Annotated in this window: 49 protein-coding genes (2 of these 49 running past the window's edge); 24 read left to right on the top strand and 25 right to left on the bottom strand. The window is 67.8% G+C overall.

Annotated features, from left to right (window positions below; translation table 11 throughout):
* Positions 1–401: the 3' portion of a hypothetical protein gene (locus P5G52_RS12805; protein ID WP_301227920.1), read on the top strand. Its footprint begins 217 nt before the window's first position; the window shows 401 of its 618 coding nt (coding positions 218–618); the start codon falls outside the window, past its left edge; its stop codon occupies positions 399–401.
* 78 nt (positions 402–479) lie between these two features.
* The gene (locus tag P5G52_RS12800) at positions 480–863 is read left to right on the top strand and encodes a response regulator transcription factor (protein ID WP_301227918.1); all 384 of its coding nucleotides are present in this window, start codon (positions 480–482) and stop codon (positions 861–863) included.
* 80 nt (positions 864–943) lie between these two features.
* On the opposite strand, the gene P5G52_RS12795 is transcribed toward P5G52_RS12800, so the two are convergent.
* The 5 genes from P5G52_RS12795 to P5G52_RS12775 all read right to left on the bottom strand — a co-directional run bounded on the left by P5G52_RS12795 (position 944) and on the right by P5G52_RS12775 (position 6,295).
* Positions 944–1,435: a hypothetical protein gene (locus P5G52_RS12795; protein ID WP_301227916.1), complete on the bottom strand. Its 492-nt coding sequence runs from the start codon at positions 1,433–1,435 to the stop codon at positions 944–946.
* A complete protein-coding gene (locus P5G52_RS12790; RefSeq protein WP_301227914.1) occupies positions 1,432–1,641 on the bottom strand; it encodes a hypothetical protein in 210 nt (69 codons plus the stop codon). The genes P5G52_RS12795 and P5G52_RS12790 overlap by 4 nt, the downstream gene beginning before the upstream one ends.
* A gap of 131 nt (positions 1,642–1,772) precedes the next feature.
* The gene (locus P5G52_RS12785; RefSeq protein WP_301227912.1) at positions 1,773–3,074 is read right to left on the bottom strand and encodes an alpha/beta hydrolase; all 1,302 of its coding nucleotides are present in this window, start codon (positions 3,072–3,074) and stop codon (positions 1,773–1,775) included.
* Positions 3,071–5,638 (bottom strand): bifunctional lysylphosphatidylglycerol flippase/synthetase MprF, encoded by a 2,568-nt coding sequence (locus P5G52_RS12780; protein WP_301227910.1) that lies wholly within the window; start codon positions 5,636–5,638, stop codon positions 3,071–3,073. Before P5G52_RS12780 ends, P5G52_RS12785 begins: the two co-directional genes overlap by 4 nt.
* Before the next feature lie 168 nt (positions 5,639–5,806).
* Positions 5,807–6,295, bottom strand: coding sequence for a hotdog fold thioesterase (locus P5G52_RS12775; RefSeq protein WP_087073296.1), 489 nt, complete (start codon positions 6,293–6,295; stop codon positions 5,807–5,809).
* A gap of 19 nt (positions 6,296–6,314) precedes the next feature.
* On the opposite strand from P5G52_RS12775, the gene polA reads away from it, so the two are divergent.
* The 3 genes from polA (at position 6,315) to rpsA (ending at position 12,259) form a co-directional block, all read left to right on the top strand.
* Positions 6,315–9,116 carry a DNA polymerase I gene (gene polA, locus P5G52_RS12770; RefSeq protein ID WP_435868676.1) on the top strand — a complete coding sequence of 934 codons (2,802 nt, stop codon included), beginning with the start codon at positions 6,315–6,317 and terminating at the stop codon, positions 9,114–9,116.
* 75 nt (positions 9,117–9,191) lie between these two features.
* Entirely contained in the window at positions 9,192–10,493 is a 1,302-nt protein-coding gene (locus P5G52_RS12765) for a GNAT family N-acetyltransferase (RefSeq protein WP_301227906.1), read from the top strand.
* 293 nt (positions 10,494–10,786) lie between these two features.
* On the top strand, positions 10,787–12,259 hold the full coding sequence (gene rpsA, locus P5G52_RS12760; RefSeq protein WP_104117334.1) for a 30S ribosomal protein S1: 1,473 nt from the start codon (positions 10,787–10,789) through the stop codon (positions 12,257–12,259).
* Between the two features lie 318 nt (positions 12,260–12,577).
* Here rpsA and P5G52_RS12755 read toward each other — a convergent pair whose 3' ends face one another.
* The 3 genes from P5G52_RS12755 to P5G52_RS12745 are packed head-to-tail and all read right to left on the bottom strand — an operon-like array spanning position 12,578 to position 14,858.
* Positions 12,578–13,717, bottom strand: a complete 1,140-nt coding sequence (locus tag P5G52_RS12755; RefSeq protein WP_301227903.1) for a class I SAM-dependent methyltransferase — start codon at positions 13,715–13,717, stop codon at positions 12,578–12,580.
* Between the two features lie 27 nt (positions 13,718–13,744).
* Positions 13,745–14,146 carry a hypothetical protein gene (locus tag P5G52_RS12750; protein ID WP_435868675.1) on the bottom strand — a complete coding sequence of 134 codons (402 nt, stop codon included), beginning with the start codon at positions 14,144–14,146 and terminating at the stop codon, positions 13,745–13,747.
* 10 nt (positions 14,147–14,156) lie between these two features.
* Positions 14,157–14,858 carry a GAF and ANTAR domain-containing protein gene (locus P5G52_RS12745; RefSeq protein WP_301227901.1) on the bottom strand — a complete coding sequence of 234 codons (702 nt, stop codon included), beginning with the start codon at positions 14,856–14,858 and terminating at the stop codon, positions 14,157–14,159.
* A gap of 236 nt (positions 14,859–15,094) precedes the next feature.
* Here P5G52_RS12745 and P5G52_RS12740 point away from each other — a divergent pair, with 236 nt between their 5' ends.
* A complete protein-coding gene (locus tag P5G52_RS12740) occupies positions 15,095–15,433 on the top strand; it encodes a DUF8129 domain-containing protein (protein ID WP_301227899.1) in 339 nt (112 codons plus the stop codon).
* Between the two features lie 20 nt (positions 15,434–15,453).
* On the opposite strand, the gene P5G52_RS12735 is transcribed toward P5G52_RS12740, so the two are convergent.
* Positions 15,454–17,121, bottom strand: coding sequence for a RecQ family ATP-dependent DNA helicase (locus P5G52_RS12735; protein ID WP_301227897.1), 1,668 nt, complete (start codon positions 17,119–17,121; stop codon positions 15,454–15,456).
* Between the two features lie 120 nt (positions 17,122–17,241).
* Here P5G52_RS12735 and coaE point away from each other — a divergent pair, with 120 nt between their 5' ends.
* The 3 genes from coaE to P5G52_RS12720 all read left to right on the top strand — a co-directional run bounded on the left by coaE (position 17,242) and on the right by P5G52_RS12720 (position 21,698).
* Positions 17,242–18,201: a dephospho-CoA kinase gene (gene coaE, locus P5G52_RS12730; protein ID WP_301227895.1), complete on the top strand. Its 960-nt coding sequence runs from the start codon at positions 17,242–17,244 to the stop codon at positions 18,199–18,201.
* 82 nt (positions 18,202–18,283) lie between these two features.
* Positions 18,284–20,359: an excinuclease ABC subunit UvrB gene (gene uvrB, locus P5G52_RS12725; RefSeq protein WP_301227893.1), complete on the top strand. Its 2,076-nt coding sequence runs from the start codon at positions 18,284–18,286 to the stop codon at positions 20,357–20,359.
* 253 nt (positions 20,360–20,612) lie between these two features.
* Positions 20,613–21,698 carry a TerC family protein gene (locus tag P5G52_RS12720; RefSeq protein ID WP_301227891.1) on the top strand — a complete coding sequence of 362 codons (1,086 nt, stop codon included), beginning with the start codon at positions 20,613–20,615 and terminating at the stop codon, positions 21,696–21,698.
* A 108-nt stretch (positions 21,699–21,806) separates the two neighbouring features.
* Here the strand turns inward: P5G52_RS12720 and P5G52_RS12715 are convergent, their stop codons facing one another.
* The 8 genes from P5G52_RS12715 to P5G52_RS12680 all read right to left on the bottom strand — a co-directional run bounded on the left by P5G52_RS12715 (position 21,807) and on the right by P5G52_RS12680 (position 30,021).
* A complete protein-coding gene (locus tag P5G52_RS12715; protein ID WP_301227889.1) occupies positions 21,807–23,129 on the bottom strand; it encodes an alpha/beta fold hydrolase in 1,323 nt (440 codons plus the stop codon).
* Entirely contained in the window at positions 23,126–23,602 is a 477-nt protein-coding gene (locus P5G52_RS12710) for a GNAT family N-acetyltransferase (RefSeq protein WP_301227887.1), read from the bottom strand. Before P5G52_RS12710 ends, P5G52_RS12715 begins: the two co-directional genes overlap by 4 nt.
* A 64-nt stretch (positions 23,603–23,666) precedes the next feature.
* Positions 23,667–26,210, bottom strand: coding sequence for a DEAD/DEAH box helicase (locus P5G52_RS12705; RefSeq protein ID WP_301227885.1), 2,544 nt, complete (start codon positions 26,208–26,210; stop codon positions 23,667–23,669).
* 39 nt (positions 26,211–26,249) lie between these two features.
* On the bottom strand, positions 26,250–26,894 hold the full coding sequence (locus P5G52_RS12700; protein WP_301227883.1) for an MBL fold metallo-hydrolase: 645 nt from the start codon (positions 26,892–26,894) through the stop codon (positions 26,250–26,252).
* A gap of 9 nt (positions 26,895–26,903) precedes the next feature.
* A complete protein-coding gene (locus P5G52_RS12695; protein ID WP_301227881.1) occupies positions 26,904–27,551 on the bottom strand; it encodes a hypothetical protein in 648 nt (215 codons plus the stop codon).
* 261 nt (positions 27,552–27,812) lie between these two features.
* Positions 27,813–28,301 (bottom strand): hypothetical protein, encoded by a 489-nt coding sequence (locus P5G52_RS12690; protein WP_363321887.1) that lies wholly within the window; start codon positions 28,299–28,301, stop codon positions 27,813–27,815.
* Positions 28,302–28,603: 302 nt separating this feature from the next.
* Positions 28,604–28,834 carry a hypothetical protein gene (locus tag P5G52_RS12685; RefSeq protein ID WP_301227879.1) on the bottom strand — a complete coding sequence of 77 codons (231 nt, stop codon included), beginning with the start codon at positions 28,832–28,834 and terminating at the stop codon, positions 28,604–28,606.
* A gap of 17 nt (positions 28,835–28,851) precedes the next feature.
* Positions 28,852–30,021 carry a recombinase family protein gene (locus tag P5G52_RS12680; protein WP_301227877.1) on the bottom strand — a complete coding sequence of 390 codons (1,170 nt, stop codon included), beginning with the start codon at positions 30,019–30,021 and terminating at the stop codon, positions 28,852–28,854.
* A gap of 357 nt (positions 30,022–30,378) precedes the next feature.
* Between P5G52_RS12680 and P5G52_RS12675 the strand changes: the two genes are divergently transcribed.
* The 13 genes from P5G52_RS12675 to secG all read left to right on the top strand — a co-directional run bounded on the left by P5G52_RS12675 (position 30,379) and on the right by secG (position 44,866).
* The gene (locus P5G52_RS12675; protein WP_301227875.1) at positions 30,379–30,756 is read left to right on the top strand and encodes a GntR family transcriptional regulator; all 378 of its coding nucleotides are present in this window, start codon (positions 30,379–30,381) and stop codon (positions 30,754–30,756) included.
* 85 nt (positions 30,757–30,841) lie between these two features.
* Positions 30,842–33,751: an excinuclease ABC subunit UvrA gene (gene uvrA / locus P5G52_RS12670; RefSeq protein ID WP_301227873.1), complete on the top strand. Its 2,910-nt coding sequence runs from the start codon at positions 30,842–30,844 to the stop codon at positions 33,749–33,751.
* A gap of 101 nt (positions 33,752–33,852) precedes the next feature.
* Complete coding sequence (locus tag P5G52_RS12665) at positions 33,853–34,524, top strand: HAD hydrolase-like protein (RefSeq protein WP_301228798.1); 672 nt, start codon at positions 33,853–33,855, stop codon at positions 34,522–34,524.
* Positions 34,511–35,179: a lysophospholipid acyltransferase family protein gene (locus P5G52_RS12660; RefSeq protein WP_301227871.1), complete on the top strand. Its 669-nt coding sequence runs from the start codon at positions 34,511–34,513 to the stop codon at positions 35,177–35,179. Before P5G52_RS12665 ends, P5G52_RS12660 begins: the two co-directional genes overlap by 14 nt.
* Positions 35,180–35,281: 102 nt before the next feature.
* Positions 35,282–37,312, top strand: a complete 2,031-nt coding sequence (gene uvrC / locus P5G52_RS12655) for an excinuclease ABC subunit UvrC (protein WP_301227870.1) — start codon at positions 35,282–35,284, stop codon at positions 37,310–37,312.
* 100 nt (positions 37,313–37,412) lie between these two features.
* A complete protein-coding gene (rapZ, locus tag P5G52_RS12650; RefSeq protein WP_301227868.1) occupies positions 37,413–38,312 on the top strand; it encodes an RNase adapter RapZ in 900 nt (299 codons plus the stop codon).
* A complete protein-coding gene (locus P5G52_RS12645) occupies positions 38,312–39,334 on the top strand; it encodes a gluconeogenesis factor YvcK family protein (protein WP_301227866.1) in 1,023 nt (340 codons plus the stop codon). Before rapZ ends, P5G52_RS12645 begins: the two co-directional genes overlap by 1 nt.
* Positions 39,335–39,344: 10 nt before the next feature.
* Positions 39,345–40,325, top strand: a complete 981-nt coding sequence (whiA, locus tag P5G52_RS12640; protein WP_087073261.1) for a DNA-binding protein WhiA — start codon at positions 39,345–39,347, stop codon at positions 40,323–40,325.
* Positions 40,326–40,443: 118 nt separating this feature from the next.
* Positions 40,444–41,073 (top strand): superoxide dismutase, encoded by a 630-nt coding sequence (locus P5G52_RS12635; RefSeq protein WP_087073821.1) that lies wholly within the window; start codon positions 40,444–40,446, stop codon positions 41,071–41,073.
* Between the two features lie 266 nt (positions 41,074–41,339).
* Positions 41,340–42,350, top strand: coding sequence for a type I glyceraldehyde-3-phosphate dehydrogenase (gene gap / locus P5G52_RS12630; protein WP_301227862.1), 1,011 nt, complete (start codon positions 41,340–41,342; stop codon positions 42,348–42,350).
* 12 nt (positions 42,351–42,362) lie between these two features.
* Positions 42,363–43,613 (top strand): phosphoglycerate kinase, encoded by a 1,251-nt coding sequence (locus tag P5G52_RS12625; protein WP_301227860.1) that lies wholly within the window; start codon positions 42,363–42,365, stop codon positions 43,611–43,613.
* A 133-nt stretch (positions 43,614–43,746) separates the two neighbouring features.
* Positions 43,747–44,562, top strand: coding sequence for a triose-phosphate isomerase (gene tpiA / locus P5G52_RS12620; protein WP_301227858.1), 816 nt, complete (start codon positions 43,747–43,749; stop codon positions 44,560–44,562).
* A 52-nt stretch (positions 44,563–44,614) separates the two neighbouring features.
* Positions 44,615–44,866, top strand: a complete 252-nt coding sequence (gene secG / locus P5G52_RS12615; protein WP_087073253.1) for a preprotein translocase subunit SecG — start codon at positions 44,615–44,617, stop codon at positions 44,864–44,866.
* A 68-nt stretch (positions 44,867–44,934) separates the two neighbouring features.
* Here secG and pgl read toward each other — a convergent pair whose 3' ends face one another.
* From pgl to tkt, 6 genes are read right to left on the bottom strand one after another with little or no spacing between them, the layout of a single operon-like run.
* Positions 44,935–45,747 carry a 6-phosphogluconolactonase gene (pgl, locus tag P5G52_RS12610; protein ID WP_301227855.1) on the bottom strand — a complete coding sequence of 271 codons (813 nt, stop codon included), beginning with the start codon at positions 45,745–45,747 and terminating at the stop codon, positions 44,935–44,937.
* On the bottom strand, positions 45,737–46,681 hold the full coding sequence (locus tag P5G52_RS12605) for a glucose-6-phosphate dehydrogenase assembly protein OpcA (RefSeq protein WP_301227854.1): 945 nt from the start codon (positions 46,679–46,681) through the stop codon (positions 45,737–45,739). The genes pgl and P5G52_RS12605 overlap by 11 nt, the downstream gene beginning before the upstream one ends.
* Entirely contained in the window at positions 46,678–48,222 is a 1,545-nt protein-coding gene (zwf, locus tag P5G52_RS12600) for a glucose-6-phosphate dehydrogenase (protein ID WP_301227852.1), read from the bottom strand. The genes P5G52_RS12605 and zwf overlap by 4 nt, the downstream gene beginning before the upstream one ends.
* Positions 48,223–48,224: 2 nt before the next feature.
* Positions 48,225–49,874 (bottom strand): glucose-6-phosphate isomerase, encoded by a 1,650-nt coding sequence (locus tag P5G52_RS12595; RefSeq protein WP_301227850.1) that lies wholly within the window; start codon positions 49,872–49,874, stop codon positions 48,225–48,227.
* 5 nt (positions 49,875–49,879) lie between these two features.
* On the bottom strand, positions 49,880–50,989 hold the full coding sequence (gene tal / locus P5G52_RS12590) for a transaldolase (protein ID WP_301227848.1): 1,110 nt from the start codon (positions 50,987–50,989) through the stop codon (positions 49,880–49,882).
* 59 nt (positions 50,990–51,048) lie between these two features.
* The gene (gene tkt, locus P5G52_RS12585) at positions 51,049–53,235 is read right to left on the bottom strand and encodes a transketolase (RefSeq protein WP_301227847.1); all 2,187 of its coding nucleotides are present in this window, start codon (positions 53,233–53,235) and stop codon (positions 51,049–51,051) included.
* Positions 53,236–53,672: 437 nt separating this feature from the next.
* On the opposite strand from tkt, the gene P5G52_RS12580 reads away from it, so the two are divergent.
* Together P5G52_RS12580 and P5G52_RS12575 are read left to right on the top strand one after the other, a co-directional pair.
* Positions 53,673–54,617, top strand: coding sequence for a heme o synthase (locus P5G52_RS12580; RefSeq protein ID WP_301227846.1), 945 nt, complete (start codon positions 53,673–53,675; stop codon positions 54,615–54,617).
* Between the two features lie 67 nt (positions 54,618–54,684).
* Positions 54,685–55,587, top strand: coding sequence for a dihydrodipicolinate synthase family protein (locus P5G52_RS12575; protein ID WP_301227844.1), 903 nt, complete (start codon positions 54,685–54,687; stop codon positions 55,585–55,587).
* A gap of 397 nt (positions 55,588–55,984) precedes the next feature.
* Here P5G52_RS12575 and P5G52_RS12570 read toward each other — a convergent pair whose 3' ends face one another.
* Positions 55,985–56,674, bottom strand: coding sequence for an LmeA family phospholipid-binding protein (locus P5G52_RS12570; RefSeq protein ID WP_301227842.1), 690 nt, complete (start codon positions 56,672–56,674; stop codon positions 55,985–55,987).
* A 128-nt stretch (positions 56,675–56,802) separates the two neighbouring features.
* Positions 56,803–57,671, bottom strand: partial view of a hypothetical protein gene (locus P5G52_RS12565; RefSeq protein WP_301227840.1) — the 3' portion only. Its footprint extends 448 nt past the window's final position; 869 of the gene's 1,317 nt are visible here — the last part of the coding sequence; its start codon lies off the right edge, out of view — the gene reads right to left on this strand; its stop codon occupies positions 56,803–56,805.

Here is a 57,671-nt window from a genome sequence, read left to right as displayed (position 1 = left end):
TCGTCCTTCCCGCCGAGGCGCCGGAGGATGTCGAGGCGCTGCGCGGGCAACTGGGCCAGGACCCGGTGAGCTACGTGCTGGTGACCGTCCAGAATCCGGACGGAGGAGCGACGATCGACCTCGACACGGTGACGGTGTCCACCCCTGAAGGCCAGGACCTGCAGTTCCGCCCCGCATCGACGGTGATCGGGGAGTGGGGGGCAGCAGCGAACAGCGGTGAATCCTCGCCGGAAGTCGCCGACCTGGTGGGGCAGTACAGCGGGGGAGCTATCCCCGGGGAGACGAGCGAACTGCTGATGATCGGAGCGTTCCCCGAGGTGCCCGACACGGTGCGGACGGTGACGGTCCAGCCGGCCGGGGGCGGCGAGCCCGTGGAGGCGACCGCCAACCCGGAGTCGTAGGTTACTGCCTCGTGGACTGTGACCTCACAAGCCATTGTCGCCTCCGCTTCGGCAGTGCCGCAGAGTAAGCTTCGAGCTATGCCGATCAAGGAGCCCTCCCGCACAGCGGTGGTCATCGAGGACGACGATGACGTCCGCGATCTGCTGCACACCGTGCTGACAGGATCGGGCTTCCTCGTCCATACCGCCCCTGCGGGACTCGCGGGCGTGGAGATGGTGCGCCGGCTCATGCCGGACGTCGTCACGCTCGACGTCGGGCTGCCGGACATCGACGGCTTCGAGGTCGCGGAGAGGATCCGCAGGTTCTCGACCACCTTCATCGTGATGCTGACGGCACGGGCGGCACCGTCCGACGAGAAGCGCGGGTTCGAGGCCGGCGCAAACCGCTACCTGCGCAAGCCCTTCCGCCCGGCTGAGCTGCGCCGGCACATCCAGGAAGGGATGGCGGCGGCGGGCGTCTGACGTCCCCGTCCAGGGCTCCGCTTTCCCTACGGATCGGTTTTATCGGAGTTTTATCGGAGGGGCTCGGTGCCTCGTGCTGCTCAGTGGCTCCTTGCCCCGGCCCTGCTGACCAGCACGGGCTGGTTCACGGCGTCGGACGCCAGACCCGTCACCACGGCGAAGACACCCTTGTGCAGGTAGTCGATGACCTTCTCACCCGTCGGCCACAGGGAGGGCGCCGCCCCGGCGCCGGTCGCGTTCTCCAGCGTCTGGTCGAAGGCGAGGCGGACGACGGTATGGGCGGCCGTGGCTGAGGGGCCCCGGATGCCCGTGACGGACCAGATCCCCCGGAGGGCGCCGAGGGTGGCGCCGGTGGCCCAGTGCATCGTGTGGTTCCACACCGGGTAGTGGACAGCATTGCTGGTGGGCCGGCCGACCAGGATCCGGAGGGTCCGTGCGGGGATGTGTGAGTCCGGACGCCCCGTGATGCGTTGCTCCACGAGTTCGCCGACGGTCATGGCGGCCGTCCCTACCAGACCCGCGGCCGCGCCGCGCAGTGCCGCCCGGGCGAGAACGGAACCGCGACCCGTCACTTGTCGTTCCCTCCGTCCGGCGCGTCTTCGAGGTCGTTACCGCGACTGTCGTCACCGAGGTCGGTGTCGATACCGTTGTTGTCGTCGTAATTGCCGGTATCGGTGCCGGTATTGTCGCTGTCCTTGTTGCCGAGGTCGCAACCGCCGACGAAGAGGGCGCTGGCGGCGAGAACGGCGGCGATGGTCTTCATTTTCTTGTCGGCCATGAGGGTTCCGTTCACTGGTGCCGTGGATCGGGCGGCGTTCTCGCCGTCGACAATTCACGGTAGGCAGGCCGACGAGAGCGCGGCAACCGCCGGCGGCGAGCGGAAGGGGCTTGCATTCGGTGCCCGGGTTCCTACCCGGGCACGACGCCGTAGCGCTGCATGAGCCAGTCCAGGTTGTCCTGCAGCCCCGCCTTCCACGCCTCCCAGGTGTGGCCGCCGGGTACGGTCTGCAGCCGTACGTCGACCTTCGCCTGCTTCATTGCTGCGGCGACCTTCTCGCCCTGCGGCCGGTAGAAGGTGTCATCCGCTCCCACGGTGATGACACCTGCCGTGCCGGCCAGGGTGCGGGTGGTGATCACATCGAGGGGATTCTGCGCGGCGAAGGCGGTGGCGTCTCCCGAGAAGTAGCCGGCGATCAGCGCGTCCTGGCCCGCCCCGATGGTCGGCTTGTCCTCCCCCGAGATGTCCAGGAACGTCGGGTAGGCATCAGGATGCCCCGTCGCGAGGGTCAGCGAGCAGGTGCCTCCGTAGGAGAACCCGCCGATGGCCCAATCCGTCTTCGCATCGGTGCCGGCCTTCAGCGTGTCCTTCACCCAGTTCGGAACGTCCGTGGAGAGGTAGGTGCCCGCCCGGCCGTAGTTGCTGTCCAGGCACAGGGACGGCGTCGGTCCGGTGCTCGCCGTCGCATCGGGCAGCACGACGATCGGTGCGAGGCCCTTGTGGGCGGCGGCATAGGAATCCATCACCGTCGGCAGCTGCCCGCCCGTGATCCAGTCCTCCGGTCCTCCCGGGTCGCCGTGGATCAGCACCAGCACGGGAACGGAGGCCGGAGTGGCGGACAGGTAGGCCGGCGGAAGGTAGACGTACGCGGGCCCGGCTTTCACGCCCGACACGGTGCCGGGGATCGTCGTCCGGTACACCTTTCCCGTGGCGGGCATGTCGGCCGGAGGGGTCCAGTCGGCGAGGGTGCTCAGGGGGCCGGCCTCCGCGTCCGCGGGAGTTCGAACGGCCCCGAGGTCCGGGACGGCGCTTCCGCCCGTCGCTGCCCCCAGCGTCGGATACGAGCCGTAGTACGCGTTGACACCCGCTGCCACTGCGGCGAGGACCACGATCGGTGCGACGACGGCAAGGCATCGCTGCCACCAGCGCGGGGAGGCCCGGACCTTCGCGACGGCGAGGACGACGCCCGCGATGCCGAGCCCGCCGAGCAGGTAGAACCACGCCGGCTGTGGTGCGCCCCAGCTGTTCAGGACCTTTTCGGTGACGAACCACACGACCAATCCGCCGACAGCTCCGATGGCGAGCGCCGGAAGGACCGCCCGGACGAGGAACCGGCGGCGTCCGGCCACTAGCCAAAGCAGGGCGATGCCGCCCACGACCGCGAACAGTGCCGGGGCCGGCCCGTCGATCAGGTCCCAGTCGAGGGGATTCATCGGCGTGCTGCCGTGAGGAGCCGCCAGACATCGACAGCGCGGACGTCGGGGGCGTAGGCCCTGGCGACAGCCTGTCCGATCGACGGCAGGGTGGCCGAGTCCTCGTAGCACAAATAGAGCGGCACGTACCGGGGTCCGAACTTCGACTTGAACGCGAAGAGGGATCGGAACCCGTATACCGGTTCGAGCGCCCGCCCGACCAGGCCGAGGACGCGGTCGAGGGCGTCGTCGGACCCGTCCGTGCCGGTTCGGATGCCTGACCGGGCCAGGGGAGCACCGGACAGGCTCAGTTCCGCATATCCCTCGGCCTGCAGGTCCAGTGCGGCCTGCGCGATGAGCACTTCGATGCTGTGCTTGAAACCGGAGCCGCGGCGCCGCATGAAGTCGAGGGTCCATCCCGTCACCCGACCGTTCTCGTGGATGGGCAGCCAGGACGCGACCGCGTGGACGGTCCGGTCGTCGTCGAGGATGACCGAACAGCGGACCGCCGGGTCGCGCAGTTCGTCGATACCGCCAAGGGTGAAGCCCATCTCGGGTAGGGATCTGTCCGCCACCCACTCCTCCGAGATGCTGCGGATCTGGTCCAGGATCACGAGCGGTGTCCTTCGGGTGTCCACCCATTCGCTGTGCACGCCGACCCTCCGCGCCTGGTTGAGTGCGGTACGGATGTCCTGGAACTTCCTGCCCGTGAAGGCGAGGTTGCCGAGGTCGAGCACCGTCTCCTCGGCCACCTGAAGGCGTCGAAAACCCACGACCTCGAGTGCCTCCGCGACCGGGCCGGTCACCGAGTAGAAGCAGGGAGTCCAGCCCTGGGCATGGCAGTACCCGCAGAACCCCCGCAACGCTCGGTCCCGGTCGGCGCGGGGGCCTACGGGCCCGGCGAGGGTGAGCGCAACACCGGATATCACCCGGTAGGGCATGTAGGACGTCCCGTCGAACCAGTAGGAGTTGCCCGGCCACAGGCCCATCCACGTCATGGAACCCCTGCCGTGCATCCTGGCGATTGCACGCGCGCGCTCGCGATCGGCGTCGTCCGCCGTGCGCTGGACGGATCGGAACGAGCGGAGGAGCAGCACCGCGACCACGGTCCAGAAGGCGATGCCGATCCATTCGTAGAGGATGACGGCTGCGCTGTCCGAGGGCAGGAAGGCGGGGTAGATGCGCAGCGTGGCAGCGACAGGCAGGAGACGCTGGGGGAAGTCGGCGAGGAGGACGGGCAGTGTCGCCACGGGGCTGAACTGGCCGGCGACGGCGAGTCCGATGCCGACGTAGAGTGCGGCAGCGAGGACCAGTGCAAGGACGGCGCGGACGCTGATCGTCCGGTACGTGCCGGGGGCCGCCCGAAGCGTGAAGAGCCTCCGTCCGACGACGAGGAGCAGGACGATTGCGACGGGCTGCAGGGCGGGCACCACCAGGTCCGCGATGATCCGCTCCGGAGGCGCGCCCTGAAGGAGCGGGGCGAGTTCGCCGTCCGCCCCGTGGTGCAGGAACGTCAGGAACGTGTGGACGGACAGGAGCGCCAGTCCGGCCTGCACCACGATCGTCCCCGCCCAGGCGAGGCGGCGGCCCCGCCGCAGGCCGTCCGCGAGGACGAGCAGGAGCACCGTCGGCAGGCACGACATCGTGATCCCACCGAGGCCCGCGCGGGCCTGCAGCTGCGCTTCGGCGCAGCGGTGCACCGCGCTTCGGGGCCCACAGGCCGCCCGCACGGCGTCGGGGGTCACGCCCTCGACGGAGGTGAAGAGGACGCCGAGGACGGCGAAGGGTCCCGTCGCGTGGGGAGACAGAGCGGCCAGAGCAGGGCCGACGGCTGCGGCAGCGCACACCAACGCGACGAGGACGCGGGACTCCCGGATGGAGGGCGCGGCACGTCGGCGCATCCGATGGCGGAGGAGTGAGGGTCCCGCGGCGAGCCCGGCCAGGGCGGCGACGAGCAGCGCGACGGACAGGAGTGCGCCGTTGTAGAGGACGAGGGTCAGTGGGACGAGCACCCCGAGGATCCGAAGACGACGGCGCCAGAGGGGACCCATGCCGGCGGTCGCGGCCAGGGTCGCTCCCAGCACTCCGAACGCGGGTCCGCCCAGGGAGGTTGCGCCGAAGTCCTCGGCCCATCGCGGGAAGAGGGGCGCCACGGCAGCACCGAGGACAGTGGCCCCCGCGAGTGCTGCGAGATGGGTCACCACGACGGCGGCGGCGAAACGGCGGGACCCCAGCCTGCCTTCGGCCAGGATGCCAGGGCCGAGGAGTGCCGCCGTCGCGCCGGCATAGGCCAGTGGGCTTGGCGCCCAGGCCAGGGACAGGACGAATGCGAGGGGATTCTGTGCGACCGTGTCGGGATCGAACAGCACCAGCGGTGCGAGTCCGGCCGGCGGGCCATCCGGCGATGACCCTGTCGCCAGCGCAAGAAACCACAGGGCCGCGAGGCCGGCCAGCGCCACGGGCGCCCGCCGCGCCAACGAGACGGGGAACGACCGGAGGGCCGTTGCCCGGGTGGCCTGGGTGGTCTCTGTGGCCTGCGCCTCGGGGACTGCCGCCGCTCCGCCGTCGTGCCGGTCCAGGCTCATGGATCCCCTCGTGCAGACGCTGTTCCACCCGCGGGGGAAAGACAGATCCCCGCTGGTGCGCGCCGTGGTGCAGCGCCACCGTCAGTATCCGGGTGGCCGCTGGGCGGTCGCTGGACGGAACATGGGAACGCGCTGCAACCGTTGGAGGAGGTGCCCTGGAGTAATCAGTCAGTCGCGGGCGTCCCGGATCATGTTCGTGATGCGGGCGGTGGAGAGCCGCCGCCCCTGCTCGTCCGTCATGACCACTTCGTGGGTGGTCAGGGTCCGGCCGAGGTGGATCGCCGTCGCGGTGCCGGTGACGAGGCCCGAGGAGGTGCTGCGGTGATGCGTCGCCCCCACCTCGATTCCGACCGCCTGCCGTCCCGGACCCGCATGGAGTCCTGCCGCGAAGGAGCCGAGCGTCTCCGCCAGGACCACGTGCGCTCCGCCGTGCAGGATGCCGGCGACCTGCTGGTTGCCCTCGACGGGCATGGTCGCGACCATGCGTTCGGCGCTCATCTCGGAGAAGACGATGCCCATCTTGACGGTCAGGGCCCCCACCCCGTAGCGGCCCAGCCAACCGTGCATCTCAGCGGGGATTCCGGCGGCGATGAGCTCGGCCAACCGCTCTTCGGACGGTGCCTGGACGGCGTCGGGCTGGGTGCGGTTGTCTGTCATGGCAACTAGGCTGGCACCTGTGAGTGAAACAACCAAACCTGCTGCCACCCTGACCATGACCCCGCCCGCCGAGAGTTCCCCGGAAGGGTCGGAGGCCCCGGCCGGCGGGCAGGAGCCGGCCCGGCGCAGCGACGGCTCACGCAACAGGCTCCTGGTCATCGATGGACACTCGATGGCGTTCCGCGCCTTCTATGCGCTTCCGCCCGAGAACTTCTCCACCGACACCGGTCAGCACACTAACGCGGTCTACGGGTTCACCGCGATGCTCATCAACCTCATCAAGGACCAGAAGCCGAGCCATGTGGCGGTCGCCTTCGACCTCGACACCCCCACCTTCCGCTCCGAGGAATACACGGAGTACAAGGGCGGGCGCTCCAAGACGCCCGAGGAGTTCCATGGGCAGGTCGACCTGATCATCAAGGTCATGGAGGCGATGCGCATCCCGACCATCTCCCTGGACGGTTACGAGGCCGACGACATCCTGGCCACGCTCGCCTACCAGGCAGCCGAGGCCGACTGGGACGTGCAGGTGGTGAGCGGGGACCGTGACGCCTTCCAGCTCGTCAACGATCGCGTGACGGTGCTTTACCCGAAGCAGGGCGTGACCAACATCCCGCAGATGGACGCGCAGGCCATCGAGGAGAAGTACTTCGTCCCGCCGCACCAGTACTCGGACCTCGCAGCGCTGGTGGGGGAGAGCGCCGACAACCTGCCGGGGGTACCCGGCGTCGGCCCGAAGACCGCGGCGAAGTGGATCAAGCAGTACGGGGGCCTCGAGGGGATCCTCGAGAACCTCGACAAGATCGGCGGCAAGGTCGGGGATTCGTTGCGCGCCAACATCGACGATGTGAAGCGGAACCGGCGGCTGAACCGGCTGCTCACCGATCTGGACCTCCCCGTGAACCTCGACGCCATGGTCTCCCAGCACCCGGACCGGTCCGCCGTCGAGGACCTGTTCGACTCCCTGCAGTTCAATACGCTGCGCAAGCGGTTGTTCGACCTCTTCGGGGAGGAGGAGACCGAGGACGAGAATGATGAGCAGAGTGCCCCCGCGCACGTGCTGCTCGACGACGCCGCCGGGCTGAGGGAGTGGTTCAACACAACGAACCAGGCGCAGGCCTCCGTGGCACTGGCGACCGAGACGACGGCGGGGGCAACCGACGTCGTCGGGATCGCCGTCGTCACCAGCCTGCACGCGGCCTTCATACCGCTCGAGCAGCTCGACGCCGAGGCCGAGAAGGTGCTGGGGGACTGGCTGTCCGACACGGACGCGCCGAAGATCGTCCACGACTTCAAGGCCGTCTTCAAGCTGCTGTCCGCCCGCGGCTTGATGCTGGCGGGGGAGATCGACGATACGGCCCTCTCCGGCTACCTCATCCAGCCCGACCGGCGCAGCTACGATCTCGCCGACCTCGCCCAGTACCATCTGCGCCTGTCCATCACGGCGTCGGCCAACGACTCCTCGGGCCAGCAGGCCCTCGACCTCGGCGGCAACGATGTCGCATCGCCGGCCGTGGTCGCCGCCTATGCCGCGCTGCGTCTCAGCGAGCACTTCGCCGGCCAGCTCGTCGAGCGCGGAGCCAACCAGCTGCTCGGTGGGCTGGAGCTCCCGCTCGCGGAAGTGCTCGCCCGCATGGAACTCACCGGCGTGGCCGTCTCCGTCGACGGGCTCGACCGGCTCTTCGACGACTTCTCGAAGACGATCAGCGCTGCCGGAGCCGAGGCGTACCGGATCATCGGCAAGGAGATCAATCTCGGCTCGCCCAAGCAGCTGCAGACCGTTCTCTTCGACGAGCTCGAGCTGCCCAGGACCAAGAAGATCAAGACCGGCTATTCCACCGACGCCGACGCCCTGACCGACCTGATCGCCAAGACGGGTCACCCTTTCCTCGAGCAGCTTCTCGCCTACCGGGATGCCCTGAAGCTTCGCCAGACGGTCGAGGGACTCCGCAAGGCAGTCGACGACGACGGCCGGATCCACACCACGTACCTGCAGACCATCGCGGCGACCGGCCGGCTCTCCTCGACGAACCCGAACCTGCAGAACATCCCTGTCCGTTCCGACGAGGGCCGCCGGATCCGCGAAGTGTTCGTCGTCGGGCAGGGTAGGAACGGCGAGAAGTTCGAGAGCCTGATGACGGCCGACTACTCGCAGATCGAGATGCGCATCATGGCGCACCTGTCGGGCGACGAAGGCCTCATCTCGGCATTCCAGGAGGGCGAGGACCTCCACCGTTTCGTCGGCTCGCACATCTTCGGCGTCGCACCCGAGGAAGTCACCAGTGCCATGCGCTCCAAGGTCAAGGCCATGTCCTACGGCTTGGTCTACGGGCTGAGCTCGTTCGGGCTCTCCAAGCAGCTCAACATATCGGTGGACGAGGCACGGACGCTGATGCGCGACTACTTCGAGCGCTTCGGCGCCGTACGCGACTACCTCCGCGGCATCGTGGAGCAGGCCCGCAAGGACGGCTTCACCTCCACCATCGAGGGGCGACGCCGCTACCTGCCCGACCTGTCCAGCGACAACCGGCAGCTCCGCGAGATGGCCGAGCGTGCCGCCCTCAACGCACCCATTCAGGGTTCTGCAGCGGACATCATCAAGAAGGCGATGCTCGGCGTCGACGACGCCCTGACGCGGCGCGGACTGGCATCGCGGATGCTCCTCCAGGTGCACGACGAACTCGTCCTCGAAATCGCGGAAGGGGAGTCCGAGGAGGTCGAGGCACTGGTCCGGGAGCAGATGGGCGCTGCAGCCGAGCTCTCGGTGCCGCTCGACGTCTCGGTGGGTACAGGAGCGAGCTGGCACGACGCCGCGCACTAGGAACCAGGGCCGGGTCCGCCCCCAGCGGACACACCTCTGGTCGGCGCCGGACGCTCCCGGCTAGGGTGGTGAGGTGTGAGCGACGACACCAAACCCCACCTGCACACCGAGATCTTCACCCCCGGCGCCGACGAGGGTGACACAGCAGACGGCCGCTTCGCGAAGTGGCTCAACGCCGAGGGGATCGGGTTCCACGACGGGACCTTCGACCCCGAGGACATCCCGCGGTTCCTGACTGCGTACCGCGAGGACCAGCGGGTACTGTGGGGCGTGCACGACCCGGCGCAGCCCGCCGAAGCACTCGGTGCCGACCATCCGGTGGCCACCTACGGCACCATGGTGCACCCGCTGAACGTCGGTGCGGGCCAGATCGACGCCCACCAGATCACGGCCGTCACGGTGCGGTCCAGCCACCGGCGCAACGGCATCCTGCGCTCCATGATGACCAGGGATCTGCGTGAGGCGAAGGAGCAGGGTCGCCCACTGGCCATCCTGACCGCGTCGGAGGCTACGATCTACGGGCGGTTCGGCTTCGGCTGCGCCACCTTCACCCAGAGCGTCGAGGTCGACGTCCGGGAGCGCTTCGAGGTGGTGGCCCCGAGGACGGGCACGACGACGCTCGTCGCGAAAGAACATTCGGTGCGCCTCGCCGAACAGATCTTCGCGCGTTTCCAGGAGGCGACCTTCGGGTCCGTGGCGCGGCAGTACGCGTACCCACGCCGCGCGTCCGGCGAGTGGGGCAGGGAGCGGCCAATCGAGGACCGGACCGTGCGGATGGCCGTGCACTACGACGCTGCGGGAACGCCCATGGGGTACGTGTCCTACCGGTTCGCCGGCTGGGAGACGACGCCCTACACGATGAAGATCGTGGACCTCGTCGCAGCCACTCCCTCCGCCTACCTCGAGCTGTGGCGGTACCTGGGATCGCTCGACCTCGTCCAGCTCATCACGTGGGACGGAGCGCGGCGCGACGACCCGCTGCCCTGGGCGCTGCGGGACCGGCGCTGCTATGACGTGAAGGGAACCGAGGACGTCCTCTGGGTCCGCCTGCTCGACGTGCCGACCGCGCTCGGAAGCCGTTCGTACCGTGGAAGCGGAACGATCGTCCTGGAGGTCGTGGACACGCTCGGGCTCGCGGGCGGCTCCTACATCCTGACCGTCGTCGACGGTGTAGCGCAGGTGGAGCACGTCGAGGCTGCGGCGGCACCTGACGCCACCCTCACCATCAACGCGCTCAGTTCGCTGTACCTCGGGGGAGTGTCGGCCTCCGCCCTCGCGGCGGCCGGCGCCCTCGACGCCGTCGCCGACGACGCCGTCGAGCTCCTCGACACGCTGTTCGGTCGATCCGAGGAGCCGTACTGCATCACGCATTTCTAGGACGCACGACGGCGGCACCCAGGGGTCGTGGGCCCGCCGCATCGCGCCGCGGGTCCTCCCCGCCCGGCTTTGACGGTGTTGGACCCCGAGGCTAGACTAGACAGGCGCGTAGTGCGTTCTGGTGGATTCCGGTGTAAGCCGGCAGCCCCAGTGCGCGGTACCACTCCTGAATCTTCCGAGGTTCTTTCCATTTCGTCCACATCCGGACATTGGAACCCGCTCCCGGCCCAGCTGGAATCGCGGTGTCCGCCATGACCGGAGCAAGTAATCATCCACAACGGAGCCCCAACTACATGACCATCACCACCACCGAGAAGCAAGGTGCCCCCGTAGTCGCGATCAACGACATCGGCACCGCTGAGGACTTCCTCGCAGCGATCGACGCCACCATCAAGTACTTCAACGACGGAGATCTCGTCGAGGGTACGGTCGTCAAGGTCGACCGCGACGAGGTCCTGCTCGACATCGGTTACAAGACCGAGGGTGTCATTCCTTCCCGCGAGCTTTCCATCAAGCACGACGTCGATCCCGGAGACGTCGTCTCCGTGGGCGATCAGGTCGAGGCTCTGGTTCTCACCAAGGAAGACAAAGAAGGCCGTCTGATCCTCTCCAAGAAGCGCGCTCAGTACGAGCGTGCCTGGGGCGACATCGAGAAGGTCAAGGAAGAAGACGGCGTCGTCACCGGTACCGTCATCGAGGTCGTCAAGGGTGGCCTCATCCTGGACATCGGCCTGCGCGGCTTCCTGCCCGCGTCCCTCGTCGAGATGCGTCGCGTCCGTGACCTGGCTCCGTACATCGGCCAGCAGATCGAAGCGAAGATCATCGAGCTCGACAAGAACCGCAACAACGTCGTTCTGTCGCGTCGTGCATGGCTCGAGCAGACCCAGTCCGAGGTCCGTTCCACGTTCCTCAACAAGCTCGAGAAGGGCCAGGTCCGTCCGGGCGTCGTCTCCTCGATCGTCAACTTCGGTGCGTTCGTGGACCTCGGCGGCGTCGACGGCCTCGTCCACGTCTCCGAGCTGTCCTGGAAGCACATCGACCACCCCTCCGAGGTTGTCGAGGTCGGTCAGGAAGTCACCGTCGAGGTCCTCGAGGTCGATCTGGACCGCGAGCGTGTCTCCCTGTCGCTCAAGGCTACGCAGGAAGACCCCTGGCAGACCTTCGCCCGTACGCACGCACTCGGCCAGGTTGTTCCCGGCAAGGTCACGAAGCTCGTTCCCTTCGGCGCGTTCGTCCGCGTCGAGGACGGCATCGAAGGCCTCGTGCACATCTCGGAGCTCGCTGTCCGCCACGTCGAACTGGCCGAGCAGGTTGTCTCCGTGGGTGACGAGCTCTTCGTCAAGGTCATCGACATCGATCTCGAGCGCCGCCGCATCTCCCTCAGCCTCAAGCAGGCCAACGAGGGTGTCGACGCCGACAGCACCGAATTCGATCCCGCGCTCTACGGCATGGCCGCCGAGTACGACGAAGAGGGCAACTACAAGTACCCCGAGGGCTTCGACCCCGAGTCGAACGAATGGCTCGAGGGCTACGAGACCCAGCGCGCCGCCTGGGAGGCTCAGTACGCTGAGGCCCAGTCCCGCTGGGAGTCCCACAAGAAGCAGGTCGTCCAGCACGCGTCCGACGACGCCGCTGCAGCGAACGAGCCTGTCGAGTCGAACGCGACGAGCTACTCTTCGGAGCCCGTCGCCGCTGACACCGGATCCGGCACGCTTGCGTCGGACGAGGCACTCGCAGCACTGCGCGAGAAGCTGACCGGAGCGTAAGCTTCCCGTCCGGCTGACTGACGCCACAGAAGGCCCCCGTCCACCAGGACGGGGGCCTTCTGCCGTTAATCCCCCTTAGCGATCAGCCTTGTCGACCGTGCCTGGCCATGCTTCTGCCATTCCGCCGTCGACCGCAGTGGCCGAGCTCGTCATTCCAGACCGGCGCGACATGCCCGCCTCCGACCGATCGGAAGCGGGCATTCCTGTCTCCACCGGGCTCCACCTGCCGTGAAGGCCGCCGAGAGGACAGAAAAGACCCTTGGAAGGGGCCTCGACCGGTCTTATGTGTCCTCTCGCGGGCTTCCGGGCACAGGCCCGCTACCGGCGGGTCGAACGGGTGACCGTGAACCGGGGCGAGCGGGCGAGCTGGACCGTGGGCCCGATCGTCCGCTCGAGAACGGGCCGGTAGCGCAGGTGGCTGTTCCAGACCGTCCACAGCTCACCGCCCGGCGCGAGGACCCGCGCGCAGGCGTCGAAGAGCCGGTGGGCGATGCCGGCATGCACGGTGCTGCCGATGTGGAACGGCGGGTTGAGGACGATTGCGCCCGCGGAAGCGTCGGGGAGCGCGGACAGCGCGTCGTCCCGGCTCACCCTGATCCGATCGGCCACCCCGTTCGCTGCCGCCGTCGCCGCAGTGGAAGCGATCGCGGAGGCCGACTGGTCGGTGGCATGGACCCGGAGGTGCGGATGGGCCAGCGCGAGGTAGGCGGAGATGGCGCCGTTCCCGCATCCGAGATCGATGGCCTCGCCGCTCTCAGGGGACGCCAGTCCGCGGAGGTGGGGGAGCAGCAGGTGCGTGCCGGGGTCCAGCGCGGCACCGCCGAACGTCGCGCCGTAGGCCCGGAGTTCGAGCGGCCGCCCGAGGCCGACGTCGTACCGTGCGCTCCGCGGGAACGTGGGCCCGTCGACGGGGCGCACGCCCGCCGCGACGAGGACACGTGACTTCTGCCGTGCCAGACCGGCAGTCACATCGTCGAAGTACCGGCCGAGCACGGCATTCATGGACAGCGACATGTGCTTGAGCCTGCCCCCTGCCAGGACCTGCACGTCGGGCTGCCCGTAGGCCGCGATGGTCCAGGCGATCTCGTCGAGTTCGTCCAGCGACCGGGGGAGCCGCAGCAGGACGGTGGAGACACCATCGAGCAAGGTCGCATCGAGGGGGCAGGATCGGTAGGCGCCGTCCATGCCCTGGTCGGCGGCATTCAGGGCGAGGGCCCGCTCATTGACGATGCCGTCCTGGAACGCCCGGATCCCGGTTCCGCCGGTCAGGCCCGCGGACCCCAGCGTCAGGGCTCCGTAGGAGTCGTTGATGGTTGCGATACCGCCGGCGGTATCGCGACGGTCTGCTACCGTGGCGAGGAGCAGGCGGTCGGCTGCGTCCACGGCGACCAGTTCCGGCGCCTCCACATCGGGCCGACGCCGCAGGTCGTCGAGGTTGAACGGGCTCACCTCCACCATCCTAGGTGCACGGGTCGCCCGCTCCGGTCAGGGGTTGGAGGGACCGCCGTCGTTGGCGTCCGGCTCTGATCCTCCCGGCGGGTTGTCGAAGAGCCAGTCGAGGGCCCTACTGTCCGAACCGCTCCCTCCGGGCGCGAGGGGCACCCCACTGCGGGGCTGTCCGGCACCGCTCGCGGGATCCGTGCTGTAAGGAGCACGGGGCGGTGGCGGCAGCCTGTCGATCAGCTCGTTGGCAGCGTGGGCGAGGAGATCCCGCTGCAGTGGAGGAAGGGTGAACGAGCCGTGGAGGTACGCTTCCACCTCGTACTCGCCGGCATCACCACCCAGGCCGAAGTAGTGCAGCCACAGCTCACTGGCTTCGATCTGGGCATGGCGGATCGCCCGAAGGAGGTGTATTCGCTGATATTCGTGATCCGGATGGTTCTCCACGGGCCACGCCTTAGTGCGAGCTACCGGCGGTGCCGTCGACCACGGACAGGGCCACCGTCCGCAGGTCCGCCCCGCCGCTCGCAGCTTCCGACAACATCCGCCGCATTGCCGTGTCGGCGTCCAGTCGGTGGCGCTCCATCAGGATCCCACGCGCCGTGTGGACGAGGTCACGCGTGCCGAGTGCATCCTGCAGAGCCTTGCTCGCCGCCGCGGGTGCGCTGTCCGGCTGGGCGCTGCCGAGGAGCGTGGCCGCCGGCGAGGCGAGGAGTGCGAGCTGCTTGCGGTCCTGCGTCGAGAACGCCGACGGCAGCGGTGAATAGACCTTGAGGGCGCCGATGCTCCTGCCGTCGTGGACGAGCGCGGTGCTCAGGGTGGCGCGCAGCGGGAGATCGGCCACGGCCTTCCGCCAGAGCGGCCAGCGCTCGTCGGTCCGGACGTCGTCGATCTGGATGGTGGTCTCGCCGGCCCAGGCGGTGAGGCAGGGTCCCTGGCCCAGTTCGTACTGCAGTTCGTCGGCAGCAGCGACGACGTCATCGGTGTACCCGGTGCTGCGCCGTCGGCCCTGGTCATCGATGAGGGAGACCCCGGCTCCGAGGGACCCGGGGATCGACTTCTTCACGGCCTCGGCGAGGTCTTCGACCGCCCGCCCGGCCTTCCCCTCCGTGAGCAGGAGGCCCTTGAGTCTGGCGAAGACGAAAGTCAGTTCTTCCATCGGAGAAGTCACGGTTCCAGCCTCGGCAACAGGTTCGAATTGAGTACAAAGTATCAGGATACACACGGATTCCCGGGCGAAATCCGCTGTTCCACCGTGCCGCCGAAGGGTGTAGGAACAGCCATCCGGTCGCTTCCGCCACTGTCCGAACCACTCAACAGCCGCTTGCCCGTCGGCATCTCCCGTGCCTAGGCTGGAATTACTAAGCACGCTTCCCAATGAGCCTAGGAGTTGACGTGACCGGATCATCAGGCCATGACGCACTGCCGCTGCCAGACTACGACCACATCCCGCTCGGAACCCTCCCGACCCGCATCACGGGACTCGACGAGGGCGGTCTGCGGGCGCTGATCGACTACGAGGAGGCGCACGGGAATCGACTCCCCATCAAGCTCGTCCTCCAGCAACGGCTGGAGGCAGTGCAGGGCGGCGCCGAGCTCTCCGAGGGCGCCGGCACGTCCACGCCTGAGGTGACCAGCAGCGCGGGTGGTTCCCCGGTCAGCCCGGCGACCTCCGGACCGCCGATCAACCCTCCGTCGCAGGGTGACCCCACCAATCCCGCCCAGCCGCGCTAGTCCTCGGCTGCCGTGTCGCCTCACCTTTCGGGCGGCACGGCAGCCAGCAGGTCCTTCTCCATCACGAGCTCGACCGACAGGGTCTTGTAACCGACCGAGTCGAACAGAACGGTGATGATTCCCTCCTCATAGCCCATGACGGTCCCGCGACCCCACTCGGGGTGCTCGACCGTCGCGTCGACCTCGAAGGGCACGTCGTGCTCCGCAGCGGGCGTCGCCTCTGCCGGCTCCGGACCCGCGGCCGCTCCCTCCCGGGTGCAGTTGTCGCAGTTCCCGCAGGGCTCGGGCAGATCCTCACCGAAGTAGGACAGCAGGAACTGCCGGCGGCACCCTTTCGTCTCGGCGTAGCGGCGGGCCATCTCCACGCGTGACTGGTCGATCCGCTCCCGGTTCTCCGCCTGCTCCACCGCCCTGGCCGCCGCCTCGTCCGCGGACACCTTCCGAGCCCGGTAGCCCTTCACACCGTCGCCGATGCTTTCGGAGGTCTCGAGCAGGTTGAGGAGCCCGGTCAATGTGCGCGGAGACAGGCCGGACAGCTCCTTCAGTTTCTTCATCTTCACCGGCTTGTCCTGGGCGGCGATGAGCACGAACAGGTCCCGGACCTGGTTGCGATTCACGGACTTCGCAGCGAAGAACCGTCGCAGGGACAGGTCCTCCGGGCGGTAGTGCAGGACGGCCTGCGTGTCGAGCCCGTCACGACCGCCGCGCCCGATCTCCTGGTAGTAGCTGTCCAGGGAATCCGAGATATCGGCATGGATGACGAAACGCACGTCGGGCTTGTCGATGCCCATGCCGAAGGCCGTCGTCGCGACGACCACGTCGATCGTGCCGTCGAGGAAGCCCTCGTGGACCGCTTCGCGCTCCTTCTTCCGCCGGCCGGCGTGATAGGCGTCCGCTCTCCTTCCGTGCTCCTGCAGTTCTGCCGCCAAGGTGTCGGCCGCCTTCTTCGTCGCGACGTACACGAGCCCCGGCCCGGCGAGCGCGAGAACCTGGTCGCGGACGGCTCGCTGCTTCTCGTCCCCCTCGACATGCTGCACGACGTCGAGGGAGATATTCGGGCGGTCGAAGCCCATGGCCATGACCACCGGGTCCTTCAGATGGAGCCTCTCGACGATCTCCTTCTGCACGGGGCGGGAGGCTGTCGCCGTGAGCGCTATCACGGGCACGCGGAGCTCGCGCACGAGGTGGCCGAGCTGCAGGTAGTCCGGCCGGAAGTCGTGCCCCCACGAGGACACGCAGTGCGCCTCGTCGACGACGACCAGTGAGACGTCGAGAGAGCGCAGGCGTGCGGCGACGTCGTCGCGGGCGACCTGCTCCGGGGCGAGGAAGAGGAACTTCGCTCGCGTCGATTCGTCGCCGTCCTCCGCGGCCTCCCACGCGGCGTCGAGCTCGCTCTTCCTGATGCCCGAATTGATGACGTGCGCCCGGGCAAGACCGGCACTCTCGTTGATCGAGTCCGCCTGGTCGTGCTGCAGGGCGATCAAGGGGGAGATCACGACGGCGACGCCGGGAAGCGCCATGGCCGGCACCTGGTAGATCGCCGACTTGCCGGACCCGGTCGGCATGACGCACAGGACGCTGTGCCCTTCGAGCACCGCCTCCATGGCCCGCTCCTGGCCGGGTCGCAGGTCGTCCCAGCCGAAGGTGGACGCGGCGGTGTCCTGAAGGTCCTGCAGGGTGATGGTCACGGTGCTCCTCGAGAAGATAAGTCCCCTTAGCGTATTGAAGGACGCCGACATACCCGTTCTCCCTCCGCGCAGGGGCCGACGCTTGACAGCGGGCGGGGGAGATCCGGCTAGTCTGACCTCATGCTGCGCATAGGACTGACAGGGGGCATTGCCGCGGGCAAGTCCGTGGTGGCCCACTCCTTCGCCGGCCTCGGCGCCGTCGTCGTGGATGCCGACCTCCTGGCACGCGAGGCGGTGGAGCCGGGGTCGGAGGGCCTCGACGATGTCGTGGGCGCGTTCGGGCCGCAGGTCCTGGCGCCGGGAGGCGGACTCGACCGACCCGCCCTGGGTCGTCTGATCTTCGGCGACGACACGGCCCGCGCGCGGCTCAATGCCATCATCCATCCGCGGGTACGCGCCCGCGCGGCGGAACTGATCGACGCGGCGCCCGCCGACGCCGTCGTGCTGGAGGACATCCCGCTCCTGGTCGAGACCGGCCAGGCTGCGCGCTTCCATCTCGTCGTCGTCGTGGACGCGCGGGACGACCTCCGGGTCCAGCGGATGGTCGGGCAGCGCGGCATGGAGCGCAGGGACGCCGAACAGCGCATCGCCGCCCAGGCGTCCCGGAGCGAGCGGCTGCGCGAAGCGGACGCAGTCCTCGTGAACGAGGGCGCGCTGGAGGATCTCCTGGCGGCGACGGAAGGGCTGTGGCACGAACGCATCCTGCCGTTCCGTGACAACCTCGCGGCGGGCAGGGCGGCTGCAGGGGTCCCGACGACGGCGGCGGGGCTCGCAGGGACGAGCGGGCTGGCGCGCCGGGTCCGGGCGAAGATCGCTGCGGCGCTTCCCGCGGGTTCGGGGGCCTCCGTCGAGGCCGACAGCGCACCTGCCGGTCCTGCCGAACACGACGACGTCGCCTCCGCCTGGGTGCGTGTGACGGTCCAGCGGGCGGAGCAGCTGGTCGCCGTCTCCGACGCCATCACAGCGGCCGGGTTCCCGCGTGCCGGAGCGGCGGGCGCGGGGGCTCCGGCAGTGCATCGCGGAGCCGACCCGGCGACCGACGTCACGGTGACTGTGAGCGTCTCCGCCCCGGAGGCCTGAACCGCGCGACCGGGCGGACGACGCCTTTCAGCCGCCAGCAAATCCGCGGAGAAGTGTCAGAGCCAGGGACTACCGTTAACGCATGAGTCTTGCGCAGGATATCAAGCGTGTCGTGGCACCTTTCGAAGTCATCAGCGAGTACCAGCCGGCAGGTGACCAGCCCACGGCGATCAAGGAACTGGCCGAGCGCATCAACGCGGGGGAGAAGGACGTCGTCCTCCTCGGGGCCACCGGTACCGGCAAGAGCGCGACGACGGCCTGGCTCATCGAGCAGGTGCAGCGCCCCACCCTGGTCATGGTGCAGAACAAGACCCTCGCAGCGCAGCTCGCCAACGAGTTCCGCGAGCTCCTGCCCAACAACGCCGTCGAGTACTTCGTCTCCTACTACGACTACTACCAGCCCGAGGCCTACGTCCCGCAGACGGACACCTTCATCGAGAAGGACTCGTCGATCAACGAGGAGGTCGAGCGCCTCCGGCACTCGGCCACGAACGCGCTGCTGACCCGCCGGGACGTCATCGTGGTCGCGACCGTCTCCTGCATCTACGGCCTCGGGACGCCCGAGGAGTACATCAACAAGATGGTCACGCTGCGCCGGGGTGACCAGATGAACAGGGACGAGTTGCTGCGGCAGTTCGTCGGCATGCAGTACACGCGCAACGACATGGACTTCCACCGGGGCACCTTCCGCGTGCGCGGTGACACGGTCGAGATCATCCCGATGTACGAGGAGCACGCGCTGCGGATCGAGTTCTTCGGCGACGAGGTCGAGAACATCTACACGCTCGATCCGCTGACCGGCAACGTGATCCGCGAGGAGGAGGAGATGTACGTCTTCCCCGCTTCGCACTACGTGGCCGGGCCCGACCGCATGACGAGGGCGATCGAGGACATCGAGGACGAGCTGCAGCAGCGGCTCGCGGAACTCGAGTCCCAGAACAAGCTCGTCGAGGCGCAGCGCCTGCGCATGCGCGTCACCTACGACCTCGAGATGATGCAGCAGATGGGCTTCTGCAACGGCATCGAGAACTATTCGCGCCACATCGACGGCCGGGACCCTGCGTCGGCGCCCCACTGCCTGCTCGACTACTTCCCGGACGACTTCCTCCTGGTCGTGGACGAGTCGCACGTGACCATCCCGCAGATCGGTGCCATGTACGAGGGCGACTCCTCCCGTAAGCGGACCCTCGTCGATCACGGTTTCCGGCTGCCCTCGGCCATGGACAACCGACCGCTGAAGTGGGACGAGTTCCTGGAGCGCATCGGCCAGACGGTGTACCTGTCCGCCACCCCGGGCAAGTACGAGCTCGGCAAGGCCGACGGCTACGTCCAGCAGATCATCCGTCCCACCGGACTCGTCGATCCCGAGGTGGTCGTCAAGCCGACCAAGGGCCAGATCGACGACCTGCTCGGTGAGATCCGCAAGCGCGTGGAGGTCAACGAGCGCGTGCTCGTCACCACCCTCACGAAGCGCATGGCCGAGGACCTCACCGGGTACCTCCTCGAGCACGGCGTCAAGGTCGAGTACCTCCACTCCGACGTCGATACCCTGCGGCGGGTGGAGCTCCTGCGTGAACTGCGGATGGGCACGTTCGACGTCCTGGTCGGCATCAACCTCCTCCGGGAAGGCCTGGACCTTCCGGAGGTATCGCTCGTGAGCATTCTCGACGCGGACAAGGAGGGCTTCCTGAGGAGCACCACCTCCCTGATCCAGACCATCGGGCGTGCCGCCCGTAACGTGTCGGGGGAGGTGCACATGTACGCGGACCGCATCACGGACTCCATGGAACGCGCCATCGACGAGACGAACCGGCGCAGGGCCATCCAGGTCGCGCACAACCTCGAGCACGGGATCGACCCCACTCCATTGCGGAAGCGGATCGCGGACATCACCGACACGATCAACCGCGAGGACGCCGACACGCGGGCCCTCCTCGAGGAGGCGGGCAAGAACCGGAAACCGAAGAAGGGCGCAGGCCGCCACGAAGGGCTGGCCTCTGTTCCTGCCGAGGACCTCACGGACCTGATCCAGCAGCTCACCGACCAGATGCATGCTGCTGCGGCCGAGCTGCAGTTCGAACTGGCTGGGCGCCTGCGCGACGAGGTCGGCGACCTGAAGAAGGAACTGCGCCAGATGCAGTCGGCGGGGCACGCCTGAGCCGAGCGCGGTAGAGCCGCAGGAGACGACGCGGGAGTTCCGTCAAGGAAGCCGGCGAATGCACACCGTGACGTGCGTATTCGCCGCCTTCCCCGCTGCCCGGGTACCATGGGCGGTACGTAGGGGAGTATCCCAAGCGCTATGGACGTCAACACGTAAGGCATCGTCGCCCTGCCGGACGTAGCGGTCGGTCGGCAGCACGCCGCGGCGGAGAGACTTACGGCAATCGACCGCACCCTCCGGAAGGTACTCCATGCCCGCATTGCCCCTGGCGTTCGAGATCGGCACGTTCGTCGTGCTCGGGATCATCCTGTTGTTCGATCTGCTGCTCGTGGTCAAGCGCCCGCACGAGCCTTCCATGAAGGAAGCCGGCCTGTGGGTCGCCTTCTACGTGGGCCTCGCCCTCGTGTTCGCCGCACTGATGTTCGTCTTCACGGGACCCGAGTACGGGGGCCAGTTCGTGGCCGGCTGGATCACCGAGTACAGCCTGAGCATCGACAACCTGTTCGTCTTCATCATCATCATGGCGCGGTTCTCGGTACCCAGGAAGTACCAGCAGGAAGTGCTCATGGTGGGCATCATCATCGCCCTGATCCTGCGCGGCATCTTCATCGCCCTGGGCGCTGCCGTGATCGAGAACTTCAGCTGGATCTTCTACATCTTCGGTGCGTTCCTCCTCTACACCGCCTACAAGCAGGCCACCGACTCCGGCGAGGACGAGGAACACGCAGGAGACAACAAGCTCATCGCGAAGCTCAAGTCCGTGCTCCCGATGTCCGAGTCCTACGACGGCAACAAGATCCGCACCGTCGTCGACGGCAAGAAGCTTTTCACCCCCATGCTCATCGTCTTCGTGACGATCGGCCTGACCGACCTGCTGTTCGCCGTGGACTCCATCCCCGCCATCTTCGGCCTCACCCAGAGTGCGTTCATCGTCTTCACGGCGAACATCTTCGCGCTCATGGGCCTCCGCCAGCTCTACTTCCTGCTCGGCGGGCTGATGACACGCCTCATCTACCTGAAGCACGCGCTCTCCGTGATCCTCGCCTTCATCGGCGTGAAGCTGGTCCTCCATGCCATGCACGTCAACGAGCTGCCGTTCATCAACAACGGCGAGCACATCGAGTGGGCTCCCGAGATCCCGACCTTCGTGTCCCTGGCCGTGATCGTCGCGACCATCGTCATCGCCGTGATCGCCAGCCTGATCCGCTCCAAGGCCATCGAGAAGGCGGCCGCACGGTCGGGCGAACCGGTGGACGGTACGTCATCCTCTCCGGCCGTCGACGAGGAACTCGATCACGCCGCGGACGAGGCCGGCGCCAAGGACCGCCGCCACTAAGCAGGCGAGGCACCCCCGCGCACCAGAATCCCCGCGCAGAGAACACAGCAGGACCCCGCCCTTGGCGGGGTCCTGCTGTGTTCGGGCAGCAATGCTTTCGAGCGGCTCCTACGGGCGCGTCATCGACAGGAGCCGCTCGAAGATCGCCTCGCCGTCGTCCGCGATCCCGTCGTGGTGGAACTCGTCCGTCTCCCACACCTGGAGGTTCCTTACAACCGCTGCGGTCGCCAGGGAGAGGTTCCGGTCGACATAGATGTCGTGGCGGTAGACGGCAGCCGCGGCGGGAATGGTGTTGGTTGCCAGGACGTCCGCGTCGTACAGCGTGCCCCAATCGTCCTTCTCGGCGAGGAGGTCGGCGACCGCCCGCAACGGACGGAGCGCGGGGTCTTCCTCGAAGTACCAGGGGTAGATCATCTCCCCGGTCAGCAGGGGCTCCGCGGCATCCTCCCGGAACTGCGGGTACTCCTCGAGCACCCGCTGCGCGGCCCATGCCGAGGCGGAGCCCTGGCAGTAGATCGACTCGTGCAGGAGGGCATAGAGCGGCTGCGATGCCCGGCTGACGATGCCGTGGACCTGCTCGAGGAACGACGCGGACAGCCGGGGGCCGCCGGGGGCCCGCGTGAAGGCGTCCTCGAGCAGGTAGTGGAGGCCGTGGACCCTCGTGTTCCCGCCGAGGAACGAGCCGACCATCTGGAAGCGCCGCGCCGTGAGACGTTCGCCGCTGGGCAGGTACTCCTCGACGTCCTCGACGTGACGGGCGATCCGGGTGACGAGGTCCCGGTCCTCCGGGTACCAGGCGAAGTACTCGCGGTTGCGTTCCTCGACCCGGGCGAACGTCGCACGGTACACCTCGTCCGGGCTGCCCGACAGTGGAGCCAGTCCTCCGGTGATCAGGGCGCGCTCGATCCCGGCGGGGGCCGCCGACAGGTAGGTGAGGGTGCAGAAGCCCCCATAGCTCTGCCCGAAGACGGTCCAGGGCGGGCTCCCGAGACGGCGGCGGATCAGCTCGGCGTCCGCCACGATCGAATCCGCCCGGAAATGCGCGAGGTAGTCCGCCTGGGCCTGCGGCGTCGGCAGCGAGGCGAGCGTGGCGGCGTCGGCCGGCGTGGACAGTCCCGTGCCCCGCTGGTCCAGCATGAGGATCCGGAAGTCCCTGGCCGCGGCCTTCATCCAGCCGGAGAGGTGCGTGGTGCGCACGCCCCGTCCGCCGGGCCCGCCCTGCAGGAACAGCAGCCAGGGAAGCCGGGCGGCCTCGTCGTCGGTGTGCTCCAGGGAGGAGTACTCGCGGGCGAACACCTCGATGTCCGCCGAGGTGGGGTCCGCATGATCCAGCGGCACGCGGAAGACGTGGCCGGTCGCGCGCAGGCCGCGCAGGACGAGCGTCCGGCCGACGGTGTGGTCCGCGGCCGGCGGCGTCGCTCCCTGGTTCACAGGGCAGCGACTTTCGTGAGGGCATCGCCCGTCAGCCGGAAGGTGCTCCACTCCGACTGGGGGCGGGCGCCGAGGCTCTCGTAGAAGCGGATGGACGGCTCGTTCCAGTTCAGTACCGACCATTCGACGCGGGCGTAGCCACGGTCGGCGGCGATCCTCGCCAGGTTGGCGAGGAGGGCCTTGCCGTAGCCGGCGCCCCGCGCCTCGGGCCGCACGTACAGGTCCTCGAGGTAGATGCCGTTGACCCCCTCCCAGGTCGAGTAGTTGAGGAACCACAGGGCGAAGCCCTGAATCTCACCCCGCGCCTCGACGACATGGGCGTAGATGGTGGGCCGTTCCCCGAACAGGGCATCCTGGAGGGACTGTGTGGTGTTCTTCACCGCGTCCGGCTCGCGCTCGTAGATGGCGAGGTCGTGGATGAGCTGGAGGATGACCGGGACGTCGGACGGCCGGGCTTCGCGAATGGCATTCATCCCCCCAGCCTAGCCAGCCCTGGCCCTGTCCCGCCCTCCGTCGACGCGGGGCGGACCCGAGGGGTCAGGCTGCGACCGGTGCTCCGACGCCGAGGATCCGGACGACCGGGCTCCCTGCCTCGTCGGACGCGGCGAGGTCGATCTCGGCGTTGATGCCCCAGTCCCCGTTGCCCTCCGGGTCCTTGAGGATCTGCCGTACCTTCCACGCGCCGGGGGCCTTCGTGATGAGGAGCAGGTTGGGGCCGCGCGCGTCTGGGCCGTCGTCGATGTCCTCGTAGTCCCCGAAGTACCCGTCCATCGCGTCGGCCCAGCGCTCCGCGGTCCAGCCCGAGTCGGCATCGAGTGCACCGAGTGCCTCGTCCTGCTCGTCGGCGAACAGCTTCACCCGCTGGAACATCTCGTTGCGCACCATGACGCGGAAGGCCCGCTCGTTGGACGTCACCGACGGTGGCTCCTCGGGCAGGTCGACGGTGTCGACCGCGACGCCGGGCGCTATCCCGGCGGCGAGCTGGGTCCATTCGTCGAGGAGGCTGCTGTCGACCTGGCGGACGAGTTCGCCGAGCCATTCCAGGATGTCGCTGAGGTCCTCGCGGAGGGCCTCGACCGGCACGGTGTGGCGGAGGGCCTTGTAGCAGTCGGCGAGATAGCGCAGCAGGATGCCCTCCGACCGCGTGAGGGCGTAGAAAGCCACGTACTCGCCGAAACTCATCGCCCGCTCGTACATGTCCCGGACCACGGACTTCGGGGCGAGTTCGAAGTCACCGAGCCACGGAGCCGACGAGCGGTACACGTCGAAGGCCTGCTGCAGCAGTTCCTCCAGCGGCTTCGGGTAGCTGACCTCCTCCAGGCGCGCCATGCGGGCGTCGTAGTCGATCCCCTCCGCCTTCATGGCCGCAACGGCTTCCCCGCGGGCCTTCTTCTCCTGGGCGTTCAGGACCTGGCGGGGCTTCTCGAGCGTCGCCTCGATGACCGACACCACGTCCAGGGCGTAGCCCGGGGCCTCGGGGTCGAGGAGTTCCAGGCTGGCGAGGGCGAACGGCGACAGGGGCTGGTTGAGGGCGAAGTTGGCCTGCAGGTGCACCTTGAGCCGCACCTGCCGGCCGTCCGGCTCCGGTTCGGGCAGCTTCTCCACGATGCCGGCCGTGACCAGCTCGCGGTAGATGCCGATCGCGCGTCGCATCAGGCGCAGCTGCGAGGCGCGCGTCTCGTGGTTCTCGGTCAGCAGCCGCTTGACGGCCTTGAAGGGATCGCCCGGGCGCTCGAGCAGGTTCAGCAGCATCGAATGGCTGACCGAGAACGAGGACGTCAGGGGATCGGGGATGCTCTCCACCAGCCGGTCATAGGTGGGCTTGCCCCACGAGACGAAGCCCTGCGGGGGCTTCTTCCGCACCACCTGCCGCAGCTTCTTCTGGTCGTCCCCGAACTTGGACACGGCCTTCGCCATGGCCTTGGTGTTCTCGACGACGTGCTCGGGCGCCTGGACGACGACGGTGCCCGCGGTGTCATAGCCTGCCCGGCCGGCACGGCCGGAGATCTGATGGAACTCGCGCGCATTGAGCAGCCGCGTCCGCACGCCGTCGTACTTGCTCAGCGCCGTGAGCAGGACGGTCCGGATCGGCACGTTGATCCCGACACCCAGGGTGTCCGTGCCGCAGATGACCTTCAGGAGGCCGGCCTGCGCGAGCTGCTCGACGAGGCGCCGGTACTTCGGCAGCATCCCGGCGTGGTGCACGCCGATGCCGTGGCGGACCAGCCGGTTGAGGGTCTTCCCGAAGCCGGAGGAGAACCGGAACGCCGCGATGAGTTCGGCGATGCGGTCCTTCTCCTCGCGCGTGCAGATGTTGACGCTCATCAGGTTCTGCGCCCGCTCGATGGCCTCGGCCTGGCTGAAGTGCACCACGTACACCGGGGCCTGCCGCGTGGAGAGCAGCTCCTCGAGGGATTCCTGCACGGGCGTCTCGACGTAGTAGTAGTGCAGCGGGATGGGACGCTCGACGGACGTGACCGTGGCGGTGGGACGGCCGGTGCGTTCGGTCAGGTCCTTCTCGAAGCGCGTGACGTCGCCCAGCGTCGCGGACATCAGCAGGAACTGCGCCTGTGGCAGCTCGAGCAGCGGTACCTGCCACGCCCAGCCCCGCTGCGGATCGGAGTAGAAGTGGAACTCGTCCATCACCACGGTGTCGACATCGGCGTCCGCACCCTCCCGCAGGGCGAGGTTCGCGAGGATCTCGGCCGTGCAGCAGATGATCGGCGCATCCTGGTTGACCCCCGAGTCGCCTGTGATCATGCCGACGTTCTCGGGACCGAAGATGTCGCAGAGCGCGAAGAACTTCTCGGACACGAGCGCCTTGATGGGGGCGGTGTAGTAGCTGGTGCGGCCCTCGGAAAACGACTTCAGGTGCGCCGCGATGGCCACGAGCGACTTGCCCGACCCCGTCGGCGTCGCGAGGATGACGTTGTTGCCCGAGACGAGCTCCATCGCCGCCTCGTCCTGCGCGGGATAGAGAGCAAGCCCCCGCGCCGTCGCCCAGCCGGTGAACGCCTCGTAGACCGCGTCCGCTGGAAGGTGGCCGTCGTCGTGCCGGGGCAGGTGCTCTTGGATCCTCATGGTCTCTTCAGCCTACCCGTGGCACCGGTGCCCCCTTCGCTACCAGCCGCGCTGCTTCCATTCCTCGAGGGAGCCGCGTTCCGCGCCGAGCGTCGTGCCCTTCCCGTGCCCCGGATGGACGACCGTATCGTCCGGAAGGTAGTCGAAGATGCGGGTGGAGACGTCCTCGAAGAGCGAGGCGAAGCGCTCCGGGTCGCCCTGCGTGTTGCCGACGCCGCCGGGGAACAGCGAGTCGCCCGTGAACAGGTGCGCCGGGCCGGCGGGATCGCGGTAGAGGAGTGCCACGGACCCCGGCGTGTGGCCCCGCAGGTGGATAACCTCGAGGTCGAATCCCTCGAAGGATCCCACGTCGCCGTGCCGCAGCGGGACGTCCGTGGGCACGGCGATGTCCGCGACGTCGTCCGCACCGGCAGCGGTCCGAGCTCCCGTCGCCTCCTTCACCTCGGCCAGCGCCCTCACATGGTCCCAGTGCGCGTGCGTCGTGACGATGAGCGCCACCCGGGCCTCGGCGTCCGTGTCCTCCTGCGCGTCCGCGAGCAGTTCGAGGATGGCGTGCGCGTCGTCGGCGGCGTCGATGAGCACCTGGGCGCCGCTCGACTTCGAGGTCAGCAGGTACACGTTGTTGTCCATCTCGGAGACCTGAATGTAGCGAATTGTTGCCTCTGGAAGGTCTGCAAGCATCATGCCCTCAGCCTACCCAGCGGCCTCGGTTGCGTTGCTTCTGCTTTTCAAAACCTCAGCGAAAAGTGCCGCCAACTGCCGTTGGTCCTCGATTGATTTGTCCGACTGAGATATACCGAGGTCGAGCCGTGCCATGGCAATGAAGACGCCTTGACTCGACATGTACTCGCCCATCACCACTTGGAACTCCTGATTGAGTGGCTCGGTGAGGCGACCGGGATTCTCTTCTAAGAAGAGTAGAAGCGGCCCTAGCTTGAGCATCATGTCTTGCGCTGCATCAGCGGCGACAGAGTTTAGGGCTAGCAGAGCGAGTACTTCCACGCTAACAGCGTTTAGGGCATCGATGCCCTCGCGGTCGCCTGCTGGTCGTTGTCTCCGAGGGTTGGCCGAGTTCATAGCCTTGGCAATGGAGAACACGCGATCCGCGGATCGTAGGAAATCGGTGATCACTTCTTGCTTCTTGTTCCGCAACCAAGTTTCGTACTCTGCCTTTTGAGCCAACTCCCACCGCTGCGCATCCGCTTCAGTGGCTGCCGTTCTATCCTCAAGTACCGTTCGGCGGCTTATGTTCGCCGTTATGAGTCCTACAAGGACGGCCAGCAAGCTTCCAGCAAGGGCTGACCCTGCCGCTATGGTGGCGATTGCAATCTCCGGGGGCATACTTACAGCCTAACGACGACAAAGGCCGTTCCCGCTTCGGGCCAATGGGAGACAGTGATTCGGGGTAGTGCGGGACCGGCCTTGCTCAGGTTACGAGCCGCTGAGGAGCTTCTGAACACGAGCGAGCATCCAATCATCCGGATCACTGGTACGCGACCGCTATACCGAGCACCCCACCACGACGGCGACCATTTTGAAGACGACTCGGACTTCTCAGAATAGTGAGCTCTCGCCTCATGCGCCACGACAACTCCTTCCCCTTTAATTTCCAGCGTCCGGCGAAACCAGATCGACTCGGTTTGGTGCCAAGATGAGAGAAACAATGATCCTGTGACGACCGTTGATTCCATCGTTGGGATCTATTTCAACTATATCCGTGCGGACGTGTTCCAGAAGGTCTTTCGCAGGCACACTCTTCAAAGCAAGATTAACGGTCCATGGGAGACCCCTGGTGTCTGCAATCGCTTTGTAGCGCCATCCTGTGAACAAATCTGGAAAAGGATTGAATATTTCCTTCGCGATAAGGTCTGGAGCGATGTATCGGGAACCGTTATTCGTCGGGTTTGCTTGCGAGAATATACCCTCTAAAAAGCTCATAATCATACTGAGCTTTTTTTGCTCTGCCATCGTCAGCCCTTTGACGGTTATATCAGCAGCAAGATCCAGAGCAAGCACACGACTGGCAGTTCGGAACTGCGTCATAGCTACAAGGTTTCCCGGCTGTGCTTGAATTTCGAAAGCTGCAGTCATTGCATTAGATGCAGTGTAAAGGAGCGGCTCACCAACACCATTGAGACGTCCTGCGCCTATTGAGCTCGGAGGCGCAGTCCAAACGTCAGACAGAGTCTTAATTTGATCTAAAGCTGATATCGTTCGTGCGCGATATAGATCTAGTCCTGCGTCGAAAGACGAGTGACGGAACGGAATCACAATGGAAGACAGTTGAGGAGCCCGCAACACGCGGTATATTTCACGTCTCACTTCCGACCTCGTCAATTCTTTACGAGTTGACTTATGGTAAGACCGAATAGACTTCCGCAGTTCATCAATATTCAGATGTGCAGATACTGTTGAGGTGTAGATACGATCTTGCCGCGAGGTGGTGGTAATTCAGAGGGGTCCTTGTTCTCCAATTGGCTGGTAGGCGCGTCTCTTTTTCTGGCGCCGAGGTAGTAATAGTCTGACGGGAGGCCTAGAGTTGATTCTATCGGCTCAGGTAAACCTTTCGCATGCTGCGCAAGTTCAGCTAAAATCCGAGGTTCGAAGTCGTCGATCGAGGTCATTAGGCTATTCTAGGCGGTTATCGCCGTGTGTGGGGCTTGAATAAGGTGCAACACCTTGCGCCACTCGATTCGGTTAGAGCCTTGGTACCAATGTGTGGGGTACCCTGTGCTATGGGCTTGTGTCGGCTATAACTTGCCATTGTGGTGTGTATGTTGACCTCGAAATTCTCCTGACTGGAAAAGAGTGTAGACCGTGAGGATGTACCAGGTGCTCCATAGTTTCGGAGTGAACACCGCAGCATGAGACTGAGATTAGAGGTGCATGAGTTTAATGAACGGTGATGCTGAGAATCTGCGGAGGCTGATCGCACCTTAGATGCTCTTCCATATGCGGCGTCATCGGTAGGCATTGCGTCTGCAAACTGCTCCTCGTGGGAGACGAGGTACATCTGTACTTGGAAGTCCACGGTTGCCCTCTTGCGGAACACTCCTGCACAAGTGGCTTTGCCCTTGTTGTTATACGTGGAGCAGTTCACGGACTGCTTGCCCTTGATAGTCGTGCTGACAAGGTTGCCTCCACACCGTCCGCATTTGGCGATACCAGCAAGCCACCACCCCGGATTGCGGGGAGCTTGGTTCAGCTTGCGGTTGTTCCTTGCATCCTTGTAGGCGGCCCACTGACCTTCCGTGAGGATCGGCTCATGTGCGCCCTTGTACTCTTTCTCGGCCCATACGAAGTACCCGGCAGCGAACGGCTTATCAAGGAGTTTGAACAGGGTCTGAGTGGTGAAGGCGGTACCTCGGACGCTGGTAATGCCCTGCTCGGCTAGCCACTGCACGAGCTTGATGGCCCCTACGCCTCGGGTGTACTCGGAGTACAGGTGCCGTAGTGCCTCGGCTTTCTCGGGGTTGATGACGTAGGAGCCATCGGGGAGCTTGTCGTAGCCAAACTGCTTCACGCCGTTAGGCGGTAGGCGCCGGGCAATGCGGTGAGCGTGAGTGGCATTCCAGCGCTTACCCGTATCCCTGCTGAACTTGTGGGAGAGGAGCATGAAGAGCAGAGGGGAGAAGTCATCCTCAGGGTCAGGGATGCCCTCGCGGAAGGTGGCTACTTCCATGGAGCCGATGATGCTGGCACCGTCTGCCATGTCGCGGCTGAAGCGGCTGTAGTCATCCGCTACGGCTAGCTCAAACCGGCCTGCTTCGTAGTCCTTTTTCAGGTCCAGCAGACCGGGGCGGGTGTCCATCGTGCGGCCTAAGATATCGATATCTCAGTAGACCTCTGCGGGGTCCATCCCTGCTTCTCGATGAAGCTTCGTACGTTCTTCTCCCGTAGCTCAGGGAAGATGGTGCCCTCTGAGGTTTGGCACCGTCGTACGTAGATCGCTGCTCGCTCGGTACTCATAAGAGCAAGCTACATTTGGCGTTCCTTGTTCCCCATCTCGGAGACCGAGATGCTGCGGATGGTCACGTCGGCGAGGTTCAGCATGTGCCCAGTGTAGGCAGGGCGCCCTCGCCTGGAAGCGGCAGGCGCCGGCTCCGACGGCGGTAGGGTGCAGGAAGAGACGGCCGCCGGGCCTGTCGCCGAGCATGGAAGGACGGGCGTGGAGCAGGACATCCCCCGCTGGCTGAAGCTGGACCCCACGAGTACGGCGCCGCCCTTCGAGCAGATCAAGCAGGCCATCCTGGCTGCCGCCAACTCGGGCAGGGCGTCCGTCGGGACCCGGTTGCCGCCTGTACGCGCGCTCGCAGCACACCTCGGCATCGCCACCAACACCGTGGCGCGCGCCTACCGGGAACTCGAGCAGGCCGGCGTCGTGGAGACCCGGGGACGGGCAGGGACCGTGATCACGGCAGGGGGCGACGACGCCCGAGGCCGGGTGGCCGACGCCGCGGACGTGTTCGCGGGCGTCGTGCGCTCCGCGGGGCTGTCGGAGAGCGACGCGGTGGCCATTGTGAGGGCGGCATTGCGCCGAGCGTGAACGGCCGCGCCGGAGGCGCCAGAACGGCGCGGGACAAGAGTTGTTCGAACATGTCTTCGAACTCTTTTTCACCTACAGTTGTCTGGTGTCTATAGCAAATTCTCTTGAGCAGCACGCCCGCAATCCGGAGCCCGCTCCCCAGGACCTGTCCCGGCTGATCGTCAAGGGCGCCCGCGAACACAACCTGCGGAACGTCGATCTCGACCTCCCGCGCGACGCCATGATCGTCTTCACGGGCCTGTCCGGTTCGGGCAAGTCGTCCCTCGCCTTCGACACCATCTTCGCGGAGGGGCAGCGGCGGTACGTGGAGTCGCTCTCCGCCTACGCGCGCCAGTTCCTCGGCCAGGTGGACAAGCCGGACGTCGACTTCATCGAGGGCCTCTCGCCCGCGGTCTCGATCGACCAGAAGTCCACGAGCAAGAACCCCCGTTCCACCGTCGGGACCATCACCGAGATCTACGACTACATGCGCCTCCTGTGGGCCCGTGTCGGACGCCCCCACTGCCCCGTCTGCGGCGAGCTCGTGGCCAAGCAGACGCCGCAGCAGATCGTCGACCAGCTGCTCGAGCTCGACGAGGGCACCCGCTTCCAGGTCCTCGCCCCCGTCGTGCGGGCGCGCAAGGGCGAGTTCGTCGACCTCTTCCAGGAGCTGACCGCGAAGGGCTATTCCCGCGCGCGGGTGGACGGCAAGCTCATCCAGCTCAGCGATCCGCCGAAGCTGGGCAAGCAGTACAAGCACACGATCGAGGTCATCATCGACCGCCTCGTCGTCAAGAGCGGCATCCAGCAGCGCCTCACGGACTCCGTGGAGACGGCGCTCAAGCTCGCCGACGGCCGCGTGCTGGCCGAGTTCGTGGACCTGCCCGAGGACGACGAGAAGCGACTGCACGCCTTCTCCGAGCACCTGGCGTGCCCCAACGAGCACCCGCTCGCGATCGACGAGATCGAGCCGCGCTCGTTCTCCTTCAACAACCCCTTCGGCGCGTGTCCCGCCTGCACGGGTATCGGCAGCAAGCTCGAGGTCGACGAGGAGCTGGTGGTCCCCAACCCGGACCTGAGCCTCGCCGAGGGTGCCATCGCGCCGTGGTCGCTCGGAACGGCGACCCTCGAATACTGGACCCGCCTGCTCGAGGGACTCGCCTCCGAGCTCAACTTCGACCTCGCAACGCCCTGGCGCAAGCTGCCCGACCGGGCGCGTGAGGCCGCCCTGTACGGCAAGGACCACAAGGTGGTGGTGCAGTACAAGAACCGGTTCGGCCGGGAGCGGAAGTACAGCACCGGCTTCGAGGGTGCCATCCAGTACATCCAGCGCAAGCACGCGGAGACGGAGTCCGACAACGCGCGGGACCGGTACGAGGAGTACATGCGGGAGATCCCGTGCCCCACGTGCGGTGGCGCGCGGCTCAACCCGGCGTCGCTGTCGGTGCTCATCAACGGCCGCTCCATCGCCGAGGTGTCCGCCATGCCCATGCGTGACTGCGCGGAGTTCCTCGACAACCTCGTGCTCACGGGGCGCGAGGCGCAGATCGCCAACCAGGTCCTCAAGGAGATCCAGGCACGCCTGACCTTCCTCCTCGACGTCGGACTCGAGTACCTCAACCTGGAACGGGCGTCGGGCACGCTGTCCGGCGGCGAGGCCCAGCGCATCCGGCTCGCCACGCAGATCGGATCGGGACTCGTGGGCGTGCTGTACGTCCTGGACGAGCCCTCGATCGGCCTGCACCAGCGCGACAACCGCCGTCTGATCGAGACCCTCACGCGGCTGCGGAACCTCGGCAACACCCTCATCGTCGTCGAACACGACGAGGACACCATCGCCGAGGCCGACTGGATCGTCGATATCGGACCGGGGGCGGGGGAGCACGGCGGTGAAGTGGTCCACTCGGGTCTGCTCGAGGACCTCCTCACCAACGAGCGGTCCCTCACCGGCGACTACCTCTCGGGACGCCGCAAGATCGAGATCCCGGCGAAGCGCCGCAAGATCGACCGCTCCCGCCAGCTGAAGGTCGTCGGCGCACGCGAGCACAACCTCACGAACGTCGACGCGACCATCCCGCTCGGCGTGCTGACCGCCGTGACCGGCGTCAGCGGGTCCGGCAAGTCGACCCTGGTGAACGACATCCTCTACAAGGTGCTCGCGAACAAGCTGAACGGTGCCAAGCAGGTCGCCGGGCGGCACAAGCGGATCGACGGCCTGGAGCACCTCGACAAGGTCATCCATGTGGACCAGAGCCCCATCGGCCGCACGCCCCGGTCCAACCCCGCGACCTACACCGGCGTCTTCGACAACATCCGCAAGCTCTTCGCGGAGACCACCGAGGCCAAGGTCCGCGGGTACCTCCCGGGCAGGTTCTCCTTCAACGTGAAGGGCGGCCGCTGCGAGGCGTGCTCCGGCGACGGCACGCTGAAGATCGAGATGAACTTCCTGCCCGACGTCTACGTCCCGTGCGAGGTCTGCCACGGCGCGCGCTACAACCGCGAGACGCTGGAGGTGCACTACAAGGGCAAGACCATCGCCGACGTGCTCGACATGCCGATCGAGGAAGGCGCCGAGTTCTTCGCGGCGTTCAGCCCCATCGCCCGGCACCTGAACACGCTCGTGGAGGTGGGCCTCGGATACGTGCGGCTCGGCCAGCCCGCCACGACCCTCTCGGGCGGCGAGGCGCAGCGCGTCAAGCTCGCGAGCGAGCTGCAGAAGCGCTCGAACGGGCGGAGCATCTACGTCCTCGACGAGCCGACCACCGGCCTGCACTTCGAGGACATCCGGAAGCTCCTGCTGGTCCTGCAGGGACTCGTCGACAAGGGCAACACCGTCATCACGATCGAGCACAACCTCGACGTCATCAAGAGCGCCGACTGGGTCATCGACCTCGGTCCGGACGGCGGCTCGGGCGGTGGCCAGATCATCGCGACGGGCACGCCGGAGCAGGTCGCCCAGAACGAGCGCAGCTACACGGGCACCTTCCTCAAGGAGATCTTCGACAAGGTCGGGTAGCTCCCTGCGGCGTCGGGGACATGGCGTCGTGGATATACCGGGGAGGGCATGCGGAATGCATGCCCTCCCCGGTGCTATGGCAAGCTTGCCCGGTGGCGAATATGCATGCACTGATACTCTTCGACCTCGACGGGACGCTCGTCGACCCCGCGGGGGCCATCACCGGAGGCATCAGTTCGGCGCTGCGCAGCCACGGCCTGCCCGTGCCCGACGACGACGCCCTGCAGGCCATGGTCGGACCTCCCCTCGTACATTCCCTCACCGCGCTGGGTGGCGTGCCGGCAGCGCGTGTGCAGGAGGTGATGGCCACCTATCGGGCGGGGTACGTCTCGACCGGCATGGCGCAGAGCCGCCCCTACCCGGGTGTCGCCCGCTGCGTGGAGGCCCTCGCCGCAGAGGGAGCGGTGGTCGCCGTCGCGACCCAGAAGCCGGAATGGCTCGCCGAGGAGCTCCTCGAGGCGCAGGGCCTGCGGCACCTCTTCGCGTCGGTGCACGGCTCCCCGCGGGACGAAGCAGCGGCGGTCGGCGGCAAGGAGCCCATCATCCGGGCGGCACTGGAACACCACGGGCGGCACGCCGACGGGGCGGTTCCTGGTCGGGCGGTGATGGTCGGTGACCGCCGGCACGACGTTGAGGGCGCTCTCGCCAACGGCCTGTCCTGCATCGGCGTCGCATGGGGGTTCGCCGCTCCCGGGGAGCTGGAGGACGCGGGGGCGTCCGCCGTCGTGCAATCCGCCGAGGAACTGCTGGAGGTGCTCCGTGGGGGTCTATGACCTGACGCGCAGCACGACGCGCGGACTCATCGCCGGACTCTGCCGGCCCACCGTCGAAGGACTGGGCAACGTGCCCAAGGACGGCCCCTTCATCGTCGCGGCGAACCACCTCTCCTTCCTGGACAGCGTGCTGGTGCAGGCGCTCATGCCGCGGCCGGTCGCGTTCTTCGCGAAGGCCGAGTACTTCACGGGGAGGGGAGTGAGAGGCGCGCTCATGAAGTCGTTCTTCGAGGGCGTCGGGTCCATCCCGGTGGAGCGTGGACAGCAGGCCGCCAGCGTCCAGGCGCTCAGGACGCTCCTCGACCTGCTGGAACAGGGCGACGGCGTCGGGATCTACCCCGAGGGGACCCGCTCGCGTGACGGCAGGCTCTACCGGGGGAGGACCGGCGTCGGCTGGCTCGCGCTCACCACCGGGGCGCCCGTGGTGCCCGTCGGCCTTCTCGGCACCGAGGCCCTCCAGCCCGCGGGGAAGAAGGGAGTCCGCCCGCAGCACTTCACCATGCGCATCGGGGAGCCGCTCGTCTTCGCGAAGACCGGGCCCGGCCACCCGCTGCCGGCGCGCCGCAGCGCGACGGACTCCATCATGGACAGCATCGCCGCGCTGACCGGCCAGGAACGGGTGCCGCACTATAACCAGAGCCCTGCGACCGAGTAGTGCCCGAAGGCTTCGCCGATGCGGCCGGATCCGCGTCAGCGGTCAGCGGAAAGCGGTGCCCCCGGTCAGCGTCCGTTCCCGCTCCGTCCTAGGATGAAAGGCGTGGCGAACCCAGTAACCTACCGGCCGAAGACCGGCGAGATCCCGCTCGATCCGGGCGTCTACCGCTTCCGGGACGAGCACGGCAGGGTCATCTATGTCGGCAAGGCCAAGAACCTGCGCTCACGCCTGAACTCCTATTTCGCGAACCCCCAGGGCCTGCTCGCCAAGACGCGGAGCATGGTGTTCACCGCCGCGAGCGTCGAGTGGACCGTCGTCGGGAGTGAACTCGAGGCGCTCCAGCTCGAATACACGTGGATCAAGGAATTCAATCCACGGTTCAACGTCATGTTCCGTGACGACAAGTCCTACCCCTACCTCGCCGTCACCATGGGGGAGAAGTACCCGCGCGTGCAGGTGATGCGCGGCGACAAGAAGAAGGACACGCGCTACTTCGGCCCGTTCTACCCCGCCAAGGCCATCCGCGAGACCGTCGACACCATGCTCCGCGTCTTCCCGGTGCGCACCTGCAGCAGCGGGGTGTTCAAGCGCGCGGAGCGGACCGGCCGGCCCTGCCTCCTCGGCTACATCGACAAGTGCTCCGCACCCTGCGTCGGACGCATCAGCCCCGAGGACCACAAGGCCCTCGCCGGTGAGTTCTGCGACTTCATGTCCGGGGAGGCGAAGAAGTTCATCTCCGGACTCGAGAAGGAGATGGCGGCTGCCGTCGCCGAGCTCGACTACGAGAGCGCCGCCCGCCTGCGCGACGACATCGCAGCACTCCGCCGCGTGTTCGAACGCAACACCGTCGTGCTCAGCGAGGACACCGACGCGGACATCTTCGCCCTCAAGGAGGACGAGCTCGAGGCGGCAGCGCAGGTCTTCCACGTCCGGGGCGGCAGGATCCGGGGACAGCGCGGCTGGGTGGTCGAGAAGGTCGAGGACATGGACACGCCCGACCTCGTGGAGCACCTGCTCCAGCAGGTCTACGGCGAGGGCAGCAGCAGCAACGAGCAGATCCCGCGCGAGGTCCTCGTCCCCGTGCTGCCCAGCAACTCCGACCAGATGCTCGAATGGCTCCGGGGCCTCCGGGGAGCGCGCGTGGACGTGCGGGTTCCCCAGCGCGGCGACAAGGCCACGCTCCTGGGCACCGTGGAGCAGAACGCCGCGGACGCCCTGCGCCTGCACAAGAGCCGCAGGGCCGGTGACATCACCACGCGGTCCGCCGCCCTGCAGGAGCTGCAGGAGGCCCTCGACCTGCCGCAGCCGCTGATGCGCATCGAGTGCTTTGACATCTCGCACGTGCAGGGCACCAACGTGGTGGCCTCGATGGTCGTCGTCGAGGACGGCCTGCCCCGGAAGTCCGAGTACCGGAAGTTCTCCATCACCGGGGACGCCGCGCGGGACGACACCGCCTCCATGTACGACGTGATCCACCGCCGGTTCCGCAACTACCTCGCCGGGAAGGGGGAGCAGCCCGCTGCCGGTCCCGACCCCGACGTCGACCCGGTGGACGACGAGGCATCGGTCCTCGAGCACCCCGACGTAGATGCGCAGGGCGAGCCCGTCCGGGACACGACGACGGCGATCTCCCGCAACCGTTTCGCGTATCCGCCCAGCCTCGTCGTCGTCGACGGCGGCCCGCCGCAGGTGGCCGCCGCCTCGCGCGCGCTGGCGGACCTCGGGATCGACGACGTCTTCGTGATCGGCCTCGCAAAGCGCCTCGAGGAGGTGTGGATCCAGGACAGCGAGTTCCCGGTCATCCTTCCCCGGGCGTCCGAGGGCCTGTTCCTGCTGCAGCGGATCCGCGACGAGGCCCACCGCTTCGCCATCACGTTCCACCGGCAGAAGCGCGGCAAGTCGATGACGGCGTCAGCCCTCGACGAGGTCCCCGGGCTCGGTCCGGCGAAGCGCAAGGCCCTGCTGAAGCACTTCGGCTCGGTCAAGAAGATCCGGGCGGCCACTGTCGAGGACCTCGTGCAGGTACCGGGTGTGGGACCCGCACTCGCCGAGACCATCCGCACGTCCCTCGCCACCGATGACGCCGCCGCCCCGGCCGTGAACATGACCACGGGCGAGATCATCGAAGATTAGCTAGGCTGAAGGCGCGGCCGCAGGAGCGCCGCTGAGACCGCACACCAGGGCAGGCCGGGATACCGGGTGTCCCGTCGAGCCGGAACGGACGCACCACGATATGACTGAGGCCACGAGCCTGACTCCGGTCAAACCCACCGAGTCCGAGCTGCTGGTGGTGACCGGCATGTCGGGCGCCGGGCGCAGTACGGCCGCGAACGCGCTGGAGGACCACGGCTGGTACGTGGTGGAGAACCTCCCGCCGCAGATGCTCACGACGCTGACCGAGCTCGTGGCGCGGACGCCGCAGTCCATCCCGAAGCTGGCCGTGGTCATCGACGTGCGCGGCAAGGAACTCTTCCTCGACATCAAGGCGGCCCTCGACGGCCTGCGGTCGGCGGGGGTCAACTACCGGGTGCTCTTCCTCGATGCGGACGACACCGTGCTGGTGCGGCGCTTCGAGCAGGGCCGCCGCCCGCATCCGCTGCAGGGCGACGGCCGCATCCTGGACGGCATCGCTGCAGAACGCGACGTGCTGAAGGACATCCGGTACTCCGCGGACATCGTGATCGACACGAGCGAGCTGAACGTGCACGCCCTCGCCACGAGCGTCACCGAGCTGTTCTCGGAGTCCGGTCCCATCGTCCTGCGGCTGAACGTGATGAGTTTCGGCTTCAAGTACGGCCTGCCCGTGGACGCCAACTACGTGGCGGATGTCCGCTTCATCCCCAACCCCCACTGGGTGCCCGTCCTGCGACCCCAGACCGGACTGGACGAGCCCGTCCGCGACTACGTCCTCGGCGCGCAGGGCGCGGGCGACTTCATCGATCGGTACGTGCATGCGCTCGTGCCCGTCCTGGACGGCTACCGCCGCGAGAACAAGCACTACGCGACCATCGCCGTCGGGTGCACCGGCGGGAAGCACCGGTCGGTCGCGGTGACGGAGGAGATCGCCCAGCGACTGGCCCAGCTGCCGGGCGTGCAGGTCACCGCACACCACCGCGACCTCGGGCGTGAGTAGTGGCGCTGTTCTCGGGCCCCCTTCCCCTCGTCCCGCCGGCGGCGCGCAGGAAGGGTGAGGGCGGCGCGGGCCCGACCGTCGTCGCCCTCGGCGGCGGGCACGGACTGTCCGCGTCGCTGTCCGCCCTGCGGCTCCTGACGCAGGAGCTGACCGCCGTGGTGACGGTGGCCGACGACGGCGGGTCGTCCGGGAAGCTCCGGAGGGAACTCGGGGTGCTGCCTCCCGGCGACCTCCGCATGGCACTGTCCGCCCTGTGCGACGACACCGACTGGGGCCGCACGTGGCGGGACGTCATGCAGCACCGCTTCGCATCGCGGGACGGGGTCGAGGGATCGCTCGACGGCCACGCCATGGGCAACCTCCTCATCGTCACGCTCTGGGAACTGCTGGGCGACCCGGTGGCGGGCCTGCAGTGGGCCGGCGCACTCCTCGGGGCGCGCGGCAGGGTCCTCCCGATGGCGAGCGTGCCGCTCACGATCGAGGGCGACGTGCTCAGCGAGGTGCACGGCTCCCTCCGGGTCCGCACGGTCAGCGGGCAGGCGCAGCTGGCGGTCGCCGCGGAATCCGGGAACGTGAGCAACGTCCGGCTCCTCCCACCGGAGGCTCCTGCCTGCAAGGACGCGCTGGAGGCCATCGAGCTGGCCGACTGGGTGATCCTCGGACCCGGGTCCTGGTACACCTCGGTGCTGCCCCACCTGCTGCTGCCCGAGCTCCGCGGCGCGCTGTGCCGCACCTCCGCGCGGCGGTGCCTCACGATGAACCTGAGCAACGACACCAAGGAGACGCAGGGCATGAGTGCCATCGACCACCTGAACGTGATCCGCCGGTACGCCCCGGATTTCACGGTGGACGTGGTACTCGCCGATCCCGCGGTGATAGGGGACAGGTCCGAGTTCGAGCGAGCCGTGGCAGGGATGGGAGGACGCGCCGTCTTCGGTACAGTGGGGGTTTCGACCGGTAAGCCCGTGCACGACCCGCTGCGGCTGGCGACGTCCTACAACGACATGTTTGGGGAGAACTAGGAGTGTATCTGTGGCCCTGACCGCCGACGTCAAAGAGGAACTGTCCCACCTCGACGTCAAGAAGTCCTCGGTCCGCAAGGCCGAAGTGTCCGCGCTGCTGAGGTTCGCAGGGGGCCTCCACATCATCTCCGGCAGGATCGTCATCGAGGCCGAAGTGGACCTCGCCTCGACGGCCCGCCGGCTCCGTGCCGCCATCGCCGAGGTGTACGGACACACCAGCGAGATCATCGTCGTCACGGGCGGGGCCCTGAAGCGGGGGAACCGCTACGTGGTCCGGGTGGTGCGCGACGGCGAGTCCCTCGCCCGCCAGACCGGGCTGCTGGACAGCCGCGGCCGTCCGGTGCGCGGACTGCCGTCCGCCGTCGTCAACGGTTCGACGGCGGACGCCGAGGCCGTCTGGCGCGGCGCGTTCCTCGCGCACGGCTCCCTGACGGAACCCGGACGCTCCTCGTCGCTCGAGGTGACCTGTCCGGGTCCCGAGTCGGCCCTCGCCCTCGTCGGTGCGGCCCGGCGGCTGGACATCGCCGCCAAGGCGCGGGAGGTGCGCGGCGTAGACCGTGTGGTCATCCGCGACGGCGACACGATCGCCGCCCTCCTGACGCGCATGGGCGCCCACGACGCGCTGATGGTGTGGGAGGAACGCCGGATGCGCAAGGAGGTCCGCGCCACCGCGAACCGCCTCGCCAACTTCGACGACGCCAATCTGCGCCGCTCCGCGCAGGCTGCCGTCGCCGCCGGCGCCCGCGTCGAACGTGCCCTCGAGATCCTCGGTGAGACCGTGCCCGAGCACCTGCGCTACGCCGGGGAGCTGAGGGTGGCCCACAAGCAGGCGAGCCTCGACGAACTCGGCCGCCTCGCCGACCCGGCGATGACCAAGGACGCCATCGCCGGCCGCATCCGTCGCCTCCTGGCGATGGCGGACAAGAGGGCCTCCGACATCGGGATCCCGGGGACCGACGCCAATGTGACCCCGGACATGCTCGACGAGTGAATGAGTGCATAGGATGGAACGACAAGCCCGCTTCTGATCAAGCGGACCGCGTGCCGTCCGGATGTCCGGCGGCGCTGCGGACCGCGCGGGCGCCCCGGATCACTACATGGAGGACTACGTGAGCGCATACGTACTGCCGGATCTCGACTATGACTACGCGGCCCTCGAGCCGCACATCTCGGGCCGGATCATGGAGCTGCACCACTCCAAGCACCAGGCCACCTACGTCAAGGGCGCCAACGACGCCCTCGCGCAGCTCGCCGAGGCCCGCGAGAAGGGCGAGTTCGGCACCATCCCGAAGCTCTCCAAGGACCTCGCGTTCCACGTCGGCGGTGTCATCAACCACAGCATCTTCTGGAAGAACATGTCCCCCGAGGGCGGCGACAAGCCCGTGGGTGAACTCGCAGCGGCCCTCGACGACGCCTTCGGGTCCTTCGACGCTTTCCGCGCCCACTTCAGCGCCGCGGCGACCTCGCTGCAGGGCTCGGGATGGGCCGTGCTGGCATACGAGCCGCTGGGCAAGAACATCGTGATCGAGCAGCTCTACGACCAGCAGGGCAACGTGCCGGTGGGCACCGTCCCCCTGCTGATGCTGGACATGTGGGAGCACGCCTTCTACCTGGACTACGTCAACGTCAAGCCCGACTACGTCAAGGCCTGGTGGAACCTCGTGAACTGGGCCGACGTCCAGACCCGCTTCGAGGCGGCCCGGATCGGAGCGTCCGTCCTCATCACCCCCGGCCTCTAGGCAGGGCGGCTCCGGGCGGGGGTTCCATGCCCGTCCGGAGCCTTTCGCGCGTCATCAGTGCGCGCGCAACGCCGCGCTGAGTAAGGTGGGAGCCGTGCAGGGACATCTCCCGCACGGCTCCGAGGACGCCACCCACGCTCCGCAGGGAGCCAGCAGGACCCGATTCACTTCGGCACGAAGGTGTGCCCGGTACCAGATTTATTCGTCGCCGGCATCGCCCGAGAAGGGTCGTCCGGCGGCACCACCTATGAAGGAGATGGAAACCAGTGACTACTCGTGTTGGAATCAATGGCTTCGGCCGCATCGGCCGCAACTACTTCCGCGCGGCCCTCGAGCAGGGCGCAGACCTCGAGATCGTTGCCGTCAACGATCTGACGAGCCCCGAGGCCCTCGCGCACCTGCTGAAGTACGACTCCGTCACCGGACGCCTGAAGGCCTCCGTGGAGGTCGACGGCGGTGACCTCGTGGTCGGTGGCAAGCGCGTCAAGGTGCTTGCCGAGCGCGACCCCGCGAACCTCCCCTGGGCAGACCTCGGCGTCGACATCGTCATCGAGTCCACCGGCTTCTTCACGAAGGCATCCGACGCGCAGAAGCACATCGACGCCGGCGCCAAGAAGGTCCTGATCTCCGCTCCCGCCTCCGACGAGGATCTCACCGTGGTGCTCGGCGTCAACGACGGCGAGTACGACCCCGAGAACCACCACATCATCTCGAACGCGTCCTGCACCACGAACTGCCTGGGCCCCCTGGCCAAGGTGCTGAACGACTCGTTCGGCATCGAGCGCGGACTCATGACGACGATCCACGCCTACACCGCCGACCAGAACCTGCAGGACGGCCCCCACAAGGACCTCCGCCGCGCACGCGCCGCAGCGATCAACATGGTCCCCACCTCCACCGGTGCGGCCAAGGCGATCGGCCTCGTCCTCCCGGAGCTCAAGGGCAAGCTCGACGGCTACGCCATCCGCGTCCCCGTCCCCACGGGATCCGCCACGGACCTCACCGTCACCCTGGGCCGCGAGGTCACGGTCGAGGAGGTCAACGCCGCGTACAAGGCTGCCGCCGCCGACGGTCCCCTGAAGGGCTACCTCTCCTACACCGAGGACCCGATCGTGTCCTCCGACATCGTCACGGACCCGCACTCGTCGATTTTCGACTCGGGCCTGACCAAGGTCATCGGCAACCAGGTCAAGGTCGTCTCCTGGTACGACAACGAGTGGGGCTACTCGAACCGCCTGGTCGACCTGACCGAAATCGTCGCTGCCAAGCTCTCCTAGGCGGTCCCGTCCGTGGCTTACGCATCACTCGACGATCTCCTCGCTGAAGGAGTCCGGGGACGCCGCGTCCTCGTCCGCTCCGACCTCAATGTGCCCCTCGAGGGCGAGGTGCCCTCGCTGAAGGTCACCGACGACGGCCGCGTCCGCGCGTCCCTGCCCGTTCTGCGCAAGCTGAGCGAGGCAGGGGCCGCCGTCATCGTCCTGGCGCACCTCGGGCGGCCCAAGGGCGCCCCGGAGGAGAAGTACTCGCTCAAGCCGGCCGTCGACGCCCTTCGGGACCTCGCGGATTTCCCGGTCACCCTTGCACCGGACACCACGGGGGAGGGCGCGCGCAGCGCGGCCGCCGCGCTGTCCGACGGCGAGGTGCTCGTGCTCGAGAACGTGCGTTTCGATGCACGCGAGACGAGCAAGGACGATGCGGAGCGCTCCGCCTTCGCCCGCGAACTCGCGGACCTGGCCGGCCCTGACGGCGCCTATGTCGACGACGCCTTCGGGGCGGTCCACCGCAGGCACGCGAGCGTGTACGACATCGCCGCGCTGCTGCCCGCCTACCAGGGCGACCTGGTCCGGGCGGAGCTCGTCGTGCTCGAGAAGCTGACGAAGGATCCGCAGCGGCCCTTCATCGTCGTCCTCGGCGGCTCGAAGGTGTCCGACAAGCTCGCCGTGATCGAGAACCTGATCGGCACGGCGGACCGCATCCTCGTGGGTGGCGGGATGGTGTTCACCTTCCTCGCCGCCCAGGGCTTCAGCGTGGGCGGCAGCCTGCTCGAGAAGGACCAGATCGACACCGTCCGCGGCTACCTCGAGCGGGGGGCACGCGACGGCACGCAGTTCGTCCTGCCGACGGACATCGTGGTGGCGGAGAAGTTCGCGGCGGACGCGGGCTCCAGCGTCGTCGCGGCCGACGCGATCGAGGCGGGCACGTACGGAGCCTCCGGGATCGGCCTGGACATCGGACCCGTCACCGGCCGGGACTTCGCCGCGAACATCGCGGAGGCGAAGACAGTCTTCTGGAACGGGCCCATGGGGGTCTTCGAGTTCGAAGCCTTCGCCGGCGGTACGCGGGCGGTCGCGCAGGCCCTCGTGGATGCACAGGCGAACGGCGCCCTCACGGTGGTCGGCGGCGGTGATTCCGCCGCTGCTGTCCGTGGCCTCGGTTTCGCCGACGACCAGTTCGGGCACATCTCCACCGGTGGTGGAGCGAGCCTCGAATACCTCGAGGGCAAGGAACTGCCCGGCCTGACCGCACTCGCCCGCGACTAGCGGGACGACAGCGGCCAGGCAGGCGCAGGACCGGCACGATTAGCCGCCCGACGACCGGGCGCACAGGAATGGCGGGATCCGCAGGGCACATGCCCTGCGGATCCCGCCGTCAACGAACAGGGAGAGTACGACGATGACCACCTCGACCAACGGCGCCTTCGACCGCCGGCCGCTCATCGCGGGCAACTGGAAGATGAACCTGGACCACATGCAGGGCATCACCTTCCTGCAGAAGCTGGCCTGGACCCTCGATGACGCAGGCCATGACTTCTCGCGCGTCGAGGTGTCCGTCTTCCCGCCCTTCACCGACCTCCGCGGCGTCCAGACCCTCGTGAAGGGCGACAACCTCGACGTCGTCTTCGGCGGGCAGGACCTCTCGCCGGAGGACTCCGGTGCCTACACCGGCGACATCTCCGGACAGTTCCTCAGCAAGCTCGACTGCACCTACGTCCTCGTCGGCCACTCGGAGCGCCGCACACTCCACAACGAGTCGGACGAACTGCTCAACCGCAAGGTGCACGCGGCCTACCGCCACGGCCTGGTGCCCGTCCTCTGCGTCGGTGAGGGCCTCGAGATCCGCCAGGCCGGGAGCCACGTCCCCCACACGCTCGACCAGCTCCGCCAGGGCGTCGCTGGGCTCACCCCCGAGCAGGCGTCATCGCTGGTGGTCGCGTACGAACCCGTCTGGGCCATCGGTACGGGCGAGGTCGCGGGACCGGAGGACGCACAGGAGATGTGCGCTGCCATCCGCGCCGAGCTGGGTTCCCTCTTCGACGCGGAGACGGCCTCGAAGACCCGACTGCTGTACGGCGGCTCGGTGAAGGCGGCCAACGCCGCGAGCATCCTCAAGGAGCGCGACGTCGACGGCGTGCTCGTCGGCGGTGCGAGCCTCGACGTAGCCGAGTTTGCTAGTATTGTCAGGTTCGAACAGCATCTGGTGACAGACTAGTTCCGTGCGCCGGCCGCTCCGCAGAGCGGCTACCGAGCCTTGAAAGGGCCCCGTGGAAATCCTTCGTATCATCCTGCTTGTCCTGCTCGGGATCACCAGCCTCCTGCTGACCCTGCTGATCCTGCTCCACAAGGGACGTGGCGGCGGTATGTCGGACATGTTCGGTGGCGGCATGACCTCGAGCATGGGATCCTCCGGCGTGGCCGAGCGGAACCTGAACCGCTTCACCGTGACCCTCGGGCTCGCCTGGGGCGTCGTCATCGTGGCGCTGGGCCTCATCCAGCGCTTCGCCGGTGAGTCGTAGGACGCACCCCCGATTCACGGGAAAGCCCCCGCTTCCGGACGGAAGCGGGGGCTTTTTCGCGGTCCGGGTCAGCCGGTCTCCTCGTCGTCGTGGTCGATCAGACGGCCGGGCAGTTTCTGCGCGGCGTCCTGGTCGATCAGCCACAGGGTCTTCCGCACTCCACGGGCTCCGGCGGCCGGGACCTGCACGTGGCCCGCTCCGGCGAGGGCGAGGCCCACGGCGCCTGCCTTGTCACTGCCACTGACCGACAGCCAGACCTCCTGCGCGGTGTTGATGGCCTCGAGGGTCAGGGAGACGCGCTGCGGGGGAGGCTTCGGTGCATCGGCGACCCCTACGGTCGTCTCGCCCTTCGTGCGGATCCCTGCCAGCTCCGGGAAGAGGGAGGCGACGTGCGCGTCCGGCCCCACGCCGAGCAGGAGGACGTCGAAGCGCGGCAGGCGCGGATCCACCTGCCCCACGCCGTCCGCCTCGGCTTCGGCGCGTGCTGCCTCCGCCAGTTGCCGGGCGTAGTCCGCGGCCGCCGCATCCTCGTCAGGGAACTCGTCCTTCGAGCCGAACTCGTGGATCTTCACCGGGTCGACGGCGATGCGGTCGAGGAACGCGGACCGCGCCTGGACGGCGTTGCGGTCCGGGTCCTCGGCGCGCAGGAAGCGTTCGTCGCCCCACCAGAAATGCACATTGGCCCAGTCGACCGCCGTGTGTGCCGGCGACTCCACCACGGCCTGCAGTGCCGCCGTGCCGATCGAGCCGCCCGTGAGGACGACGGTCGCCGTGCCACGGTCGCTCTGCACGTCGACGAGGCGCGTGATCAGTCGTGCCGCGACGGCGGCCGCGAGGGAGGTCGGGGAAGGATGGATGCTGACTTTCGGTTCAGCGCTCACTCGTTCGCACACTCCTTAGGTTGGTTCGGGCAAGCCCCTCCGTGATGACTTCCCCGAATACCTCGTCCGGGTCCAGCCGCCTCAGCTCCTCCGCGAGGCAGTCCCGCAGGCTCCTGCGGGGGAGGGAGATGCGCTGGACCGGCTGGTGTGGTTGGTGCAGCTCCGCGACGTCGTGGCCCGGACGGTGCAACTCGACATCGCCGCCGCTCCTGGCCAGGCGCACGCGCTTGAGGCCCGTCCCGGCAGGTCCCGACACGATGGTGACGGGGGCATCCAGCGCCCTGGTCAGCCAGGCGGCGAGCAGCACCGTGCTGGGGGAGTCGGAGGCACCCTCGACTGTGACCGCGGTGATGGGCTCGTCGCCCTCCAGCTGGTCCATCACGGCCGCGAGCTGGATGCGCCAGTTGGTCAGGCGCGTCCAGGCGAGGTCCGTGTCACCGGCAGCGTAGGTGCTGCTGATGTTGAACAGCGCGTCCGTCGGGTCCGCCTCGTTCGCGGAATCGGTGATCCGGCGGTGCGCGATGCTGCCGATCGACGTCCGGCATGCTGCTTCCGGGACCCCGTGCGGCCACCAGGCCACGATCGGCGCGTCCGGCAGCAGGAGCGCGGAGACGAGGGACTCGTTCTCGTGCGCCAGCTCGCCGTACCCCCGGAGCACGACCACCTCCGATGCCCCGGCGTCGCCGCCGACGCGGATCTGGCCGTCGAGCCGGGTGGGCTCGTCCGGGGATTCCTCGGCGAGGACGATGATGCGGCACGGGTGTTCACGGCTGGCCTCGTTCGCCGCGTCGATGGCCTGCTCCTCGTAGCCGGACTTCGTGATGACGACGAGCGTCAGCACGCGGCCGAGCGCGACGACGCCGCCGCGTTCGCGCATCGCCATCAGTTCCTTCGACACCTTCGAGGTGGTGGTGTCGGGCAGGTCTACGATCATGGCCTTCTCCAGGTACGTCCGTCGGCTGCCAGCAGCTCGTCCGCGGATGCGGGGCCCCAGCTGCCGGGTACGTAGGGCTCGGGCTGTCCATCGAGGGACTCCCAGTACTGCTCGAACGGGTCGAGGATCTTCCAGGACAGCTCCACTTCCTCCTGGCGAGGGAAGAGCGGGGGCTCGCCGAGCAGGACGTCGAGGATGAGGCGCTCGTAGGCTTCGGGACTGGATTCCGTGAAGGAGTGGCCGTAGCCGAAGTCCATGGTCACGTCGCGGACCTCGGTCTGCGTTCCGGGCACCTTCGAGCCGAACCGGATCGTCACGCCCTCGTCGGGCTGCACCCGGATGACGACGGCGTTCTGTCCGAAGTCCTCCTCGTTGTGGTCGCGGAACAGGAGATTGGGAGCCCGCTTGAAGACGACGGCGATCTCCGTGACCCTGCGCCCGAGGCGCTTGCCCGCGCGCAGGTAGAACGGCACCCCGGCCCAGCGGCGCGTGTTGATGTCGAGCCGCAGCGCGGCGAAGCTCTCGGTGGTGGAGTGCGCGGGGATGCCCTCCTCCTCGAGGAAGCCGTTCACGCGTTCCCCGCCCTGCCACCCGGCCTCGTACTGGCCGCGCGCGGACCGTCCGGACAGGTCCTTCGGCAGGGCGACGGCCGCGAGGACCTTCTCCTTCTCCGCGCGGAGGTGGTCGGCATCGAACGAGATCGGTTCCTCCATCGCCGTCAGGGCGAGCAGCTGGAGCAGGTGGTTCTGGATGACGTCGCGGGCCGCGCCCACGCCGTCGTAATAGCCTGCCCGGCTGCCGATCCCGATGTCCTCGGCCATGGTGATCTGCACGTGGTCGACGTAGTTCGCGTTCCACAGCGGCTCGAAGAGCTGGTTCGCGAAGCGCAGCGCGAGGATGTTCTGGACGGTCTCCTTGCCCAGGTAGTGGTCGATGCGGAACACCGCGTCCGGAGGGAAGACCTCCTCGACGATGCTGTTCAGTTCGCGGGCGGACTCGAGATCGTGCCCGAACGGCTTCTCGATGACCACGCGGCGCCACTGGCCCTCGTCCGGGCGCGCCAGGCCATGCTCGGAGAGCTTCTGGCACACCGCCTCGAACGCATTCGGCGGGATCGAGAGGTAGAACGCGTGGTTGCCCCGGGTCCCCCTGCTCTGGTCCAGCTCGTCGATGCACTCCTTGAGGTTCTTGAACGCCTCGTCGTCGTCGAACTCACCCCGGACGAAGCGGATGCCCGCGGAGAGCTGCTCCCACACCGTCTCCTTGAACGGCGTCCGCGCGTACTGGGTCACGGACTCCTTGACCTTCTCCACGAACTCCTCGTTGCTCCAGTCGCGGCGGCCGAAGCCGACGAGACCGAAGCTCGGGGGCAGGAGCCCCCGGTTCGCGAGGTCGTAGATGGCCGGCATGAGCTTCTTCCGGGCGAGGTCGCCCGTCACGCCGAACAGGACGAGCGAGGACGGCCCGGCGATCCGGCTCAGCCGCCTGTCGCGCGAATCCCGCAGCGGATTGGCGGCTTTCGCCGTCGTGCTGAAAGGCATGCTCACCCGTTCCCGTGGGGTCCCCGGCCGGACGCGGCAAGGGAGGAGATGACATTGCGCAGCTGCTCGACACCCGCTGCGCGTTCCGTGAGGTGCAGGCGGAGGACGGGGCGTCCATGGTCGGCCAGGACCTGTGCGTCCCCTGCGGCCTGCGCTGAGATGAGTTCCCCGAAGGTGAAGGGCCGGTCCGGAATGGCCAGGTCGGCGCTGGTCGCCCCGGTCAGCTGCAGGTACGAGCCGATGGGCGAGCCGCCCTTGTGGTACTGGCCGGTGGAGTGCAGGAAGCGCGGACCCCAGCCGAACGTGACCGGACGGCCCGTCGCCGCGGCCAGCGGCGAGCGGATCTCCTCGAGGGCTGCCTGGCGGTGGCGGTCGAGGTAGGCCTGCACCGAGAGGTAGCCGTTCGCGGGCAGGGTGGCGAGGAGGGCTTCGAGGGCCTCTGCCACCGTGCTCGAGGATCCGAGGAGCTGCGCGTCTCCGCGCACTTCCACGGCACCATCGACGAAGGCGGCGGGAGCCGGCTCCGGCTGCGCGTCCAGCAGGCCGCGGGCCGCCTTCTTCGCGGCCTCGACGTCGGGCTGGTCGAACGGGTTGATGCCGAGCAGTCGTCCCGCGACGGCGACCGCGTATTCCCAGACGAACAGCTGGCTGCCCAGGCTGCCGCTCACGGTCACGCGCGTGCCGTCGGTCAGCTCGTCGCTCGGCGCCTCGTCGAACGGGGCCAGGACGACGGGCAGGACGTCGTCGGCCACGTCGGCGAGCTCAGGAGCACCCGTCGAGGCGACGACCGGCAGCAGGCCGGTGCCGAGCTTGCCCGTGGACTCCGCGATGAGCTGTTCCGCCCAGTCGGCGAAGCCGGGAAGACCGGAACCGGCGTCGGCGAAGACGATCTTGTCGCGAAGCGGGTTGGTCCCGCCGAGGACGGCGCCGAGCTGGAGGCCGACGTTGTCGGAGTCGTCGTCGCCGAGGAATTCGGCGCTGTCCTCGGCATCGTCGAGGAGTGTCCCGATGTCCGCACCGGCGAGGCCCGACGGGACGAGCCCGAACGCCGTCAGCGCCGAGTACCGGCCACCGACCTCGGGGTTGGCGTTGAAGACCTTGCGGTATCCGGCCTTCCTCGATGCCTCGTCGAGCGGGGAGCCCGGATCGGTCACGATGATGATGCGCGAGGCGGCATCGATGCCGGCGTCCGTGAACGCCTGCTCGAACAGGCGGCGCTGCGAGTCCGTCTCCACGGTGGAGCCGGACTTCGACGACACCACGATGGCCGTGCGCTGCAGGTCCTCCTCGAGGGCCGCACGCACCTGCTCGGGATCGGTGGCATCCAGGACGACGAGCGGCACGCCCGCTTCCTTCGTGATCACTTCCGGCGCGAGCGACGAACCGCCCATGCCGCAGAGCACGATCCGGTCGACGCCTTCCGCGTGGAGGTCCGCCCGAAGCCCAGCGATCTCCGGCAGGAGGGCGCGAGAGCCTTCGAACAGGTCGATCCAGCCGAGGCGGATCGAGGCCTCCGCCTCGGCGTCGGCACCCCAGAGGGTGGCGTCCTTCGCCAGCAGGCGGGAGGCGAAGCGGTCCTTCACCAGTGCAGGCACCGCCGACTCGACGGCGGCAAGGGCCGCGCCGGACGCGGTGAGAGCGAATGCGCCCATGAGTGTCAGCCCTTCGCTGCGTCGAGTGCGGTCTGGACGGTCTCGAGCAGTTCGGACCAGCTGGTGACGAACTTGTCCAGGCCCTCGGTCTCGAGCGTGTCGACGACCTCGTCGTAGGAGACGCCGACGGCGTCGAGCCGGTTCAGGATCTCGTTGGACTCCTCGTAGGTGCCGGTGACCGTGTCGCCCTCGATGACGCCGTGGTCGGCCGTGGCCTGGAGCGTCTTCTCGGGCATGGTGTTCACGACGTTCGGCGCGACGAGGCCGGTGACGTAGAGGGTGTCGGGGAGGTTGGGGTCCTTGACACCGGTCGACGCCCAGAGGGGGCGCTGTGCGTTCGCGCCCGCGTTCTTGAGGACCTGCCAGCGCTCGGTGGAGAACTGCTCCTCGAAGATCTGGTAGGCCAGGCGCGCGTTGGCCAGGCCGGCCTTGCCCTTGAGCGCCGTGGCCTCGGCGGTCCCGATTCTGTCGAGTTGTGCGTCGATCTCGGCGTCGACGCGGGAGACGAAGAACGAGGCGACGGAGGTGATCTTGGACAGGTCGTGGCCCTTCTCCCTGGCCTGCTCGAGGCCGGTCAGGTAGGCGTTGATGACGGCACGGTAGCGCTCGAGGGAGAAGATCAGCGTGACGTTGACGCTGATGCCCGCAGCCAGCGTCGAGGAGATGGCCTCCAGGCCCTCGACGGTCGCCGGGATCTTGATCAGGACGTTGGTGCGCTGGACCTTCGCGTGCAGGCGCTTGGCCTCGGCCACGGTCCCGGCGGTATCGCGTGACAGGCGCGGGTCGACCTCGATGGAGACGCGGCCGTCGGCGCCGTTCGTGCGCTCGGCCTCCTCGGCGAAGATGTCGCATGCCTGCGCGACGTCGTGCGTGGTGATGTCGAAGACGGCCTGGTCGACGTCGGCGCCGGCCTCGGCCAGGGCGCCGACCTGCGAGGCGTAGGACTCGCCCTTCTTCAGCGCTGCGGCGAAGATGCTGGGGTTGGTCGTGACGCCCACGACGTTGAGGTCCTCGATGAGGTGCTTGAAGGCACCGGAGTTGATGCGCTCCCTCGAGAGGTCGTCGAGCCAGATCGATACGCCGGCGGCCGAGAGGTCAGCTGTGGGTGTTGACATGATGTACTCCTTGTCCGCTTCCGCGGAATGTGTGCTGGATTCTGACGGAGGGTACGGAACTACTGGTGGTCGCCGGTCTCGGTGGCGCGGTGACCGGAGGGCAGTGCCGCCGTGCCGTTGGGCGCCAGGGGATCGGACGCGACGGCCTGGAGGGAGTCCTTCGCGGCGGCGACGACGGCCTCGGCGGTGATGCCGAATTCGCGGTAGAGCGTCTTGTAGTCGGCGGACGCACCGAAGTGCTCCAGGGATACGCTGCGGCCGGCGTCGCCGACGATCCCGTGCCAGCTCTGCGAGACGCCTGCCTCCACCGATACGCGGGCGCGGACGGTGCGCGGCAGGACGCTGTCGCGGTAGGCCGCGTCCTGGGCGTTGAACCACTCCAGGCATGGCATCGAGACGACGCGGGCCGCGATGCCTTCCGCCTCGAGGGCCTCGCGGGCTTCCACCGCGAGCTGGACCTCGGAACCGGTACCGATCAGGATGACGTCGGGCGAGCCGTTCTTCGCCTCGGCGAGCACGTAGCCGCCCTTCGCGACGCCCTCGACCGAACCGAAGGTGTCGCCCTCGGCCGCACCCTCCCCCCGCTCGTACGTCGGGATGTTCTGGCGGGTCAGCACGATGCCGGCGGGGTTCTCGGTGTTCTCGAGGATCGTGCGCCAGGCGACGGCGACCTCGTTCGCATCCCCCGGGCGGACGACGTCGAGTCCGGGAATGGCCCGCAGCGAGGAGAGCTGCTCGACCGGCTGGTGCGTGGGACCGTCCTCGCCGAGGCCGATCGAGTCGTGCGTCCAGACGTAGATCGCCGGAACGCCCATGAGGGCGCCGAGGCGCACGGCTGGGCGCTGGTAGTCACTGAAGATCAGGAACGTGCCCGAGAACGCGCGGGTGCTGCTGTGCATCACGATGCCGTTGACGATGGCCGCGGCAGCGTGCTCGCGGATACCGAAGTGCAGGACGCGCCCGTACTCGTTGCCCGACCAGGCCTTGGTCTGGCGGCTCGGCGGGATGAACGACGGCGATCCCTCGATGGTCGTGTTGTTCGACTCCGCGAGGTCGGCGCTGCCGCCCCACAGTTCGGGAAGCACCGGGCCGATGGCCGTGAGGACCTTGCCGGACGCGGCGCGGGTGGACATGTCCTTGCCCGCCTCGAACGCCGGCAGGGCCGATTCCCAGCCCTCGGGCAGGGTGCGCGCCTGGATGCGCTCGAGCAGGGCGGCCTCCTCGGCGTGCCCGGCCTTCCAGGCGTCGAAGCCCTCCTGCCAGGCGCTGTGGGCCTCGGCGCCGCGCTGCACGATGCCGCGAGCGTGCTCCAGGACCTCCGGGTCGACCTCGAAGTGCTTCTCCGGGTCGAAGCCCAGGGCTTCCTTCAGGGCGGCGACCTCGTCCTTGCCGAGAGCCGAGCCGTGGATCTTGCCGGTGTTCTGCTTGTTCGGAGCCGGGTAGCCGATGATGGTGCGCAGCGAGACGATCGAAGGCTTCGAGGTCTCGTTCTTCGCGGCGACGAGGGCCGAGTAGAGCTCCTCGACGTCCTCGACGTACTCGCCGGTCTTGGTCCAGTCGACCCGCTGGGTGTGCCAGCCGTAGGCCTCGTAGCGCTTGAGGACGTCCTCGGTGAACGAGATGTCCGTGTCGTCCTCGATGGAGATGTGGTTCTCGTCGTAGATCACCACGAGGTTGCCGAGCTCCTGGTGTCCGGCCAGCGACGAGGCCTCGGCGGTCACGCCTTCCTGGAGGTCGCCGTCGGAGGCGATGACCCAGATGGTGTGGTCGAAGGGGCTTGTTCCGGCGGGAGCATCGGCGTCGAACATGCCGCGCTGGCGGCGCTGGCCGTAGGCGAAGCCGACCGACGACGCCAGGCCCTGGCCCAGCGGGCCCGTGGTGATCTCCACGCCCTTGGTGTGCCGGTACTCGGGGTGGCCGGGGGTCAGTGAACCCCACGTGCGCAGCGCCTGCAGGTCACCGAGCTCCAGGCCGTAGCCGGCCAGGTAGAGCTGGATGTAGAGGGTGAGCGAGGTGTGCCCGGGGGAGAGGACGAAACGGTCCCGGCCCGTCCACTCCGGATCCGACGGATCGTGCCGCATCAGCTTCTGGAACAGGAGGTACGCCGCCGGCGCCAGGCTCATCGCCGTCCCCGGGTGGCCGTTGCCCACCTTCTCCACCGCGTCCGCGGCCAGGATACGGACCGTGTCGACCGCCTTCTGGTCGAGTTCGGTCCAGGTCAATTCCTGCTGTTGCGTCTGTGGCACGTTTCCGGGCCCCTCTCTGTCCGGAACGGCGGCTGACGGGTGCGTGCCTCCAGGCACGCGGTCAGGCCGGCCGTTCACCATTGAATCCTGCAAAGTTCGGCGCCGAGCGAGGCAGCAACCAGCCCGGACTGTTCGTTCCGGGCATGCTTCCGCAGCGGGCTTTCAAAGCCACACTATCCCTTCCGGCTTCTGTTCGGCCGTGGGAGTCGAAGAATGTCGTAACTCACATTCCCGGGTTGCGCGGGGCCGATCAGGACCGACCCGTGGCGCATCGCCGACGAGCCCACCGGCCCCGGCGACTCAGCCGGGCGCCGCCGTCGTGCTGGGGAGGGCGGCGGACGGGGATCGCGCATCAGATTCCACCCCGATTTCTACACGGTGTAAAAGGGTATGATGGGCATTGTCTTTTCCTCCGGAAGAATCGAAAGTGTTGCCTTGTGAAGACCCAGCAGGTTCCTGCTCCGGCACGTTCCCCGCAGGCCCGTCAGGGTGTCGGCCGCAAAGCGAAGGCCTACCTCGCTCTGACGAAGCCTCGCGTGATCGAACTTCTCCTGGTGACCACCCTTCCCACGATGATCTTCGCGCAGGGCGGGTTCCCGCCGCTCGGGCTGATCCTGGCGACCATGGTCGGGGGAGCACTGGCCGCCGGTAGCGCGGGTGCCTTCAACTGCTACATCGACCGCGACATCGACAAGCTGATGCACCGCACAGAGAATCGTCCACTCGTCACGGGTGAGGTCACTCCCCGGGAAGCCCTCGTCTTCTCCTGGATCCTCGGCATCGTCGCCATCGCCGTCCTGTGGTTCGGGGCGAATGCGCTGACGGGGATGCTCGGCGTCGCGGCGATCTTCCTCTACGTCGTGGTCTACACACTCGTGCTGAAGCGCCGCACGTCGCAGAACATCGTGTGGGGAGGCGCCGCGGGCTGCATGCCCGTCCTCATCGCCTGGGCCGCGGTGACGAACTCGGTCGAGTGGCCCGCCGTCGTCCTGTTCCTGATCATCTTCCTGTGGACGCCCCCGCACTACTGGCCGCTGTCCATGAAGTACAGCGACGACTACAACGCCGCCAGCGTCCCCATGCTCGGTGCGATCGCCGGGGCCCGCGTGGTGTCCATCCAGGTGGTCCTCTACGCCTGGGCCATGGTGGCCTGCTCGCTCCTGCTGGTCCCTGCCGGTGCAGGATGGGTGTACACGGTCGCAGCGCTCCTCGGCGGCGCCTGGTTCCTCCGCGAGTCGCACCGGCTGTACTCGCTCGCCCAGCAGGGCGAGCTGAACAACAAGGCGGCGATGAAGGTCTTCCACGGCTCCATCAGCTACCTGACCGTGCTCTTCCTCGCCCTCGCGATCGATCCCTTCGTCGGATCGGCCATCCTGCCCTGATCGGGTTCTGACCGCACCCGGGTCCTCGGCGCACGGCCCGCCTCCGGAAGCGCCTAGGCTGGCTTCCATGGATTTCACCGGGCTCATCGCCTATCCCGTCACACCGTTCGATGCCGAGGGCAGGGTCAGCCACGAGGACCTCCGGGGATTCGTCGGCGCCCTGGCGTCCTCGGGCGTCGACGCGATCACCGTGCTGGGCTCATCGGGCAGCTTCGCGTACCTCGACCGGGCGGAGCGTTCCAGCGTCGCGCGCACCGCCATCGAGGCGGTGGACGGGCGGCTCCCGGTAGCCGTGGGCATCAGCTCGGTGGGCACCCGCGAGGTGCTCGACGCCGCGGTGGACGCGCAGGTGGCCGGCGCGGCCGGGCTCGTCCTGTCGCCGGTCTCCTACGTTCCCCTCACCGACGACGAGGTCCTGACCCAGGTCCGGGCGGTGTGTGAGGCCACGGACCTCCCCGTCTGCCTCTACAACAACCCGGGAACCACGCAGTTCGACTACTCGCTGCGGGTGGTCGCCGAACTGTCCGCGCTGCCGGAGGTGGTGGCGTTCAAGGACACGGCCGCCGATGCCGCCACCTTCAACGCGCGCCATGCCGAACTGGCCGCCCTCGTTCCGGGGGGTGCCCTCAGCCACGGGGTGAGCGGGGATGTCCTGATGATGTCGGGGGAGATTGCGGCGGATGCGTGGCACAGCGGCCCCGCGGCACTTCTGCCGGCCTATTACAGCCGCCTGAGGTCGGCTGTCGTGGCGGGCGACCAGTCCGAGATCGACCGCGTCCGGCACGTCCTCGCTCCCCTCGTGGACCACGTCGCGGGGCTCCGGAAGATCAGCGGGCTGCACCTGCTGGCGCGCGCCTGCGGCGTCGCGGCCGGGGATCCGCGCCCGCCGCTGTTGCCGAGTCCCGGTTCCGAACTGCGCGAGCTGGGACGGCTGCTCGACGTCCTCGAGGCGGAGTTCGGCGACCGCTGACGGTGCGTGGAGCCCGCCCCTCGCAGGGGTCCTGACCGCTGCGGGCCTTGGACGCACAGGAGGCCGGACCCCAGATGGGTGGTCCGGCCTCCTGTGGCGGGATCGGGTTACTTCTGATCGCCGTCTTTGCCGTCGAAGGCGTCCTTGGCCTTGTCCTTGGCCTGGTCGACCTTCTCGGGGTTGTCCTGTGCATAGTCCTTGGCTTTGCCAGCCATTCCACCAATGTCCGCCATAGAGTGATCCTTCCGTCGAACCGGTCCGCGGCTTCGCCGTGGGCTGCCGTGGTGTGACGGAATCAGAGTGCACCGCGAACGGCGTCAACACCATGGCAGATCTGTCTCAGGAAGCCGATTGACAGTCCTCGCCACTCGGTGCAGAGCCCCGGGGGCGGGTGGGGTCACGGGACGAGCGTGACGTCCTCACCGAGGAGGCTTGCACGGAAGCCGTCGCTCTGGACGGTGACGTCCTGGAGTACGAGGCCTTCGGGCAGGCCTTCGACGTGGTGCTCGATGGTCACGAACCTGCGCACGGCCGCGGCGGCGGTATCCGCGAGGAAGTCGGGCCCTCCGACATCGATCGACCGGGGCTCGAGCACGATCCTGCCGCCCTGGACCTCGACCGTGCCGGTGGCGACCACGCGCAGTTCGCGGCCAAGGGCCTCGACGGTGCGAACCACCGTGGCCTGGCCGTCGTCGGCGGCGCGCACCACAGTGCCACGACCGAGGTCGTCGGCAACGACCGCGAACGGCACGGTCGCGTCCACAGCGAGCCGTGCAGCAACCAGTCCGTCCGGCCCTGTGACCACGTCCTGCCCGACGGCCCGGACGTTCCGGAGCGTCGAGTCCCCGGTGGCCACTGTCCCGGCATCCAGTGCAAGGTCGGCGAACCACACCTCGTCCTCGCGCAGGTCGGCGGGAGGTTCACGGCCCGGCAGGCCAGGGGCCATCGTCGGCGACGCCTCAGGCGCTGCTTTGCTGTCGCCGACAGGGTTGCTCACCACCCACCAGAGGATTCCGAGTGCGACCCCCAGGACGAGGACCATCCCGAGAGCCCCTATCAGCCAGTCCTTCGCGCGCGTCCACTCCATGGGGACAGTCTGATGGCTCACCACCCAGGATGCGTGACGCGACCCCGACACGCTCGATGGACTGGTACCGCTGGAAGGCTATGAGCCCCTGACCTCCGACAGTCCCGTCACGCCACCGGTCGTCACCGTTACTCCGGTCGGGCGGCGGCCGGCGTCGGCGCCTCTGTCGGATCCGTCGGATCGCCGCCGCCGCTACCGCCGGTGGGGTCGTAGTAGTGCCAGTACCGGCTTGTGGTGTTCACGTCGGCGAGTATCAGCAGGCCACTGTCGGCTGTGCCTTGCGCCGCGCTGTTGAGGTTCTGCTTCGTGGAGGTCACGTTGTGGACGTACTGGTCGGCGTCGACGATGCGGGGGATCTTCGGGGCGGTGCTGAAGTCGATATCGTCCAGCGGTGTGGATTTTTCGTAGATCGCACCCCCGGTGCTGTTGCAGACGCCGGCGTCCGTCGTGTCGCCGGGCTTGGGGTAGGTGGCGAAGGTCCGCAGCATCCGGGTGCTCTCATCGATCATGACGACCATCCGGTTCGGACACTCCGCCACGGTCGCGATCGTGTGCGCCGTCCACGTCTCGGTTGCGCTATTCAGTGCCAGCAGCTGGATCAGCGGCTCGGAGGGGGCCGTGTACGAGGTCTTGACAGCGGCGAACACCCTGCCGTCCGAGGAGCCCAGCCGTTTCAGGTTGATGTGGTCATCCCCGCTGTTCTGCCCCAACACGGCCGCTACCGGAGTGCTCCAGTCGGTGTCCGGTGCGCCATCGACGTGGTAGCTCCAGTACCTGCCGTCGGTGGCGTCGCCGACCTGCCGGCTCCACATCACGCCGATCTTGTTCCCGTCGAAGGCGATGACCGCCGAGGTGTCGTCCACGGACACGTTGCCCAACCCTTGGGGGCTCGATGACGCGGGATGCGCGAACGGCGTCCCCCAGTACCTGCCATCGGTGCCGGTGGCGTTCAGGTAGATCCGGTTGCCCTGCTGCCAGGTGGCCCACATCCGGCCGG

The sequence above is a fragment of the Arthrobacter burdickii genome, assembly GCF_030433645.1.
Taxonomy (GTDB): Bacteria; Actinomycetota; Actinomycetes; order Actinomycetales; family Micrococcaceae; genus Arthrobacter_D; species Arthrobacter_D burdickii.
This window is presented reverse-complemented; position numbering and strand designations above follow the sequence as displayed.

Excerpts from the sequence above, each read along its gene's own strand:
- P5G52_RS12775 (WP_087073296.1), bottom strand. The coding sequence starts at position 6,295 with ATGACAGACAACCGCACCCAGCCCGACGCCGTCCAGGCACCGTCCGAA.
- P5G52_RS12705 (WP_301227885.1), bottom strand. The coding sequence starts at position 26,210 with ATGAGGATCCAAGAGCACCTGCCCCGGCACGACGACGGCCACCTTCCA.
- P5G52_RS12605 (WP_301227854.1), bottom strand. The coding sequence starts at position 46,681 with ATGATCGTAGACCTGCCCGACACCACCACCTCGAAGGTGTCGAAGGAA.
- rapZ (WP_301227868.1), top strand. The coding sequence starts at position 37,413 with ATGACTGAGGCCACGAGCCTGACTCCGGTCAAACCCACCGAGTCCGAG.
- rpsA (WP_104117334.1), top strand. The coding sequence starts at position 10,787 with ATGACCATCACCACCACCGAGAAGCAAGGTGCCCCCGTAGTCGCGATC.
- P5G52_RS12785 (WP_301227912.1), bottom strand. The coding sequence starts at position 3,074 with ATGAATCCCCTCGACTGGGACCTGATCGACGGGCCGGCCCCGGCACTG.
- coaE (WP_301227895.1), top strand. The coding sequence starts at position 17,242 with ATGCTGCGCATAGGACTGACAGGGGGCATTGCCGCGGGCAAGTCCGTG.
- P5G52_RS12745 (WP_301227901.1), bottom strand. The coding sequence starts at position 14,858 with ATGGAAGAACTGACTTTCGTCTTCGCCAGACTCAAGGGCCTCCTGCTC.
- P5G52_RS12680 (WP_301227877.1), bottom strand. The coding sequence starts at position 30,021 with ATGGACACCCGCCCCGGTCTGCTGGACCTGAAAAAGGACTACGAAGCA.
- P5G52_RS12695 (WP_301227881.1), bottom strand. The coding sequence starts at position 27,551 with ATGCCCCCGGAGATTGCAATCGCCACCATAGCGGCAGGGTCAGCCCTT.
- P5G52_RS12595 (WP_301227850.1), bottom strand. The coding sequence starts at position 49,874 with ATGGGCGCATTCGCTCTCACCGCGTCCGGCGCGGCCCTTGCCGCCGTC.
- tal (WP_301227848.1), bottom strand. The coding sequence starts at position 50,989 with ATGTCAACACCCACAGCTGACCTCTCGGCCGCCGGCGTATCGATCTGG.
- P5G52_RS12685 (WP_301227879.1), bottom strand. The coding sequence starts at position 28,834 with ATGACCTCGATCGACGACTTCGAACCTCGGATTTTAGCTGAACTTGCG.
- P5G52_RS12780 (WP_301227910.1), bottom strand. The coding sequence starts at position 5,638 with ATGAGCCTGGACCGGCACGACGGCGGAGCGGCGGCAGTCCCCGAGGCG.
- P5G52_RS12800 (WP_301227918.1), top strand. The coding sequence starts at position 480 with ATGCCGATCAAGGAGCCCTCCCGCACAGCGGTGGTCATCGAGGACGAC.
- P5G52_RS12665 (WP_301228798.1), top strand. The coding sequence starts at position 33,853 with ATGCATGCACTGATACTCTTCGACCTCGACGGGACGCTCGTCGACCCC.
- zwf (WP_301227852.1), bottom strand. The coding sequence starts at position 48,222 with ATGCCTTTCAGCACGACGGCGAAAGCCGCCAATCCGCTGCGGGATTCG.
- P5G52_RS12575 (WP_301227844.1), top strand. The coding sequence starts at position 54,685 with ATGGATTTCACCGGGCTCATCGCCTATCCCGTCACACCGTTCGATGCC.
- tpiA (WP_301227858.1), top strand. The coding sequence starts at position 43,747 with ATGACCACCTCGACCAACGGCGCCTTCGACCGCCGGCCGCTCATCGCG.
- P5G52_RS12700 (WP_301227883.1), bottom strand. The coding sequence starts at position 26,894 with ATGATGCTTGCAGACCTTCCAGAGGCAACAATTCGCTACATTCAGGTC.
- P5G52_RS12710 (WP_301227887.1), bottom strand. The coding sequence starts at position 23,602 with ATGAATGCCATTCGCGAAGCCCGGCCGTCCGACGTCCCGGTCATCCTC.
- P5G52_RS12790 (WP_301227914.1), bottom strand. The coding sequence starts at position 1,641 with ATGGCCGACAAGAAAATGAAGACCATCGCCGCCGTTCTCGCCGCCAGC.
- P5G52_RS12690 (WP_363321887.1), bottom strand. The coding sequence starts at position 28,301 with ATGACTGCAGCTTTCGAAATTCAAGCACAGCCGGGAAACCTTGTAGCT.
- P5G52_RS12570 (WP_301227842.1), bottom strand. The coding sequence starts at position 56,674 with ATGGAGTGGACGCGCGCGAAGGACTGGCTGATAGGGGCTCTCGGGATG.
- P5G52_RS12720 (WP_301227891.1), top strand. The coding sequence starts at position 20,613 with ATGCCCGCATTGCCCCTGGCGTTCGAGATCGGCACGTTCGTCGTGCTC.
- uvrB (WP_301227893.1), top strand. The coding sequence starts at position 18,284 with ATGAGTCTTGCGCAGGATATCAAGCGTGTCGTGGCACCTTTCGAAGTC.
- P5G52_RS12755 (WP_301227903.1), bottom strand. The coding sequence starts at position 13,717 with ATGGTGGAGGTGAGCCCGTTCAACCTCGACGACCTGCGGCGTCGGCCC.